The organism is Alcanivorax sp. 97CO-5, assembly GCF_000524665.1.
GTDB classification, from domain to species: domain Bacteria; phylum Pseudomonadota; class Gammaproteobacteria; order Pseudomonadales; family Alcanivoracaceae; genus Alcanivorax; species Alcanivorax borkumensis.
In genome coordinates this window covers 1-57,274 of the sequence record NZ_KI965882.1, presented here as the reverse complement: position 1 = coordinate 57,274, position 57,274 = coordinate 1, and the positions used below count along the sequence as shown (strand labels likewise).

Annotated in this window: 51 protein-coding genes and 2 tRNA genes (1 of these 53 cut by a window edge); 31 read left to right on the top strand and 22 right to left on the bottom strand. The window is 55.7% G+C overall.

Annotated elements, in window-relative coordinates; genetic code table 11:
- From dapB to greA, 4 genes are all read left to right on the top strand, one after another.
- Positions 1-113, top strand: the 3' end of a protein-coding gene (dapB, locus tag Y017_RS05185; protein ID WP_035459412.1) for a 4-hydroxy-tetrahydrodipicolinate reductase. It extends 715 nt beyond the left edge of the window; 113 of the gene's 828 nt are visible here — the last part of the coding sequence; the start codon falls outside the window, past its left edge; the stop codon is at positions 111-113.
- A 196-nt stretch (positions 114-309) separates the two neighbouring features.
- Positions 310-1,434, top strand: a complete 1,125-nt coding sequence (gene carA, locus Y017_RS05180; RefSeq protein ID WP_011587613.1) for a glutamine-hydrolyzing carbamoyl-phosphate synthase small subunit — start codon at positions 310-312, stop codon at positions 1,432-1,434.
- 69 nt (positions 1,435-1,503) lie between these two features.
- Positions 1,504-4,722, top strand: coding sequence for a carbamoyl-phosphate synthase large subunit (carB, locus tag Y017_RS05175; RefSeq protein ID WP_011587614.1), 3,219 nt, complete (start codon positions 1,504-1,506; stop codon positions 4,720-4,722).
- A gap of 91 nt (positions 4,723-4,813) precedes the next feature.
- On the top strand, positions 4,814-5,290 hold the full coding sequence (gene greA, locus Y017_RS05170; protein ID WP_035459409.1) for a transcription elongation factor GreA: 477 nt from the start codon (positions 4,814-4,816) through the stop codon (positions 5,288-5,290).
- 102 nt (positions 5,291-5,392) lie between these two features.
- On the opposite strand, the gene Y017_RS05165 is transcribed toward greA, so the two are convergent.
- On the bottom strand, positions 5,393-5,707 hold the full coding sequence (locus tag Y017_RS05165) for a YhbY family RNA-binding protein (protein WP_035459407.1): 315 nt from the start codon (positions 5,705-5,707) through the stop codon (positions 5,393-5,395).
- A 119-nt stretch (positions 5,708-5,826) separates the two neighbouring features.
- Between Y017_RS05165 and rlmE the strand changes: the two genes are divergently transcribed.
- The 15 genes from rlmE (at position 5,827) to pnp (ending at position 21,330) form a co-directional block, all read left to right on the top strand.
- Entirely contained in the window at positions 5,827-6,453 is a 627-nt protein-coding gene (rlmE, locus tag Y017_RS05160; RefSeq protein WP_035459405.1) for a 23S rRNA (uridine(2552)-2'-O)-methyltransferase RlmE, read from the top strand.
- 123 nt (positions 6,454-6,576) lie between these two features.
- Positions 6,577-8,484, top strand: coding sequence for an ATP-dependent zinc metalloprotease FtsH (gene ftsH / locus Y017_RS05155; protein WP_101235058.1), 1,908 nt, complete (start codon positions 6,577-6,579; stop codon positions 8,482-8,484).
- Positions 8,485-8,490: 6 nt separating this feature from the next.
- Complete coding sequence (gene folP, locus Y017_RS05150; RefSeq protein WP_035459401.1) at positions 8,491-9,354, top strand: dihydropteroate synthase; 864 nt, start codon at positions 8,491-8,493, stop codon at positions 9,352-9,354.
- Complete coding sequence (glmM, locus tag Y017_RS05145; protein ID WP_035459399.1) at positions 9,351-10,685, top strand: phosphoglucosamine mutase; 1,335 nt, start codon at positions 9,351-9,353, stop codon at positions 10,683-10,685. Before folP ends, glmM begins: the two co-directional genes overlap by 4 nt.
- A gap of 80 nt (positions 10,686-10,765) precedes the next feature.
- Positions 10,766-11,509 (top strand): triose-phosphate isomerase, encoded by a 744-nt coding sequence (gene tpiA / locus Y017_RS05140; protein ID WP_035459397.1) that lies wholly within the window; start codon positions 10,766-10,768, stop codon positions 11,507-11,509.
- An 11-nt stretch (positions 11,510-11,520) separates the two neighbouring features.
- Entirely contained in the window at positions 11,521-11,964 is a 444-nt protein-coding gene (gene secG, locus Y017_RS05135; protein WP_011587622.1) for a preprotein translocase subunit SecG, read from the top strand.
- Between the two features lie 14 nt (positions 11,965-11,978).
- Positions 11,979-12,064: transfer RNA gene (locus Y017_RS05130), tRNA-Leu, on the top strand.
- A 211-nt stretch (positions 12,065-12,275) separates the two neighbouring features.
- Positions 12,276-12,352 (top strand) — tRNA-Met (locus Y017_RS05125).
- Positions 12,353-12,539: 187 nt separating this feature from the next.
- Complete coding sequence (gene rimP / locus Y017_RS05120) at positions 12,540-12,995, top strand: ribosome maturation factor RimP (protein WP_035459394.1); 456 nt, start codon at positions 12,540-12,542, stop codon at positions 12,993-12,995.
- A 40-nt stretch (positions 12,996-13,035) separates the two neighbouring features.
- Positions 13,036-14,544 carry a transcription termination factor NusA gene (gene nusA / locus Y017_RS05115; RefSeq protein ID WP_035459392.1) on the top strand — a complete coding sequence of 503 codons (1,509 nt, stop codon included), beginning with the start codon at positions 13,036-13,038 and terminating at the stop codon, positions 14,542-14,544.
- 61 nt (positions 14,545-14,605) lie between these two features.
- Positions 14,606-17,302 carry a translation initiation factor IF-2 gene (gene infB / locus Y017_RS05110; protein WP_035459390.1) on the top strand — a complete coding sequence of 899 codons (2,697 nt, stop codon included), beginning with the start codon at positions 14,606-14,608 and terminating at the stop codon, positions 17,300-17,302.
- Positions 17,303-17,326: 24 nt separating this feature from the next.
- Positions 17,327-17,740, top strand: a complete 414-nt coding sequence (rbfA, locus tag Y017_RS05105) for a 30S ribosome-binding factor RbfA (RefSeq protein WP_011587626.1) — start codon at positions 17,327-17,329, stop codon at positions 17,738-17,740.
- 14 nt (positions 17,741-17,754) lie between these two features.
- On the top strand, positions 17,755-18,681 hold the full coding sequence (gene truB, locus Y017_RS05100) for a tRNA pseudouridine(55) synthase TruB (RefSeq protein WP_011587627.1): 927 nt from the start codon (positions 17,755-17,757) through the stop codon (positions 18,679-18,681).
- A gap of 80 nt (positions 18,682-18,761) precedes the next feature.
- Positions 18,762-19,031: a 30S ribosomal protein S15 gene (gene rpsO, locus Y017_RS05095; RefSeq protein ID WP_007148581.1), complete on the top strand. Its 270-nt coding sequence runs from the start codon at positions 18,762-18,764 to the stop codon at positions 19,029-19,031.
- Positions 19,032-19,236: 205 nt separating this feature from the next.
- Positions 19,237-21,330 (top strand): polyribonucleotide nucleotidyltransferase, encoded by a 2,094-nt coding sequence (pnp, locus tag Y017_RS05090; RefSeq protein ID WP_011587628.1) that lies wholly within the window; start codon positions 19,237-19,239, stop codon positions 21,328-21,330.
- Between the two features lie 513 nt (positions 21,331-21,843).
- On the opposite strand, the gene acs is transcribed toward pnp, so the two are convergent.
- The 12 genes from acs to dksA form a co-directional block, all read right to left on the bottom strand.
- Positions 21,844-23,781: an acetate--CoA ligase gene (acs, locus tag Y017_RS05085; RefSeq protein ID WP_035459388.1), complete on the bottom strand. Its 1,938-nt coding sequence runs from the start codon at positions 23,779-23,781 to the stop codon at positions 21,844-21,846.
- A gap of 325 nt (positions 23,782-24,106) precedes the next feature.
- Positions 24,107-24,487 (bottom strand): aspartate 1-decarboxylase, encoded by a 381-nt coding sequence (gene panD, locus Y017_RS05080; RefSeq protein WP_011587630.1) that lies wholly within the window; start codon positions 24,485-24,487, stop codon positions 24,107-24,109.
- 90 nt (positions 24,488-24,577) lie between these two features.
- The gene (gene panC, locus Y017_RS05075; protein WP_035459387.1) at positions 24,578-25,435 is read right to left on the bottom strand and encodes a pantoate--beta-alanine ligase; all 858 of its coding nucleotides are present in this window, start codon (positions 25,433-25,435) and stop codon (positions 24,578-24,580) included.
- A 148-nt stretch (positions 25,436-25,583) separates the two neighbouring features.
- Complete coding sequence (gene panB, locus Y017_RS05070) at positions 25,584-26,372, bottom strand: 3-methyl-2-oxobutanoate hydroxymethyltransferase (protein WP_011587632.1); 789 nt, start codon at positions 26,370-26,372, stop codon at positions 25,584-25,586.
- A gap of 178 nt (positions 26,373-26,550) precedes the next feature.
- Positions 26,551-27,252, bottom strand: coding sequence for a deoxynucleoside kinase (locus Y017_RS05065; RefSeq protein ID WP_011587633.1), 702 nt, complete (start codon positions 27,250-27,252; stop codon positions 26,551-26,553).
- Entirely contained in the window at positions 27,236-27,739 is a 504-nt protein-coding gene (folK, locus tag Y017_RS05060) for a 2-amino-4-hydroxy-6-hydroxymethyldihydropteridine diphosphokinase (RefSeq protein ID WP_011587634.1), read from the bottom strand. Before folK ends, Y017_RS05065 begins: the two co-directional genes overlap by 17 nt.
- Entirely contained in the window at positions 27,739-29,094 is a 1,356-nt protein-coding gene (gene pcnB, locus Y017_RS05055) for a polynucleotide adenylyltransferase PcnB (RefSeq protein ID WP_101235060.1), read from the bottom strand. The genes folK and pcnB overlap by 1 nt, the downstream gene beginning before the upstream one ends.
- Positions 29,095-29,708: 614 nt before the next feature.
- A complete protein-coding gene (locus tag Y017_RS05050; protein WP_011587636.1) occupies positions 29,709-31,037 on the bottom strand; it encodes a sigma-54 dependent transcriptional regulator in 1,329 nt (442 codons plus the stop codon).
- Between the two features lie 36 nt (positions 31,038-31,073).
- Complete coding sequence (locus Y017_RS05045; protein ID WP_101235057.1) at positions 31,074-34,016, bottom strand: ATP-binding protein; 2,943 nt, start codon at positions 34,014-34,016, stop codon at positions 31,074-31,076.
- Positions 34,006-34,182 carry a hypothetical protein gene (locus Y017_RS15310; RefSeq protein ID WP_011587638.1) on the bottom strand — a complete coding sequence of 59 codons (177 nt, stop codon included), beginning with the start codon at positions 34,180-34,182 and terminating at the stop codon, positions 34,006-34,008. Before Y017_RS15310 ends, Y017_RS05045 begins: the two co-directional genes overlap by 11 nt.
- A 147-nt stretch (positions 34,183-34,329) precedes the next feature.
- Complete coding sequence (gluQRS, locus tag Y017_RS05035) at positions 34,330-35,244, bottom strand: tRNA glutamyl-Q(34) synthetase GluQRS (protein WP_011587639.1); 915 nt, start codon at positions 35,242-35,244, stop codon at positions 34,330-34,332.
- A 133-nt stretch (positions 35,245-35,377) separates the two neighbouring features.
- Positions 35,378-35,740 carry an RNA polymerase-binding protein DksA gene (gene dksA / locus Y017_RS15305; protein ID WP_197540936.1) on the bottom strand — a complete coding sequence of 121 codons (363 nt, stop codon included), beginning with the start codon at positions 35,738-35,740 and terminating at the stop codon, positions 35,378-35,380.
- 928 nt (positions 35,741-36,668) lie between these two features.
- Here dksA and Y017_RS05025 point away from each other — a divergent pair.
- Together Y017_RS05025 and sfsA are read left to right on the top strand one after the other, a co-directional pair.
- Positions 36,669-37,844: an aminotransferase class I/II-fold pyridoxal phosphate-dependent enzyme gene (locus Y017_RS05025; RefSeq protein WP_050731496.1), complete on the top strand. Its 1,176-nt coding sequence runs from the start codon at positions 36,669-36,671 to the stop codon at positions 37,842-37,844.
- Positions 37,841-38,560: a DNA/RNA nuclease SfsA gene (gene sfsA / locus Y017_RS05020; RefSeq protein WP_035459384.1), complete on the top strand. Its 720-nt coding sequence runs from the start codon at positions 37,841-37,843 to the stop codon at positions 38,558-38,560. The genes Y017_RS05025 and sfsA overlap by 4 nt, the downstream gene beginning before the upstream one ends.
- A 102-nt stretch (positions 38,561-38,662) precedes the next feature.
- On the opposite strand, the gene Y017_RS05015 is transcribed toward sfsA, so the two are convergent.
- The 3 genes from Y017_RS05015 to Y017_RS05005 form a co-directional block, all read right to left on the bottom strand.
- Positions 38,663-39,628, bottom strand: coding sequence for a serine/threonine protein kinase (locus tag Y017_RS05015; protein WP_011587643.1), 966 nt, complete (start codon positions 39,626-39,628; stop codon positions 38,663-38,665).
- 80 nt (positions 39,629-39,708) lie between these two features.
- Positions 39,709-40,041 (bottom strand): Rieske (2Fe-2S) protein, encoded by a 333-nt coding sequence (locus Y017_RS05010; protein WP_011587644.1) that lies wholly within the window; start codon positions 40,039-40,041, stop codon positions 39,709-39,711.
- A gap of 102 nt (positions 40,042-40,143) precedes the next feature.
- Positions 40,144-41,148 (bottom strand): adenosine kinase, encoded by a 1,005-nt coding sequence (locus Y017_RS05005; protein ID WP_035459383.1) that lies wholly within the window; start codon positions 41,146-41,148, stop codon positions 40,144-40,146.
- Between the two features lie 154 nt (positions 41,149-41,302).
- Here Y017_RS05005 and mrcB point away from each other — a divergent pair, with 154 nt between their 5' ends.
- The 3 genes from mrcB (at position 41,303) to ybaK (ending at position 44,670) form a co-directional block, all read left to right on the top strand.
- Complete coding sequence (gene mrcB / locus Y017_RS05000) at positions 41,303-43,642, top strand: penicillin-binding protein 1B (protein ID WP_035459382.1); 2,340 nt, start codon at positions 41,303-41,305, stop codon at positions 43,640-43,642.
- A gap of 102 nt (positions 43,643-43,744) precedes the next feature.
- A complete protein-coding gene (locus Y017_RS04995; RefSeq protein WP_035459381.1) occupies positions 43,745-44,206 on the top strand; it encodes a tetratricopeptide repeat protein in 462 nt (153 codons plus the stop codon).
- On the top strand, positions 44,203-44,670 hold the full coding sequence (gene ybaK / locus Y017_RS04990; protein ID WP_035459380.1) for a Cys-tRNA(Pro) deacylase: 468 nt from the start codon (positions 44,203-44,205) through the stop codon (positions 44,668-44,670). Before Y017_RS04995 ends, ybaK begins: the two co-directional genes overlap by 4 nt.
- Positions 44,671-44,855: 185 nt before the next feature.
- On the opposite strand, the gene hemL is transcribed toward ybaK, so the two are convergent.
- The 4 genes from hemL to hemJ all read right to left on the bottom strand — a co-directional run bounded on the left by hemL (position 44,856) and on the right by hemJ (position 48,106).
- On the bottom strand, positions 44,856-46,136 hold the full coding sequence (hemL, locus tag Y017_RS04985) for a glutamate-1-semialdehyde 2,1-aminomutase (RefSeq protein ID WP_035459379.1): 1,281 nt from the start codon (positions 46,134-46,136) through the stop codon (positions 44,856-44,858).
- 24 nt (positions 46,137-46,160) lie between these two features.
- Positions 46,161-46,814 (bottom strand): thiamine phosphate synthase, encoded by a 654-nt coding sequence (gene thiE / locus Y017_RS04980; RefSeq protein WP_035459373.1) that lies wholly within the window; start codon positions 46,812-46,814, stop codon positions 46,161-46,163.
- A gap of 7 nt (positions 46,815-46,821) precedes the next feature.
- Complete coding sequence (locus Y017_RS04975) at positions 46,822-47,583, bottom strand: hydroxymethylpyrimidine/phosphomethylpyrimidine kinase (protein ID WP_035459371.1); 762 nt, start codon at positions 47,581-47,583, stop codon at positions 46,822-46,824.
- Between the two features lie 79 nt (positions 47,584-47,662).
- Positions 47,663-48,106 (bottom strand): protoporphyrinogen oxidase HemJ, encoded by a 444-nt coding sequence (gene hemJ / locus Y017_RS04970; protein WP_035459369.1) that lies wholly within the window; start codon positions 48,104-48,106, stop codon positions 47,663-47,665.
- Positions 48,107-48,221: 115 nt separating this feature from the next.
- Here hemJ and Y017_RS04965 point away from each other — a divergent pair, with 115 nt between their 5' ends.
- From Y017_RS04965 to Y017_RS04940, 6 genes are all read left to right on the top strand, one after another.
- Complete coding sequence (locus Y017_RS04965; RefSeq protein ID WP_011587653.1) at positions 48,222-49,652, top strand: chloride channel protein; 1,431 nt, start codon at positions 48,222-48,224, stop codon at positions 49,650-49,652.
- Between the two features lie 105 nt (positions 49,653-49,757).
- Positions 49,758-50,828, top strand: coding sequence for an N-acetyl-gamma-glutamyl-phosphate reductase (gene argC / locus Y017_RS04960; protein ID WP_035459366.1), 1,071 nt, complete (start codon positions 49,758-49,760; stop codon positions 50,826-50,828).
- Between the two features lie 2 nt (positions 50,829-50,830).
- Positions 50,831-51,559 carry a DUF6776 family protein gene (locus tag Y017_RS04955; RefSeq protein ID WP_035459364.1) on the top strand — a complete coding sequence of 243 codons (729 nt, stop codon included), beginning with the start codon at positions 50,831-50,833 and terminating at the stop codon, positions 51,557-51,559.
- Positions 51,560-51,595: 36 nt separating this feature from the next.
- Positions 51,596-52,060, top strand: a complete 465-nt coding sequence (locus Y017_RS04950; RefSeq protein WP_035459362.1) for a polymer-forming cytoskeletal protein — start codon at positions 51,596-51,598, stop codon at positions 52,058-52,060.
- 76 nt (positions 52,061-52,136) lie between these two features.
- Positions 52,137-52,496: an iron-sulfur cluster insertion protein ErpA gene (gene erpA / locus Y017_RS04945; protein WP_035459360.1), complete on the top strand. Its 360-nt coding sequence runs from the start codon at positions 52,137-52,139 to the stop codon at positions 52,494-52,496.
- 263 nt (positions 52,497-52,759) lie between these two features.
- A complete protein-coding gene (locus tag Y017_RS04940; RefSeq protein ID WP_011587658.1) occupies positions 52,760-53,293 on the top strand; it encodes a phosphatase PAP2 family protein in 534 nt (177 codons plus the stop codon).
- Positions 53,294-53,380: 87 nt separating this feature from the next.
- Here Y017_RS04940 and Y017_RS04935 read toward each other — a convergent pair whose 3' ends face one another.
- Positions 53,381-54,484, bottom strand: coding sequence for an anhydro-N-acetylmuramic acid kinase (locus Y017_RS04935; protein ID WP_035459355.1), 1,104 nt, complete (start codon positions 54,482-54,484; stop codon positions 53,381-53,383).
- Positions 54,474-55,793 carry an OapA family protein gene (locus Y017_RS04930; protein WP_035459353.1) on the bottom strand — a complete coding sequence of 440 codons (1,320 nt, stop codon included), beginning with the start codon at positions 55,791-55,793 and terminating at the stop codon, positions 54,474-54,476. The genes Y017_RS04935 and Y017_RS04930 overlap by 11 nt, the downstream gene beginning before the upstream one ends.
- A 156-nt stretch (positions 55,794-55,949) precedes the next feature.
- Here Y017_RS04930 and tyrS point away from each other — a divergent pair, with 156 nt between their 5' ends.
- On the top strand, positions 55,950-57,149 hold the full coding sequence (gene tyrS / locus Y017_RS04925) for a tyrosine--tRNA ligase (protein WP_011587661.1): 1,200 nt from the start codon (positions 55,950-55,952) through the stop codon (positions 57,147-57,149).
- The last annotated feature ends 125 nt before the right edge of the window (positions 57,150-57,274 follow it).

Sequence of the window (57,274 nt, the reverse complement as noted above, 5' to 3'; positions counted from 1 at the left end):
GTCGCGGTGCTGTGCGTGCGGCTGCTTGGTTGGGCCGTCACGACAAGGGGTTGTTCGACATGCAGGATGTGCTTGGTCTGGCTGGTGAAAGCGCCGGCTGGGGCAAGGCCTGAGTGTGCCACTGGTCTATCAACGGGATTGCTGCGTGACAGCGGGGCCACAAAGCCCTAAAATAGCGCGCAGCCCGTGATGGGCGTGCGGGGCGCCGAATTAAGAATTTAGAAAAAGCGAGGTGGAGGAATCCATCTCGCTTTTTTGCGAGCGCACCCGCCGCAGATCTCCCTATTCCCTATCAGCCTGGAGGTTGCGTTGACGGTTCCCGCCATTCTCGCTCTTGAAGACGGAAGCATCTTTCGGGGTGTTGCAATCGGTGCCACGGGTGAAACCGTGGGTGAGGTGGTGTTTAACACCGCCATGACTGGCTATCAGGAGATCCTGACGGATCCTTCCTATGCCAAGCAGATTGTAACCCTTACCTATCCGCATATTGGTAACACTGGCGTCACTGCCGAGGATGAAGAGTCCTCTCGAATCTGGGCCTCCGGCCTGGTGATTCGTGATCTGGCCATGACAGTGAGCAACTGGCGTAGTGAGCAATCTCTTTCGGACTACCTGCGTGATCGCAACATCGTTGCCATCGCCGATATCGACACGCGCCGCTTGACGCGCATTTTGCGTGACAAAGGCGCCCTAAATGGCTGCATTTTGGCCGGCGAAAGTGTGGATGAAGCGCAGGCGCTTGCTGCGGCCAAGGGGTTTCCTGGCCTGAAAGGCATGGACCTGGCCAAGGTGGTGAGTGTTGCCGAGCCTTATAGCTGGACAGAGTCCACCTGGGATCTGGAGCAGGGCCACACCGAGCAGGGTGAGACCCGCTTCCATGTGGTGGCTTATGACTACGGTGTTAAGCGCAACATTCTGCGTATGTTGGCCGAGCGCGGCTGCAAGCTCACCGTGGTGCCGGCGCAAACGCCTGCATCCGAAGTGCTGGCGATGAAGCCGGATGGTGTCTTCCTGTCTAACGGACCCGGTGATCCGGAGCCCTGCGACTACGCGATTTCCGCGATTCAGGAAATTGTTGGCACCGGTTTGCCGGTGTTCGGCATCTGCTTGGGACATCAGTTGCTGGCGCTGGCCAGCGGTGCCAAATCCATGAAAATGGCTACCGGCCATCATGGTGCTAATCACCCGGTAAAAACTCTGGCCGATGACACGGTGATGATTACCAGTCAGAACCATGGTTTTGCGGTGGATATAGATACCTTGCCAGCCAACCTAAAGGTGACCCATGTGTCGCTGTTCGACGGCACCTTGCAAGGTATTGAGCGCACTGATGTGCCCGCCTTCAGTTTCCAGGGGCACCCGGAAGCGAGCCCGGGGCCGCGCGACTGTGCGCCATTGTTCGATCATTTCATCGAGCTGATGGAAGCGAAATAAGCGTCCGACGTCCGACGCTCGACGTCTGACGCGCTGGCAACTGAAATTAACGTTTGACGGTTAGTGACTATGCCAAAAAGAAGTGATTTAAAAAGCATCCTCATTATTGGTGCTGGCCCGATTGTGATCGGCCAGGCCTGTGAGTTTGACTATTCCGGCGCCCAGGCCTGTAAAGCGCTGCGCGAAGAGGGTTACCGGGTGATTCTGGTTAACTCCAACCCTGCGACCATCATGACCGACCCGGCCATGGCGGATGCGACCTATATTGAGCCGATTACCTGGCAGACCGTGGCCAAGATCATTGAAAAAGAGCGCCCGGATGCGCTGCTGCCCACCATGGGCGGGCAGACTGCGCTGAACTGTGCCCTGGACTTGGATCATAACGGGGTGCTCAAAGAATTTGGCGTGGAAATGATCGGCGCCACAGAGGATGCCATCGACAAAGCGGAAGATCGCTCCCGTTTTGACAAGGCGATGAAGTCCATAGGGCTAGAGTGTCCGCGCTCTGCCATTGCCCACAACATGGAAGAAGCCAGCGCCGCTCTTGAGTCGTTGGGTTTTCCCTGCATCATCCGACCCAGCTTTACTATGGGGGGGTCCGGTGGGGGCGTCGCCTATAACCGTGAAGAGTTCGAAGAAATCTGCCAGCGTGGCTTGGACCTGTCGCCCACTAATGAGTTGTTGATCGACGAGTCTTTACTGGGTTGGAAAGAATATGAGATGGAAGTTGTCCGCGATAAAAAGGATAACTGCATCATCGTTTGTTCTATCGAAAACTTTGACCCCATGGGGGTGCACACCGGTGACTCTATTACTGTGGCGCCGGCCCAGACGCTCACCGATAAAGAACTGCAGATCATGCGTGATGCCTCCTTGGCAGTGCTGCGTGAAATCGGTGTAGAGACGGGTGGCTCCAACGTCCAGTTCGGCATTAATCCGGACAACGGGCGCATGGTGGTGATTGAAATGAACCCGCGGGTCAGTCGCTCTTCGGCGTTGGCCTCCAAAGCCACCGGTTTTCCGATCGCCAAGGTGGCGGCAAAGCTGGCGGTGGGTTACACCCTGGATGAACTGCAGAACGAAATTACCGGCGGCAAAACCCCTGCCTCGTTCGAGCCGTCCATCGATTATGTGGTAACCAAGATTCCGCGCTTCAACTTCGAGAAGTTCGCTGAAGCTGACGCCGTGCTGACCACCCAGATGAAATCCGTTGGTGAAGTGATGGCCATTGGCCGTAATTTCCAAGAATCTGTGCAGAAGGCGTTGCGTGGTCTGGAAACGGAATCCATCGGCTTTGACCCGCATGTGGACCCGGCCGCGCCGGACGCCCGTGAGCAGGTGGCGCAGTTACTCGCTACGCCGGGCCCTGAGCGTATCTGGATCGTTGGCGATGCCTTCCGGGTCGGCATGACCGTGGATGATGTGTTCAATATCACCAAGATTGATCGTTGGTATTTGGTGCAGATTGAGGACTTGATTCGTGCCGAGCAGCAGCTGGTCGACAGCACCTTTAGCAGCCTGACTCGCGACAGCCTCTATGCGCTCAAGCGCAAAGGCTTCTCCGATGCCCGCCTGGCTCAGTTGCTGGGCGTGAAGGAAGCGGATGTGCGCGGCAAGCGTGAAGAGCTGAATGTGCTGCCGATCTATAAGCGGGTGGATACCTGTGCGGCGGAATTCGCCACCGATACCGCCTACATGTATTCGAGCTACGACGAAGAGTGCGAGGCTAACCCTTCCGACCGTGACAAGATCATGGTCATCGGTGGTGGCCCCAACCGGATTGGTCAGGGTATCGAGTTCGATTATTGCTGTGTGCATGCGGCGTTTGCCATGAAGGACGACGGCTACGAGGCCATCATGGTCAACTGTAACCCAGAGACCGTGTCTACCGATTACGATACCTCCGATCGTCTCTACTTCGAGCCTATTACGTTGGAAGACGTGTTGGCTATCGTGGCAAAAGAAAAACCTAAGGGTGTGATTGTTCAATACGGCGGTCAAACACCGCTGAAGCTGGCTCGTGCCCTGCAGGCGGCCGGTGTGCCGATTATTGGAACGCCGCCGGATGCCATTGATGAAGCGGAAGACCGTGAACGTTTCCAGCAGATGGTTAATAAGCTTGGCCTGAAGCAGCCGCCCAACCGCACCGCTCGTTCCATGGAAGACGGTGTGCGCCTAGCAGAAGAAATCGGTTATCCGTTGGTGGTTCGTCCTTCCTATGTGTTGGGGGGGCGTGCCATGGAAATCGTTTACGGTGAAGCAGAACTGCGTAACTACATGATGAACGCGGTATCGGTTTCCAATGACTCCCCTGTATTGCTGGATCGCTTCCTCGACGACGCCATTGAGGTGGACGTGGATGCAGTGTGTGACGGAACGGATGTGGTTATCGGTGGCATCATGCAGCACATTGAGCAGGCGGGTGTTCACTCCGGTGATTCCGCATGCTCTCTGCCTCCGTATTCGCTGGACGACGATGTTCAGGACGTCATGCGTCAGCAGGCTGCAGATATGGCATTGGAGCTGGGCGTGGTGGGTTTGATGAATGTGCAGTTCGCGGTGAAAAACGGCGAGGTGTATGTGCTGGAAGTGAACCCGCGTGCTTCACGGACGGTGCCGTATGTGTCCAAGTGCATCGGCGTGTCTCTGGCGAAGGTGGCTGCTCGGTGCATGGCAGGCACCAGTCTTAAGGAACAAGGTTTCACCGAAGAGGTCAAACCTCAGCACTATTTCGTGAAAGAGGCGGTGTTCCCGTTCGCCAAGTTCCCGAAGGTTGATCCGATCTTAGGCCCGGAAATGAAATCTACCGGGGAAGTGATGGGCGTTGGCGAGACCTTTGCGGAAGCTTTTGGTAAGGCATCCCTGGGGGCCGGAGAAAAACTGCCGGAAACTGGAACGGCCTTTATTTCTGTGCGCGAAGTCGACAAGCCTGCCTCTGTGGAAGTGGCTCGCATGTTGATTGAGCGTGGCTTCAGCCTGGTTGCCACAAAAGGTACCGCCAAGGTGCTGGGTGAAGCGGGCCTTGAGGTGAAGGTTGTGAACAAGGTGCTGGAAGGGCGTCCGCATATTGTGGACATGATCAAGAATGATCAGATTGCTCTGATTGTGAACACCACGGAAGGCAAGCAGGCGACCCGTGATTCTTTTGCGATTCGTCGCTCGGCGCTGCAGCACAAAGTGTTCTATACCACGACCATTGCTGCGGCCCATGCGGTTTGCCAGGCGCTGGGTATTAGTGGTGAGCCTACTGTTCGTCGCTTGCAGGACCTGCACGCAGAAATGAAATAAATCGTCGTCGGGAGCGCTCGGAGCAGAGTGCTCCGGGCGGTTCCGTTAACAGGGCATGTTCAACGGCCTGTTAAAAGACACGAGGATAATTATGCAACGCGTACCGATGACCGCCAAGGGCGCTAAAGCCTTGCGCGAGGAACTGGAAAAACTGAAAAAAGAAGATCGCCCGCGTATTTCTGCTGCGATTGCAGAGGCTCGTGAGCACGGCGACTTGAAAGAGAATGCAGAATATCACGCGGCCCGCGAGCAGCAGGGTTTTTGTGAGGGGCGCATTGCTGATATTGAAGGGAAACTTTCCAATGCGCAGATCATTGATATTCAGGATATTGAGAATACCGGTAAGGTTATTTTTGGTGTTACCGTGACTATCCTTGATGTGGATACTGATGAAACCAAGGTGTATCAGATCGTCGGTGACGACGAAGCTAATATCAAAGAAGGCAAGCTGAGTGTGAACTCACCCATTGCCCGTGGCCTGATTGGCCGCGAGGAAGGGGATGTGGTGCAGATCGATACTCCCGGAGGTACTCGTGAGTATGAAGTTGATCAAGTGGAGCATATCTAGGTTTTCTGTGCGTCACGCTTGCGGACAGCACGTAAAAAAAGGCGACGTTAAAACGTCGCCTTTTTAATGGCTGCCGCGGGTAGCCTACTAGGTGGGTAGTGCTCAAGCGTTCTGGTATCGCAAAATATTCGATAGTTTCGCGTTGGGTTGTTGGGCTGGGCGGTAGAGTAGGGCGATGTTGCCGATGCGCTGGATTAGCTCGGCGCTGCCTTTTTCAGTCAGCGCCTGCACAATCGCTGCTCGGTCGTCGCGGGTTTCCGCGTTGACCTTTACCTTGACCAGTTCGTGATCCTCAAGGCGCAAATTAAGCTCTTCTACGAAATTGTCGCTGAGTCCCTTGTCGCCAAAGATGAGAACGGGTTTCAGGTGGTGACCAATACGGCGTAACCGTTTGATGTCCTGGGTAGATAGCGGCACGGTGTGACTCCAGAAAGGGTTGCTGTGCGCGTATTCTACGGATTAGCCGCGGGAAAAGCAGCCATCCTGTGCATTGGCTAAGAACATGAGGATGTAGAAAATTCAGGAGAGAGTGGTTCATGGCGAAGTCCAGCCGTTCCAAAACCAGCAAAGCTTGGTTAAAAGAGCATTTTAATGATCCGTGGGTAGCTAAGGCCCAGGAGCAGGGTTATCGCTCCCGGGCCAGTTTCAAGCTGCTGGAGATGAATGAAAAGGACCGTTTGTTCAGGCCGGGCATGACGGTGCTGGATTTGGGGGCGGCCCCCGGGGGCTGGAGCCAGGTGGCGGGTCAGCTGATTGGCGGCAGGGGAACGGTGATAGCCAGTGATATTCTTGCCATGGATGCTTTACCGGATGTGACCTTCATCGAAGGGGATTTTCGTGAGGAGGTGATCTATGAGCAAATCCTTATGGCGCTGGGGGATCAGCGGGCAGACCTTGTAATGTCGGACATGGCCCCCAATATGAGTGGTAATAGCGCGGTGGATCAGCCGCGGGCTATGTATCTGGCAGAGTTGGCGTTGGATATGGCTGAGCGGGTGTTGGATCCTGATGGTGTGTTTCTGGTCAAGGTGTTCCAGGGCGAGGGGTTTGAAGATTATCGCAAAGCGCTACAAAGCCGCTTCAAACGCGTTGTCAGTCGTAAACCGGCGGCCAGTCGTGCCCGCTCTACTGAAGTTTATCAGCTGGGTTTTGGGCTGAAATAAGCTGCAAATACGCTATTTTGTTGTCCGAACCGGCATTACGCTGATTCCGGTAAATGGTGTAAGGTGTAAATTCGTTAGTGTGCGCGCGAGCGCCCGAATTAATCGAGGTCTCCCTTGAACGATATGACCAAGAATGTTGTGCTCTGGCTGGTAATTGCCGGCGTCCTGTACGTGGTGGCATCTAGTCTCAGTACTCAACCTGCCACCGCAGATGTGCCCTATTCCACCTTCATTTCGCGGGTAGAAGCCGGCAAGGTGCAGGAGGCCAAGATTGGCGAAAGTACGATTACCGGGACCTACACGGATGGTGGCCAGTTCCGCACGGTTAAGCCGCCGACCCTGGATACTAATCTGATGCCCACGCTGATTCAGAATGATGTGAATGTGGTGGGCTTGGAGCCTCAGCGTCAGAGTTTTCTGACGCAGCTGTTCCTGTCTGTGTTACCGATCCTGTTGATCTTGGCCATCTTTATCTTCTTTATGCGCCAGATGCAGGGTGGTGGCCGTGGCGGCGGTGGCCCCATGACGTTTGGTAAATCCAAAGCCAAGTTGTTGGGCGAAGACCAAATCAAAACCACATTCGCCGATGTGGCAGGCGTAGAAGAAGCCAAGGAAGAAGTGCAGGAGCTAGTGGAGTTTCTGCGTGACCCAGCCAAATTCCAGCGCTTGGGTGGCAAGATCCCCCGCGGTGTGCTGATGGTGGGCTCTCCTGGTACCGGTAAGACCCTGTTGGCCAAGGCTATTGCAGGGGAAGCCAAGGTGCCTTTCTTTAGTATCTCTGGTTCTGATTTTGTGGAGATGTTTGTGGGGGTTGGTGCTAGCCGTGTTCGCGATATGTTCGAGCAAGCCAAAAAGCACTCCCCTTGCATTATCTTTATTGACGAAATTGATGCGGTGGGGCGTTCCCGGGGCGCCGGTGTCGGAGGTGGTCATGATGAGCGCGAGCAGACATTGAACCAGTTGCTGGTAGAAATGGACGGTTTTGATGGCAATGAAGGGATCATCGTTATTGCCGCGACCAACCGCCCTGACGTACTGGACCCGGCGCTGTTGCGCCCCGGTCGTTTCGACCGGCAGGTAACCGTGCCGTTGCCGGATATTCGCGGTCGCGAACAGGTATTGAAAGTGCACATGCGTCAGGTGCCAATTGCCGATGATGTGGAGCCAGCGTTGATTGCCCGTGGTACCCCCGGCTTCTCCGGTGCTGATTTAGCCAACTTGGTGAATGAAGCTGCGCTGTTTGCTGCCCGTGCCAACAAGCGCATGGTTTCCATGGAAGAATTTGAGAAAGCTAAGGACAAGATCCTGATGGGGGCGGAACGTCGCTCCATGGTGATGAACGAGAAAGAAAAACTGAACACTGCGTTTCACGAAGCCGGCCACGCTATCGTTGGGCGGTTGGTGCCAGAGCATGACCCGGTTTATAAGGTGAGCATTATTCCGCGAGGCCGTGCGCTGGGTGTGACAATGTATCTGCCTGAAGAAGACAAGTACTCACAATCCAAGCGTGGTTTGGAGTCGTCCATCTGCTCGTTGTTTGGTGGGCGTATCGCGGAAGAGATGACGTTGGGCTTTGATGGTGTTACCACTGGCGCCTCTAATGATATCGAACGCGCTACCAAACTGGCTCGTGCCATGGTGACCAAATGGGGCCTGAGTGAAAAAATGGGCCCGCTGGCCTATGAGGAAGAAGAAGGTGAAGTCTTCCTTGGCAAGCAGGTGGGGCAGCGCAAGCATATGTCTGAACAAACCGCGGAAGAAATTGACCGTGAAGTGCGGGCCATCATTGATGATTGTTACGGTCGCGCCAAAGAAATCCTAGAGCGTAATCGCGATAAGTTGGAGCTGATGGCGGATGCATTGATGCAGTATGAAACCATTGATGCCGATCAGATCGAAGACATAATGAGTGGTCACAAGCCGAGACCGCCGAAAGATTGGCGGGATCAGGGGCCGGGTAATGGCGCTGCCGCTTCTGGTGATAGTGCCTCCGGTGGTGACCCGATCGGTGGGCCTGCTAACACGCACTGATTGATGATGCATCAAAAGACACTTAGCTGTGGGGCGCGGACACTGAACCTGTCCGCGCCTGTCGTTATGGGGGTCCTTAATGTGACCCCCGACTCCTTTTCCGATGGTGGCCGGTTTACCGAGCGCGATGCCGCGCTGCGTCAGGCAGAGCAGATGTTGCGTGACGGAGCGGCGATTATTGATGTGGGGGGAGAGTCTACCCGGCCTGGTGCTTCGCCGGTGTCTGAGCAATATGAGCTTGACCGGGTTGTCCCTATTGTTGAGGCGCTAAGCTATGAGCTGAATGCGCTAGTGTCTGTGGATACCAGCACCGCGGCAGTGATGCGCGCGAGTGCGGCGGCTGGCGCAGGCATGATTAATGATGTCCGCTCTTTGCGTCGCCCCGGTGCCATTCAGGCAGCAGCGGCCAGTCAGCTCCCGGTCTGTTTGATGCATATGCGGGGTGAGCCCGGCAACATGCAAGATAACCCCCGTTACGATGATGTTACTGCCGAGGTGGTCGCCTTGCTCCGTGAGCGTATCGGCGCGTGTGAGCGGGCAGGTATTTCGCGGGAGCGGCTGTTGGTGGATCCGGGGTTCGGATTTGCCAAGACGGTACAGCACAATTTGCAGCTGATGCATGAGATGGATGCGCTTCAGACTCTGGCGTTGCCTATTCTGATTGGGGTGTCGCGGAAATCTTTATTCGGCAAAGTGTTGGGGCGCGATGTGAGCGAACGATTGCCAGGCAGTCTAGCGGCGGCCGTAATGTGTGTGGAGCGCGGTGCCAGCATTGTGCGCGCTCACGATGTTAAAGAAACCGTGGACGTGGTGCGTTTCGCCCATGCGGTTATGGAATCACAAAGAGAATCGCAAAAGGAGCTGTCATGACGCGCAAATATTTCGGCACCGACGGGGTGCGAGGTACGGTGGGGGAGTTTCCCATTACGCCTGATTTTGTGCTCAAGCTGGGCTGGGCTGCCGGCAAGGTACTGGGGGCTCGTGGTGGCAGCAAGATATTGATTGGTAAAGATACCCGTATTTCCGGCTATATGTTTGAGTCAGCCTTAGAAGCGGGGATCTCTGCAGCTGGAGTGGATGTGCGCTTGTTGGGGCCGTTGCCCACGCCGGGAATTGCCTATTTGACGCGCACACTTTCGGCTCAAGCCGGCATTGTGATTTCTGCGTCTCATAACCCTTATACGGATAACGGCATTAAGTTTTTCGGGGCGGATGGTCGAAAGCTCAATGATGAAATTGAGCTCGAAATTGAGCGCTTGCTGGATGAGCAAATGTCGGTGGTGTCCACGGATCAGATCGGTAAGGTGCGACGTATAGATGATGCCCGCGGTCGTTATATTGAATTTTGCAAAAGCACGGCGCCAGGCCTAGACCTTAATGGAATGAAAATTGTGGTGGATACCGCCAACGGTGCGGCTTACCACATTGCCCCGGATGTGTTCGAAGAGCTAGGCGCCACTGTGGTGCCGCTGGCTAATCAGCCCGACGGCTTCAATATTAATCGCGATTGTGGCTCTACTCATCCCGAGGCGTTGCAGCGCAAGGTTGTGGAAGAAAAAGCCGATCTCGGTGTGGCGCTGGATGGCGATGCGGATCGATTATTGATGGTCGATCATGCTGGTAACCTAGTTGATGGTGACCAGCTGTTGTTTGTGGTGGCCCGCGATCGCAAAGAGAACGGCGCGAAAATGGATGGGGTCGTAGGAACGCTAATGTCCAACTTCGGGTTGGAGCTGGCGCTGCAGGCTGAAGGCATTGAATTTGTACGCGCCAAGGTCGGTGATCGTTATGTCATGGAGCAGTTGGATAAGCGTGGCTGGAACATCGGTGGCGAATCCTCCGGGCACTTGGTGTGCCTGGATTGCACCACCACGGGGGATGGAACCGTCTCTGCATTGCAGGTGTTGGCGGCCTTGTCCCGTCGTAAGCAAGGCTTGGCCGAGTCTGTCGCAGACGTGTCCATGCTCCCCCAGAAGATGATCAATGTACGTGGCCCAAATCGTGATGGATTTATGGAAAATGGGGATGTGCAGGCGGCCATGGCAGATGTAGAAGATAGGCTGGCCGGTAATGGCCGTATCCTGTTGCGACCCTCCGGCACTGAGCCTTTGGTGCGGGTGATGATTGAAGGCAAGGATGCGGATCGGGTGGAAAGCCTGTGCCGTGAGCTGGCCGAAGTGGTGGAAAAGGCAATCAATTAAGCGGCACTCAGCAGGCTTCACGCAATACATCGCGTGAATATCTATTGTGTGTGAGCGAGTTACAGATAAGAGAGACAATAATGAATAGAACCCCTCTGGTTGCGGGCAACTGGAAAATGAACGGGCGCAAGGACTTGCTTACCGAAATGGCAGACGCTCTGGCGGGTTACGCTGGTGCTGCTGAGGTGGTCATCTGTCCACCTTTTCCGTATTTGGCTGCGGCCAGATCTGCGATGCCGGAGGCGGTTGGTATCGGTAGCCAGAACGTGAGTGAGCAAGAGGATGGCGCTTTTACTGGAGAGGTATCTGCGCCGATGCTAGCCGAGGTGGGCTGTGGTTACGTGATTATTGGGCATTCCGAACGCCGTGCGTTATACAGTGAAACGGATGCGCAGATTGCCAGCAAGTTCGCCCACGCTCAGGCTGCGGGTCTGGTGCCGATTCTTTGCGTGGGTGAAACGCTGGAAGAGCGTGACTCTGGCAATACTGACACCATCGTCTGTGGGCAATTACGCGCGGTTGTGGATGCGGTTGGCGTTGCGGCATTTGCTAATGCGATAGTGGCCTATGAGCCGGTCTGGGCGATCGGCACAGGGAAAACGGCTAGCCCCGAGCAGGCCCAAGCTGTTCACGCTTGTTTGCGTCAATTTTTAGCGAAAGACGACCCGGATATCGCTCAATCGCTGCGGTTGCTTTACGGCGGCAGCGTAAAGGCGGATAATGCCGCCCTTCTATTTGCTCAGTCAGACATCGATGGGGGTCTGATCGGTGGGGCATCGTTAACAGCCGACAGCTTTATTGCGATCTGTCAGGCGGCGGAATAATTAGAGACATTATGGATATTGTTGTTCATGTAGTTCACGTGTTGGCAGCCCTTGGGCTGATTGGTCTGGTGCTAATTCAGCACGGTAAAGGCGCTGATGCGGGTGCTTCCTTTGGCGGCGGCGGTTCTCAAACCGTTTTTGGTAGTGCTGGGTCGGCGAACTTTCTTACTCGTGCCACAGCAGTACTGGCGGCGCTATTCTTTGTGACCAGTTTGGTTTTGGCTTGGATGGCGCGTCAGGAAGCGGACAGTAGTCGTAGTTTTCTGCCGGAGCTGGAAACCGTTGAGCACCAGGATGTGCCTGTTGTTGACGAGTCTCCGTCTGAGGTTCCGGCGGGCATGACTGAAGTGCCAGTGGCCCCGGATGCGAATGAAGAGCAAAAAGAAGTTTCGGATGTGCCTCAAGCTGAGGTAGAATCCCCGGCCCCGACTGAAGTGCCTCAGTCGGAGCAGTAAGTTAAGCGTTCTTTGCCGAAGTGGTGGAATTGGTAGACACGCTATCTTGAGGGGGTAGTGAGCTTCGCTCGTGCCGGTTCAAGTCCGGCCTTCGGCACCAATTAGGGAGCGTTTTGCTGGCGAGTGTTGTCAGTGAAGCGTAAGGAAAAAGACCGATGTGCATTATCGGTTTTTCCAGGATCAGCTTGAAAGCTGGTCAGTATCAGGTTCTGTGGCTTTTCCTGATACTAAGGCTTCGAAAAATAAATACTTTTTTCGATAATGCCTTGACAGAGTAGGCGCCTCTGAGTATTATTTGCGCTCGATTTTGATGCGGGGTGGAGCAGTCTGGTAGCTCGTCGGGCTCATAACCCGAAGGTCGTAGGTTCAAATCCTGCCCCCGCTACCACTTAGACGGACTAGAAAAACATCTCTGGTCCAAAGCGGACAAAAAGCCCCTCTTGTAGGGGCTTTTTGTTATCTGCAAACCGACCCGGTTGGTGGAAATGGGCGGTGGATCCGCGGTCGTTGCAGGGAGTGCTGCAATTACTGTTCATCCTCGGGCCCATTTTTTGTTTGTACCGGCGGAAAGATTTATGTCAAAACGCACAGAGCAATTAACCGAGCTGCTGGCTCCGGTAGTGGAAGATCTGGGCTTCGTGCTTTGGGGTGTGGAATACATCCAGGGGCGCGGGGCTGTTCTGCGTGTGTTTATTGACCATGCAGATGGTATTTCGGTAGATGATTGCGCGGCCGTGAGTCATGAAGTGAGCGGCGTGCTGGATGTGGAAGATCCAATCCCCGGTGAGTTTAACCTTGAAGTGTCCTCGCCAGGGATGGATCGGCCCATGTTCGACATTACGCAGTATGTCGATTATATCGGTGAAGATGTGCAACTTAAGCTTCTGGCACCGGTAAGCGGCAAGCGTAAAATGACGGCGGCCATTGTGGCCGTGGATGGCGATACGCTGGTGGTGGAGCTGGATGGCGAAACCTTGCGTGTTCCTTACAGTCAGGTAGATCGTGCTCGGTTGCAGCCCCGCTTCAATTGAGTACGCCCTGAAGAACTTTAGTCTTTGTAAAGGCCTGGCCATGAACAAAGAGATCCTGCTGGTAGCGGAAACCGTATCAAACGAGAAGGGTGTAAGCCGCGACGTAATTTTTGAGGCCATTGAACTGGCTCTCGCGGCAGCTACCAAGAAGCGGTTCAAGCAAGAAGACGTGGAAATTCGTGTGGATATTGACCGTGAGTCCGGTAATGCCCGCAGCTTTCGTGTATGGCACGTAGTGCCTGATGAAGAACTCTTTGAATTCGGCAAGCAACTGACATTGGATGAAGCCCACGAGCAGGATACGTCTCTGCAGATCGGGGACATCTGGGAAGAGGAAGTTGAATCCGAAGCCTTTGGTCGTATTGCTGCGCAAACTGCTAAGCAGGTCATTGTACAGAAAGTACGTGAAGCGGAGCGTCGTCAAATTGTTGAGGAATATCGTGATCGCATTGGCGACTTGGTCAGTGGCACGGTAAAGAAAGCCAGCCGTGATTCTATCGTGCTGGACTTGGGCGGCAACGCCGAAGCACTGATTACTCGTGAACACATGATTCCCCGTGAGGCCGTTCGCCAAAACGACCGTGTCCGTGCCTATCTGCTGGGCGTAAATGAAGAAAACCGTGGTCCGCAGCTGTTTGCCAGCCGTGCTTGCCCGGACATGTTGGTGGAGCTGTTTAAAATTGAAGTGCCAGAGATCGGTGAAGAGCTGATCGAAATTAAAGGCGCTGCTCGTGATCCAGGCTCCCGAGCCAAAATTGCCGTAAAGACCAATGATCAGCGTATTGATCCGGTTGGCGCTTGCGTAGGCATGCGTGGTGCGCGGGTTCAGGCCGTTTCCAATGAGCTGGCTGGTGAGCGTATCGATATTGTCCTGTGGGACGACAACCCCGCACAGCTAGTGATTAATGCAATGCAGCCGGCGGAAGTGGCTTCCATTGTTATGGATGAAGAAAGCCATTCCATGGATATTGCCGTGGAAGATGAGTCTGCATTGGCCCAGGCTATCGGCCGTAGTGGGCAGAACATTCGCCTAGCGTCTGAGTTAACCGGCTGGGAACTCAACGTCATGACCATTGATGACGCTGAGAGCAAACAGGAACAAGAAGCCGAGCAAGCCCTGCAAACATTCATCAACGAGTTAGAAGTAGATGAAGATGTGGCGGGTGTGCTAGTGGATGAAGGTTTCTCTACCCTTGAAGAAGTGGCCTATGTGCCAGAGGAAGAGATGCTGGCTATCGACGGCTTTGATGAGGAGATCGTAGAGCTTTTACGCCAGCGTGCCAAAGATGCGCTGTTGACTAAAGCCCTGGTATCTGAAGAGAAGTTTGATCAAGCCGAGCCCGCGGAAGACCTTCTCAACATGGAAGGTATGGATCGCGAGTTGGCTGTTGAATTGGCTTCCCGTGACATTGTTACGATGGAAGACCTCGCCGAACAGGCAGTGGATGACCTGCTGGAAATTGAAGGCCTGAGCGAAGAGCGTGCAGCCGAGTTGATTATGACTGCGCGCGCGCCTTGGTTTGAAGGTGAAGACGAAGCCGGGGCGTAACGCCCATTTCCAGGCTGAACAAGCAGGCACCATCAGAGATGGACAGGAGAGTGTTGCTGACATGGCAGAAACGACCGTAAAGAAACTGGCCGACATCGTAGGGACGCCCGTCGAGAAGCTGCTTACGCAGATGAAAGACGCAGGGTTGCCCCATGGCGATGCCAGCGAAGTGGTCTCAGATGAACAGAAGCAGCAGCTACTGGCGCATCTGCGCAAGTCTCATGGTGCCGAGGATGAAGGTAGTGGTAAGAAAATTACGCTGAAGCGTAAGTCCACCAGTACCATTAAGACCACCGGTGCTGCCGGTAAGTCTAAGACCGTGAATGTGGAAGTGCGTAAGAAGCGCACCTACATGAAGCGTGATGTGGTAGAAGCTGAAGAGCGTGAAGAAGCGGAACGCCTGGCGGCAGAAGAAGCTGCGCGGATCGAGGAAGAAGAGAAGCGTGCAGCGCAAGAGGCGGCTAAGCGTGCTGCGGATGATGAAGCTGCACGTCTGAAGGAAGATGAAGCTCGCGCTAAGGCTGAGCAAGAACGCAAAGCGGCCGGCGAAAAAGCAGCGGAAGAAAAAAGTAAGCGTGTTTCTGTGCCAAAAGTTTCTGCAACCAAGAAACCTGCGAAGGAAGAAACGCCGGAAGAAAAGGCCAAGCGAGAAGAAGCTGAGCGCAAACAGCGTGAAGCGGATGAGGCCAAGCGTAAGCAGGAAGCAGAAGCTCGCAAGAAAGCGGAAGAAGAAGCCGCTCGCCGTACCGCTGAAGAGGCCGCCCGTATTGCGGCTGAGCTGGAGCAGCGTGGCGAGCAGGAAGAGAAAAAACCTGCGGTGGAAGATGACAAGGGCTCATCCATTGTTAATGCCGCGCAGGAAGCCAGCTATCAGCGTGAGGAGCGCCAGTCTCGCCGTCGTCGCCGCAAGCCCAAGGTGGCAGGCGTTGTGCACGGTAAGATGAAAAGCTCCATGAATAAGCAGCATGGCTTTAAAACACCGACGGAGAAGAAAATCTACGAAGTCGAAGTTCCAGAAACAATTACCGTGGGTGATCTGGCCCAACGCATGAACATCAAGGCCAAGTCTTTAATTAAGTCCTTGATGAAAATGGGCGAAATGGCCACGGTTAACCAGCCGATTGATCAGGAAACCGCGTTCTTGCTGGTAGAAGAGATGGGCCATAAGCCCGTTGCCAGTAAAGGGCAAGAAGAGTTGCTGGAAGATCATCTGGCTGCTGATTTGGTAACCCGTGACAGTGTGGATTCAGAGCACCGAGCTCCCGTTGTGACCATTATGGGTCACGTGGACCACGGTAAGACCTCTCTGCTCGATTATATTCGTAAAGCCAAGGTGGCAAGCGGCGAAGCGGGCGGTATTACCCAGCACATTGGTGCGTATCACGTTGAGCACGAGAAAGGCATGATTACCTTCCTCGACACGCCTGGTCACGCTGCCTTTACTGCCATGCGTGCCCGTGGAGCTAAAGCCACTGATATCGTGGTGATTGTTGTTGCCGCCGATGATGGTGTAATGCCGCAGACCGAAGAAGCGATCAACCACGCGAAAGCGTCGGGTGCGCCGATTATAATTGCGGTCAACAAGATTGATAAAGAACAGGCAGACCCAGACCGGGTGCGTAACGAATTGGCCACCAAGGATGTAATCCCGGAAGAGTGGGGCGGTGAATACCAGTTCATTAACGTTTCTGCTCACTCTGGCGAGGGCGTTGATGACCTGCTGGATGCGATCCTTCTGCAATCAGAATTGCTAGAGCTGCAAGCTCAGGCCTCCGGTTCCGCGACCGGCGTTGTGATTGAATCTCGCATTGAGAAAGGCCGCGGAACGGTAGCGTCTATCTTGGTGCAGGGTGGCGAGCTTCAGATAGGCGATATGCTACTGGCCGGTGCTCATTTTGGCCGTGTGCGTGCGATGGTTGACGAAAACGGTAAAGCCATCAAGAAGGCTGGCCCATCTATTCCTGTAGAAGTGCTTGGCCTAAATGGCGCACCAGAAGCCGGTGAGCAGATCCAGGTTGTGACAGATGAGCGTAAGGCGCGGGAAGTGGCTGAGTTCCGTCAGGAACGTGACCGTGAGCTTAAGCTTAAGCGTCAGCAGGCGTCCAAACTGGAAAACCTGTTTGAAAATATGGGCAGTGCAGAGACCAAAACCGTCAACATCGTGTTGAAGACCGATGTGCGCGGTTCTCTGGAAGCGCTGACCAGCGCCCTGAATGACCTGGGTACAGACGAAGTGAAAGTGAACCTGGTGTCCAGTGGCGTGGGGGCGATCAACGAATCCGACGTTAACTTGGCGATGACCAGTGAAGGTGTCTTGCTGGGCTTTAACGTTCGTGCTGATTCCAAAGCTAAGCGAGTGTGCGAACAGGAAGGCATCGATCTGCGCTATTACAGCGTAATTTACGAACTGATCGATGACGTGAAGCAAGCCATGAGCGGTTTGCTGGCTCCGGAAAAACGCGAAGAAATTCTTGGTGTGGCTCAGGTGCGCGATGTGTTCCGCTCTTCCAAGTTTGGTGCTGTTGCCGGTTGTATGGTGGTGGAAGGTACGTTGTACCGGAACCGTCCGATCCGCGTTCTGCGCGATGATGTGGTGGTCTTCGAGGGCGAGTTGGAGTCTCTGCGTCGCTTTAAGGACGATGTACCGGAAGTGCGTAACGGCATGGAGTGTGGCATCGCAGTGAAAAGCTATAATGACGTGAAAGAAGGCGATAAGATCGAAGTCTTCGAAGTGAAGGAGGTGGCTCGCTTCCTGTAAGGGAAAGCGTGCCCGAACCTTGCTATGAGCCGTCATCGCCGCCCCCAAGGCTTTAACCGCACTGACCGAGTCGCTGACCAGATTCAGCGCGAGTTGTCCCGGTTGTTGCAGTTCGAAATGAAGGACCCTCGAGTCAATCTGGCGACGATTCAGGATGTAACGGTTTCCCGTGATCTGTCCTATGCTGAGGTGTATTTCACCTTGCTGGGACAGGGCGAGGAGGCCGGCGCAGAAGCCGAAGAGGTGCTCACCAAGGCCAGCGGTTTTCTGCGCAGCAGCCTGGCCCAGGGCTTGAATACCCGCACTACCCCCAAATTACGTTTCCATTACGATATGACCCCGGAGCGGGCTGCTCATCTATCGCAATTGATTGATGAGGCCCGGGCAGAAGACCGGGAGCTGCGTCCGGAAGACGACGAAACCGGAAACAACGAGTAACTCGGAGCTGTCAGGTGGCAAAGCGTCGTCCTAGAGGCCGTGATCTCAACGGCATCCTGTTATTGGATAAATCCTCCGGCGTGAGCAGTAATGGCGCGCTGCAAATGGCAAAAAAAATGTTTGCTGCCGCTAAAGCGGGCCATACTGGCAGCTTGGATCCGTTGGCCACGGGCATGCTACCCATCTGTTTCGGCGAGGCGACTAAGTTCAGCCAGTTTCTGTTGGAGTCGGACAAGAGCTACCGAGTAACCGCCAAGCTGGGAGTGACTACAGAAACTGGCGATGCGGACGGCAATGTGGTGAACACTACGGAAGTGTCCGCCTCTGCCGCCCAGATTGAAGCGGCGTTGTTGTCATTTAAGGGCGATATCGAGCAAATTCCAAGCATGTATTCGGCGATTAAGCATGAAGGTGTGCCGCTCTATAAGCTGGCCCGTGAGGGTATCACCGTAGAGCGTAAGCCTCGGCCGGTGACGATTTATGATTTGCGAATTCTACGTATCGACGGCGATGAGCTGGAGTTCGAGGTGGACTGCTCTAAAGGCACCTATGTGCGCTCACTGGTGGAAGATACAGGGGCTCTGTTAGGGTGCGGCGGGCATGTGACCGCTCTACATCGCCTGTCTGCGGGACCTTACCCGGCAGAGCGAATGCTGACCTTAGAGCAGCTGGGTAAAATCAAGGAAACCGGTGGTTTTGAGGCAATCGATGAGCTGCTCTTGCCTTTATCCACCAGCGTGGCAGACTGGCCGCGCGTTGAGTTGGGTGACAATGCTGCTTACTACTTGCAGCAAGGGCAGCCGGTGATGGCCTCAGACCGCCCTCTGGACGGCTGGGTTAGCGTTTATCAGGCGTCCAGTGGTGAATTTCTGGGTGTCGGAGAAATATTGGAAGACGGGCGGATTGCTCCCCGTCGTCTGGTTGCAGGCGGAGCCTCTTGAGGAGATTCGCCCGATAATGACGGCAGCTATAAATATGCATGGCTGGCCGTGACCTTAATTGAGCATATTGGAGAAGCATCATGGCGTTAACCGTTGAACAAAAAGCTGAAATTCTGAAAGAGCATGGCCGCAAAGAGAATGATACCGGGTCCCCGGAAGTTCAAGTCGCTTTGCTGAGCGCCAATATCAATGGTCTTCAGGATCACTTTAAAGGCCACAAGAAGGATCACCACAGCCGTCGTGGCCTGATCCGCATGGTAAACCAGCGTCGTAAGCTGCTGGACTACCTGGCCAAGAAAGACCGCACCCGTTACTTGCAGCTGATCGAAAAGCTGGGTCTGCGCCGCTAAGGCATGGATCAAAGTTACAACAACAGAAGCTCGGCATAGCCGGGCTTTTGTTGTTTTAGGGTGCGGGGAAAAGGCCGCGCAGCCTTAGCCATGATACTGAGTGATGCGTGGTGCGTTTCTCGATATCATGCGTGAACGAAAGAAGAGTGTATGTCAGAGGCATGGGCCTTGAAGATTGTCGTGAAGAAGAGAGAAGAGACGAGATATGTTCAATAAAATTACCAAGCAAATTCAGTTTGGCCGTGACACGGTAACCTTGGAAACCGGGCAAATTGCTCGCCAGGCAACCGCCGCTGTCATGGTCCGTATCGGTGACACCCAAGTGTTGGTCACCGTAGTGGGTAGAAAAGAAGCCAATCCAGGGCAGAACTTCTTTCCCCTGACCGTTAACTATCAGGAAAAGACCTATGCAACCGGCCGTATACCCGGTGGCTTCCTCAAGCGTGAAGGCCGTCCTAGCGAAAAAGAAACGCTGACCTGCCGACTCATCGACCGCCCGATTCGCCCGCTGTTCCCAAAGGGCTTCATGAATGAAGTGCAGGTTGTGGCTACGGTGATGTCTTCCGACAAAAACCGCGATCCGGATATTGCAGCCTTGATCGGTACGTCCGCTGCCTTATCTATTTCCGGAATTCCTTTTAGTGGCCCGATTGGTGCTGCACGGGTGGGCTACAAGGATGGAATGTACATCCTCAACCCTAGCTATTCCGAGTTGGCTGAGTCTGCACTGGACTTAGTTGTTGCAGGTACCGAACCTGCTGTATTGATGGTGGAATCCGAAGCGCAGGAGCTGTCTGAAGACCAAATGCTGGGCGCGGTATTGTTCGGCCATATGGAAATGCAGCCGCTGATCCAGGGCATCAAGGAGTTCGCTGCCGAAGTGGGCACTGAAACGTGGGACTGGAAACCGGCTGAGCAGAACGAGACCCTGAAAGCGGCGATCAAAGATAAGTTCGCGGCGGCGTTGGGCGAGGCTTACACCATTACCGAGAAGATGGCCCGTTACGCCAAAGTGGGCGAGCTGCGTGATGCTTGTGTGGCTGAGTTTGCCACCGGTGAAGACGGTGCGCCGGAAGCCGACGAAGTGAAAGACCTGTTCGGCAAGATCGAAAAGAGCGTGGTGCGTGAAGCCGTGGTATCCGGCAAGCCGCGTATTGATGGTCGTGCTTTGGATGCGGTGCGTGCTATTGATTGCCAAGTGGGCACTTTGGCGAAAACTCATGGCTCTGCGTTATTCACCCGTGGTGAGACCCAGGCGATCGTCACTGCCACATTGGGTGGTATGCGCGATGCGCAGTTCATCGACGCGCTGGAAGGGTCCCACCAGGACCACTTCATGCTGCAGTACAACTTCCCTCCATACTGTGTGGGTGAGACGGGCTTCATCGGTTCTCCCAAGCGTCGTGAAATCGGTCACGGTCGCCTGGCCCGCCGTGGTGTGGAAGCCGTTGTGCCTAGCGTGCAGGACTTCCCTTACACGATTCGTGTGGTCTCTGAGATCACTGAGTCCAACGGTTCTTCTTCCATGGCGTCCGTGTGTGGCACTTCCATGGCGTTGATGGACGCTGGTGTGCCGTTGACCGCGCCGGTGGCCGGTATTGCCATGGGCCTGGTGAAGGAAGAAGACGGCCGTTATGCAGTGCTGTCCGATATTCTGGGTGATGAAGATCACCTTGGCGACATGGACTTCAAGGTGGCTGGTACCGCCCGTGGTGTGACTGCTTTGCAGATGGACATCAAGATCGAAGGCATTACCGAAGAGATCATGGAGAAAGCGCTGAACCAGGCAAATGCCGGTCGTCTGCATATCCTGGGTGAGATGAATAAGGCGATTGCCGAGTCGCGCTCTGAGGTATCTGACAACGCGCCGACTCTGCTGACTTTGAAGATCAACCCGGACAAGATCCGTGATGTGATCGGTAAAGGCGGCGCGACTATTCGTGCCCTCACCGAGGAAACGGGTTGTACCATTGACATTGAAGACGATGGTAGCGTGAAGATCTACGGTGAAACCCGTGAAAAAGCCGATGAAGCGGTCCGTCGCGTAGAAGAGATTACCGCGGAAGCTGAAGTGGGTGCAATCTACGAAGGCAAGGTAACGCGGGTTGTTGATTTCGGTGCGTTCGTGGCGATCATGCCCGGCACTGAAGGCCTGCTGCACATCTCCCAGATCGCTGAAGAGCGTGTTGAGAAAGTGACTGATTACGTGAACGAAGGTGAGATCATTAAGGTGAAAGTCCTTGATGTGGACCAGCGTGGCCGTATCAAACTGTCGATGAAGGAAGCTAAGGAAGATTAATTTCTGCCTTGTGGTTTCAAAAAAGGGTCGGCATTTGCCGGCCTTTTTTTATGCTGGGTGCTTGCTTGGTTTGCCGGTTATCTATGGTTGTGATTTGGCGCTACAGACGGCGGGAGGGGGGCGCAGAGGCCAAAGGGTCTTGGTGAGCAGCACGCCCTCAATCTCCACTTGAGAAATGCCTGCCTTTGGTGGCATCCGAACTGCGCTGATTCGAATGATAGTCGCTGCTACTTGCGATAGTTGACTGAAGCGGCAAAGCCTGCGCTAGGGTTCTAGGTGCCAACGTTGCCAGGCTCGGCAGCGAACCCTGAAGACGTAGAGGCATGGCAGCGTGTGTTTGAAGCTATACGCAGCAACGTGAGTGCCCCAAACAACGAATATCAAATAGTCGCCTAGGGTGCCCGCAATGGAAAATGCAGAGAAGCGGTGTATCGCTGCGGTGGAATCCAGGTCATCAATTAGTCACAGTGGGAATGAAAACGGCGCAGAAATTGCGCCGTTTCCTGTTGCGGCTTACTTGTTTTGGCGGTTATCGATGAGCTGATCAACCACGCTGGGGTCAGCTAAGGTGGAGGTGTCGCCCAGGCTGTCCAGTTCATCGGCGGCGATTTTGCGTAAAATGCGGCGCATGATTTTGCCAGAGCGGGTTTTCGGCAGGCCCGGTGCAAAGTGAATCAGGTCGGGCTTGGCGATGGGCCCAATTTCCTGTGTCACTAGGTCGCGGAGAGCCTTGACCAGTTCTTCGCTGCCTTCCTTGCCGGCCATTAACGATACGTAGGCATAGATCCCTTGCCCTTTTACGTCATGCTGGTAGCCCACCACGGCCGCTTCAGAGATGCTGGGGTGTAGTACTAGAGCGGATTCGATTTCAGCTGTGCCTAGGCGGTGGCCAGACACGTTGAGCACGTCATCCACCCGGCCAGTAATCCAGTAGTAGCCATCTTCATCGCGGCGGGCGCCGTCGCCAGTGAAGTAGCAGCCCTTGTAGGCACTGAAGTAGGTATCGATTAGGCGTTGGTGATCGCCATAGACGGTGCGAATTTGGCTAGGCCAACTGGCCTTGAGCACTAGGTTGCCGGAGGCGGCACCGTCCAGTTCGTTACCGTCAGGGTCCATTAGGCCGGGTTGCACCCCGAACATGGGCAGAGTGGCAGACCCGGCTTTCAGGTCCACTGCGCCGGGTAGCGGCGCAATCATGATGGCGCCGGTTTCAGTTTGCCACCAGGTGTCTACAATCGGGCAGCGGCTGTCACCGACTACCCTGTAATACCACTCCCAGGCTTCCGGGTTGATGGGTTCGCCCACGGTGCCCAGCAGCTTCAGGCTGGCGCGGGAGGTTTGTTCCACAGGGGCATCGCCCAGCCCCATGAGGGCGCGAATAGCGGTAGGCGCGGTGTAGAAAATGTTTACCTTGTGCTTGTCGACTACCTGCCAGCAGCGTGAGGCGTCCGGGTAGGTGGGCACGCCTTCGAACATCAGCGTGGTGGCGCCGTTAGCCAGCGGGCCGTAAACAATGTAGCTGTGTCCAGTGATCCAGCCCACATCGGCGGTGCACCAGTAGATGTCCCCGTCCTGATAGTCGAACACGTATTTATGGGTTAGAGCAGTGTTGAGCAAATAGCCGGCGGTGGTGTGGACAACCCCTTTGGGTTTGCCGGTGGAGCCAGAGGTGTAGAGGGTGAATAATGGGTCTTCAGCCTCGACCCACTCCGGTTCGCAATCGCTGGACGCATCCGCCATGGCCTCGTGGTACCAGACATCTCGCGGTGCTTGCCAATCCACATCTCCGCCGGTGCGCTTTACGGTCAGGCAGGTGTGAACACAGTCGATACCGTCTAGGGCCTTGTCTGCATTTGCTTTCAGCGGGATGGTTTTGCCACCGCGTACCCCTTCGTCGGCGGTAATCAGAGCGCAAGCCTCAGCATTGAGAATGCGGTCTTTCAGAGCTTCCGGCGAGAAACCGCCAAAGACAACAGAGTGGATGGCGCCAATGCGAGCGCAGGCCAGCATGGCGTAGGCCGCTTCCGGAATCATCGGCATATAGATGACAACGCGATCGCCTTTCTTAACACCTCGATTCTTGAGCACATTGCCGAACTTGCTCACTTCCTCGAACAGCTGTTGATAGCTTATGTGTTTGTCCTGATCTGGCTCGTCGCCCTCCCAGATAATGGCGGTCTGGTTGGCCCGTTCTGGCAGGTGGCGGTCGACACAATTGTAACAGGCGTTGAGGGTGGCGCCTTTGAACCAAGCGGCCCGGCCTTCGTTAAAGTCCCATTCGCTTACCGTGTCCCACGGAGTTTTCCAGTCCAGAAGCTGTTCTGCGCGCTCGGCCCAGAAGGTGCCCGGATCATTAATGGATTGGCTGTACCAGCGATCGTAAGTCTCGCGATCCATCAGTGTTTGCTTTTTATAGTCGGCGGGAACAGGGTGAATATGTACTTGGGACATTGGGGCCTCCTTGGGATACTGCCAGCCAGTTTTCATCATTATTATCGTTGCGCTAGCTCGGGTGTATTCCACCATGGTCTTATAAAGGTGCTAGCGGGGGGTAGACATGGTATGCCAAGAGTAAACAAAGCGTTACTTGAAGGCCAATGCTCAAGTGCAGAAGAAGGTCGGCAGTTAAAAAGATAAAAAACGAGCGGGTAAAAGTGGAGTTGGGCATCGACGCCCTTTCTCTTAGGCTTGCACGTCCTTAAGCGAAGGCAGGAAGTGGCAAAAAAAAACGCCGGTTGGGCCGGCGTTTCAATAATTCTTCATGCGAACCCCGGGATCAGGCAACCTGAACCGGAATGGCATTGCTGGTGCCCTTCACTTCATTGCCCTCAGCCATGTAAATCAGGCTGGGTTTGAAGTTGATTAGCTCCGCGCTAGTGTAGTTGGCGTAGGCACAAATAATTACGCGATCGCCAGGCTGGGCCTTATGGGCTGCAGCACCGTTGACAGAGATGATTTTGGACCCGGCTTCGCCGCGGATTGCGTAGGTTTCGAAACGCTCACCGTTATCGATGTTATAGATCTGGATCTGTTCGTATTCCAGGATACCCGCCATGTCCATCAGATCACCATCAATGGCGCAGGAGCCTTCGTATTCAAGTTCCGCGTGGGTGACACGAGCCTGATGGAGTTTTGCTTTCAGCATGGTGCACTGCATGTTGGTTACCTCTCAAGCGACCCGAAACCTGCTGTATACGCCATATTATATGGCATGCAGGCACTTCAAGGGGCCGGAAGTATGCATGAATCACCGGTCACGCACAACGGCCAACGATATATTGTCGATCAATCGTGTTGACCCCAGTTTAGCAGCTACCGCGACGATTAGGTCAGTGTCGTCTGGCCCAGCCGGAGCAAGGGTTCTGGCGTTGGCGATGGTGATATAGTCAACGCTGAATCCAGTGCTATTCAGTGATTGGCTTGTCCGGCTTTCCAGCGCGCGATAATTTCGTTCTCCGCCGATAATCTCCGTTTTTACCTGTTGCAGGAGAGCATAGAGCTGGGGCGCGAGTGTGCGCTCACTTTCGCTCAGAAAGCCGTTGCGGGAGCTGCGTGCCAGTCCGTCGGTTTCGCGACTGGTGGCAGCACCGACAATCTTCACTGGGAACAGCAGTTCTTCACACATGCGGCGCAGAATAGCTAGTTGCTGGAAGTCCTTTTCACCGAAGATGGCCACGTCTGGTTGCACGATGTTGAGGAGCTTGGAAACTACCGTTGTGACACCTCTGAAGTGCCCTTCGCGACTGGCGCCGCACAGATGGTCGCCCAGCTGATCTACGTCCACCCAGGTCTGGTTTTGACCTAGCGGATACATCTCCTCCACTGACGGAGCGAACAGTAGATCTGCACCGGCCTCGACTAGAGCCGCGGCGTCCGCATCCAGGGTGCGCGGGTAGCGGTCGAAATCTTCGTTAGGCCCGAACTGGGTGGGATTGACAAAAATCGATACCACGACCACATCACAGCGGGTTCGGGCTTCTCGAACCAGGCTGATATGGCCATCGTGCAGGTTGCCCATAGTGGGGACAAAGCCTACGGACTGGCCTTTGCGGTGCCAGCCGCGCACATGTTCGCGCACCTGGGCGACGGAATGAGCGGTTTGCATTAGGAACCTCAGGGTATAAGAAGCTACACAACGTGGAAGATACTATGCCAACCGGCCAGGGCCCAGCCCATCCTCAGCTGGGTTTACCCTGATCATCGACGCGCTTTCGTATGTCGTGCCTTGATTCGCGCTATAGCTTGTCGCTATTTTAAAAACAATGTTCGTCGGCCGGGAAACTGCCGTCTTTCACCGCGTCGTCATAGGCCTTGAACGCTGCGCGCATATCGCCAGTCTCGGCCATAAAGTTACGGACGAAACGGGCAGGTTTGCCGGGGCTGATGCCGAGCATGTCATGCATCACCAGCACCTGGCCATCGCATTCCGGGGCGGCCCCGATACCGATGACCGGTGCCGCAACTTCACGGGTGATCTCTGCGCTGAGCGCTCGCGGTACGCATTCCAGAACAAACAGGGCTGTGCCTGCTTGATCGAGAATCTTGGCGGCGTTGAGCAGCTCTGCGGCACCGTCGTCATCCTTACCTTGAACCCGATAGCCGCCCAATGAGTTCACCGCTTGCGGGGTCAGGCCCATATGCGCGCAGACCGGAACGCCGTTACGGTTGAGAACCTCGATGGCTTCAGCCAGCCAGGCGCTGCCTTCTAGTTTTACCATGTTGGCGCCGGCTTGCATCAGCGCGGTGGCAGCGTTCAGCGTGCGCTCCAGGGTGGCAGCCCCCATAAAAGGGATGTCGGCAATGATCAAACTGCCTTGATTGCCCCGGGCCACGCATTGGGTGTGATAGACCATTTGCTCCAGTGTCACCGGTACAGTGCTGGTCTGGCCCTGGATAACATTGCCTAGGGAGTCGCCGACCAGAATCGCTTCTACGCCAGCCTCGGAAATGAGTCGGGAAAAACAGGCGTCGTAAGCGGTGAGTACGGAAAATTTGCCACCGTCCTGTTTGCGCTTTTGCAGGGTTCGAATGGTAATGGACATGGGATACCTCCCAGGGAAATTCAGGGACGAGCTACAGGCTTCAAGCTACAACACGGTCAAGTCTGTCAGGCTTCGGAGCAATATGCCCACGCGCAAACGTCCTTTGGGCTTCCCGGCTATAGTACGCACAGGGCCATGTCGCGTTGTAGCTTGAAGCCTGTAGCTCGAAGCTAGTTTTTCAGCCTACCAGTGGCCGGGGGTTAAAATAGTGGCGACCGGAGCGGATGTCCAGTAACTCGCTGATCAGCTGCTGATAGTCTCGATCATGGTTGACCAGGTCTATCTCCGCTGCGTTGACGATGAGCAGCGGGGCGCGGTCGTAAAAATGGAAGAATTCGGTATAAGCGTTACTGAGTTTATCCAGATAATCGCTGGCAATACCCTGCTCGAAATTGTTGCCCCGGTGGCCGATACGTTGGCGCAGCACCTGAGAGGGGGCTTGCAAGTAAATCACTAGATCCGGGCGGGGAGCGTCCACCGTTAGATGGTCATCTACATTGCTATACAGCTGAAATTCATCTTCATCGAGAGTGACCTGAGCAAACAGCCGGTTTTTGTCGATCAGAAAGTCCGCAATCCGAGGGCCGGCAAATAGATCCTGTTGCTGGACCTGACGCAGCTGGTCCGCCCGCTGAAACAAGAAGAAAAGTTCGGTCTGCAGCGCGTAGCGGGTCGGGTCCTGATAGAAGCGGGTCAGAAAGGGGTTGTCGTCGGCTTGCTCTAGTAACAAATCATAGCCAAAGGTCATGGCCAGCCGCTTGGCCAGGCTGGTTTTCCCTGCCCCAATGGGGCCTTCCACAGCGATAAAGCGAGGCAGGGTGCCTGCTTGCCGGCGCTGTTCAATTCGTTCAGTTAAGGTTAATTCAGTCGATGAGTGCATCGCGATCCAGTTCTGATAGCGGTGAAAGCGTTTGTTCGGTTACCTGATCGAGGAAACTACTCAGAGCGGTGCCATCGGGCAAGATGCAGTGAGGTGCGATTTCCAGTAGCGGGTGAAGCACAAAAGCGCGTTGGGTCATTTGCGGATGGGGGACCTGAAGGTCGACGGTGTCAATGCGTTGATCACCGAGTAATAGAATATCTAGGTCGAGGGTTCGCTCCCCCCAATGACGCAAGCGTTGACGGCCGGCGGCCAGTTCTAAGGCCTGCAGGCTATTGAGCAAGGCATGTGGCGTTAATGAGCTTTGCACTTCGGCGACAGCGTTGACGTAATCGGGTTGGTCCTGCGGGCCAATGGGGGCGCTAGTATACAGGCGGGAATGGTGTTGCAAGGTAAGGCCAGGCAGGTGTGCCATGGCCAGCAAGGCGCTGGTCAGCCGTTGTGCCGGCTGATCCAGGTTGCTTCCAAGCCCAATAAACGCTTGCATCAATTATCTGCAGCAGGCTTTGGCCGGCGCCGGCGGCGACGACGTTTGTTGTTGCCGCCTCCGCGGTTGCCTAGTTCGCTGATCATTTCCCGGCGACCGCTCTCATCTTCTTCCTGGTAGCGGGTCCACCAGTCGCCTAATCCTGGTTCAATTTCACCGCATTGCTCGCGCAATAATAGGAAATCGTAGGCGGCCCGGAAACGAGGGTGCTCCATCATTGCATCAGCACGCCGGCCGGCACGTTTGTCCAGCCGCAGCTGTAGCTCCCACATTTCTCGCATCACGGTGGAGAAACGACGGGGGATAGCGGTGTGCTTGATTTGCAGGTTGAGGGCCCTGGTGGCGGACTTGTGTAGTGCCTGTGCCGGGGGTAGGCCACTAGACAAGTAACCGGTAAGACGCTGCTGGATCACCGGCCACAATAATACTGCATAGATAAAAGCGGGAGTAACGGGCTTATCCATCAGCAGACGGCGGTCGGTGTTGTCCATAGCGGCCAGTAGCATGGCCTCCCACGTCTTGCCTTGGTCACCTTCCAGTGCTTGCTGGGTTTCCGGAAATAGGAAGCGGAACAGGCCCAGTTCTTGTAGCTGTTCATACGATGCTCGGGCGTGGCCGCTGAGGAAGAGCTTGAGTACCTCGTCAAATAGACGTGCGGAAGGTACCTGCAGCAATAATTCAGCCATATCTGGGATGCGACTGGCGGTACTTTTTTCTATTTCGAAGCCCAGTTTGGCGGCGAAACGGGCCGCGCGCAGCATACGTACCGGGTCTTCGCGAAAGCGTTGCTCCGGGTCACCAATCAGGCGGATTGTTTCCTGGTCAATATCTTCCATGCTGCCGACAAAATCATGCAGGGAAAAATCAGCAATATTGTAGTACAGGGCGTTGATGGTGAAATCGCGACGCAGGGCGTCTTCTTCTATGCTGCCCCAGGTGTTATCGCGCAGTACCATGCCGGTTTCCTCATGAGCATGGTGCTTATTTCGGTCCTGGTTGTCGTCACTGGCCTTGGCTCGAAATGTGGAGACTTCAATGACTTCGCGACCAAAGCGAACATGAACGATTTGAAAGCGTCGACCAATAATGCGGCTGCGCTTGAAAAGGCGCTGTACCTGTTCCGGGGTGGCATTGGTGGAAACGTCAAAATCCTTGGGTTCGCGACCGCAGAGGATGTCGCGCAGGCAGCCCCCGACCAGATAGGCCTCAAATCCTCCCTTGTGTAACCCGTAGAGCACATTAAGGGCGGCGCGGGAAACTTGCTGGCGGGAAATGGGATGTTGATCGCGAGGAATGACGCGGGGTTCCAGCGGGCCGGCAGAATCTGCGGAACTTGGAGTAAACCAGCGTGTCATATGTTTGAGAAGCTTGCAGGGCATGCGAAAAATTCGGCCTTTAAATTAAGCAATAAGGCGGAGATAGTAGCACTTTTTTTCGCCAGTTGAGATGTCTTTGGTGTAGTAGGCCAAGCCGGCGGCGAGTGAGCGCAGACCTGAAAGCAAAAAGGAGCCACAACCGAAGTTGTGACTCCCATATTTTGCGCTGATTCTGTTTATTATTATTGTTTGTGTTGTTTTCTGCCTTTTGCTGCAATCATCAGTTGCAGCTGCGCTGCATCGGCTCGTGAAATTATTGTTCTTCTTTCTTGTTGTTATTGTTTAAGCCTTAACGCCCTTGTTGTTGTTGTTGTTTGCTGGCGTGGAATTCATAGTGCCCGTCCCCCCCTGGTAATGCAACTGATCGAAAAAATGATTAAAATCATGGTCTTACATTTTTACTGGGAACCAATCTTAAATGCGGTCAGGGTCAGGTAACGTTTGTGTTACCTGCTTGTGTAGGGCGGTAACACTTGAGGTGCTTTGGGGGCGTGTTTCTGATCCTATTTCTTTTTTCGTGTCTTAAATTAAGGTTTTTCTGGATTAACCATTAATAATTGGCGAGTTGGGCTTTGTGGTCAGCTCGGGTTGGTTTAGCGTCGAATACTGGACTTCTTGCGCGGTATTCCCAGCCGTTGGCGTCGTTCCCATAGGCTTTTCCGGCTTATGCCCAATTTCTGAGCTAGCTCGGTTTCGGTCATGCTGTCCTGATTTTCCATCACGAAACGGGTGAAATAGTCCTCCAGAGACAGGTCTTCGCTGGGGTCTAGACTTGCTCGGCTGACTCGTTGGGGGGGGCGGCTAGGGTTTAGACCCAATTGAGCAGGACCGATACCGTCTTCTTCGGTGAGAATAATGGCTCTCTCGATAACATTTTCCAGTTCACGTACATTGCCGGGCCAGCTGTAGCTGTGCATGGCTCCCAAGGCTTGTGGCGTAAAATGTAGGTTTGGGCGGTTGAGTTTCTCACTGCCCCTTGCCAGCAGTGCGTTAGCTAGAGGCTCTAGGTCTTCGTGTCGGTCTCTGAGCGGAGGAAGGGTCAGTTCCATGACGTTGAGTCGGTAATAAAGGTCTTGACGGAAGCTGCCGTCAGTAATTCGGTTGGGTAAATCCAGTTGGTTACTGGCAAGAATGCGCACGTCGACACGGCGGGGGGACAGAGACCCTTGCCGGTGAATTTCATGATGGGTTAACAAGGTCAACAGGCGGCTTTGCACATCGCTGGCGAGCTCTCCTACTTCATCAAGAAACAAGGTTCCCCCATCCGCCTCTTCGATTCGCCCGGGCTGTTCATCATCGCCGAAGAGTTCGGTGAGTTGCAGGTTCTTGGGCAGTGCTGCGCACTGTATTGATACGAGAGGCCCGTTGATTCGTTTGCTGTGTTCGTGCAAAGCGCGGGCGGTGAGCTCTTTGCCTGTGCCTGCCTCGCCCATAATCAGAACCGGTGTGTTGGTGGGCGCCACACGGCTGATGCGGTGCTTGAGTTCCTGCATAGCGGGGCTGTCTCCGACCATATTGCGGACAGGAAAACTGCGCTCCAAATCGCGCCGTAAGGCACGGTTGCCCCGGTTTAGCCGACCCTCTTTCAGCACCCGGTCCACGGCGAGTAGCATTTCATCGTGGTCAAAGGGCTTGGGAATGTAATCCACTGCGCCCAGTCGCATGGCGTCCACCGCAGAGCGTAGGCTGGCATAGCTAGTCATGATCAGCACTGGCGTATTGCCAGCCGCCTCGATCAGATTGGTGCCGGGTTCACCGGGTAGGCGCAGGTCGCTGATGATCAGGTCGAACTGATTGAGGTTGTTCTCGAGGGCTTGCTCAACGGATTCCGCTTCTTCTACCGAGTGTTCATGGCGTACCAGCAGCTTGCGCAGAGCGCCGCGAATAACGGGCTCATCTTCAACAATCAGAATGTGACTCATGAATGGCTTGATCCTGTCCTGTCTTTCAACGGCGTATTACGCCCCGTCGGTAGGAGTGTGCATGGGTAGTTGAATAATAAACCGTGTGCCGCCCTGTTCAGCAACAGGGCTTTCCACCTGAATCGAGCCCAAGTGCTCTTTGATAATACTGTAAACCAGTGCCAACCCAAGGCCTGTTCCGCGACCAGGGGGCTTACTGGTAACAAAAGGCTCAAATAGAGCGTCGCGCAATTCTTCAGGAATGCCGTGGCCTTGATCTTCCACAATCACATTCACTGCTTGATCGGTGGCGTTGCTGAGAATGACTACCGGTTGTTTATCAATACTGGCGTCGGCGGCGTTACCCAGCAGATTGATGAATACCTGTAGTAGGCGCTGAGGGTCGCCTTGAACCCAGTGTTCGGGCTTACTTCGGTTGTCGAAGGGTTGCTGGCGATGGTCTGGATCCAGCAGTAACAGAGATACGGCTTCATCCACGGTGTCGCGGATATTTACTGGCACATGCTGGCTGTGCCTGATGCCCCCTGAATGGCTAAAGGTGACCAGTGATTCCACGATACGGGTAATGCGGCGGGTTTGTTCAAGGATTTGCTGGCTCGATTCCAGTTGTTCTTCGGCGTCGGTTTCACTGTCTAAATTCTGGGCGAGGCAGGCGATGGCGGTAACCGGGTTGCCAATTTCGTGGGCGATACCGGCGGCTAGTCGGCCGATAGAGGCAAGCCGTTCATTATGAGTCAGATGGGCTTCCATTTGGCGCAGCTCGGTAATGTCCTCAATTACCACCACCTGGCCGCCGGCTTGTTCCGAGGTGCCGGTGCCAAGGACTTCGGATTTATGGAGGCTTAGCCAGCGGGTCTGTCGGTCCACCTCCAAAGATTGCTGCGGTTGGTGCGGGTTGTCATCACGGCTGAACTGGGTCAGGAATTCGCCCCACGGTGAAGCTAGGTCCGCTAATCGGGAGCCGATAGTGCCGGCGGCAGTAATCCCCGTTAATTCTTCCATAGCCCGGTTCCAGCCGATGATCTCCCGGTCCGCGCCCAGCGAGATAACCCCCATGGGCAGCTCGAGTAGTGTTTGGCGATGGAAGCGACGCAGGCTGTCTAACTCTGCCGCTAGCCCGGAGAGTCGATCACGGTATTGCTCCAAGCGTGACTCAATAAACTGGATATCTTCGCTGGAGCGTTGCTGCTCTTCGGGCAGGTAAGGTAAATGGTCGTCCATCAACTGGTGCGATACTGATGGTCCTAGCAGGCCGGAAAGGTTGGTTTCTAGCTGATCGCGCAGCCGCCGTAAGGCGTAGGGGCGTGTTTCTGTGCGCGGCAGGCGCAGGTCGCGCAGCGCCATTTCTACTTCACGTGTGGCGGTGATCGGACCCAGCGGTTGGGTCAGCGCTTCAATGAAGTTGTCTACGCTTTTGGTTTTCAGTTCCCATCGGTAGGGGCGGCGTAAGCTACCCACAGCACAGGCTTGGGCGGCGTTTTGCTCTGCCTGCGACATCGGGGTAACAATGGAGATGATGGCGTACAGCAATGTGTTGGCGGTGACCGAAACAATGGCCACGTGGTGCCATTGGTTGGCGCCGGTTTGGAAGCGCATGCCGAGCAATTCCATGAGCCCTTGAAATTGCCATTGTGGGTAGGTGATGGGCAGCAGCAATAACAGTAGCCATAGCAGGAAGCCAAGAACGAGACCGGCAAATAAACCGTTGCGGTTGCCCGAAGGCCAGAACAGAGCACCGATCAGTCCGGGGACAAACTGCAGGGTGGCAACGAACGACAGCACGCCCAGCTCAACCAAGGTGTGCTCGGTGCCGGTGAAACGATAGAACAGATAGGCTAGGGCGAGAATGGCGGCGATCAGAATGCGCCGGGTCCACAACAAGTTTCGGTATAGGTTTTGACCCCGATGCAACGGGCTGACCGGCAGTACCAAGTGGTTCAGGCACATCCCAGACAAGGCTAGGGTGGCCACAATCAGCATGCCGCTGGCGCCGGCCAAGCCAGCAATATAACCGAGAATGGCTCCATGCCCGCCGGTCACCATGCCAATACCCAGCGCATAGTAATCTGGGGAGGTGGGGGCATTGCTGGCGGCGGCGGCCCATAGAATTACAGGTACACATAGGGCCATGATTAGAAAAATTAACGGCAGCGCCCAGCTTGCGGTGATCAGAGCCCGGGGATTCAAGTTTTCGGTGAACGCCATGTAAAACATGTGTGGCAGCACGACGGCGGAGACGAAAAACGCCATGATCATGGAATGCCAACTACCATCCTGCAGGGGATAATAGAGCCGGGCCAGCATTTCAGGGTGCTCGTCCAGCCAGTTGCCGAGGCTTTCCGGCCCGTCAAACACGCCGTATAACCCCAGTAATGCAACTGCGCCAAAGGCTAACAATTTAATCAGCGATTCCATGGCGATGGCGACGACTAGCCCTTCGTGTTTTTCTCTGGCAGTAGCGTGGCGGGCGCCGAATAGAATGGCAAAGATCACCATCATAAAGCAGAAGCCGGCGGCTAGATCACGGGGATCAGACGTGTCGCTGAGGATCTGAATAGACTCCGCCACAGCTTTGAGTTGTAGAGCCAGCAGAGGTAAAACGCCGATCAACATGATAACGGTAGTTGTGGCACCGGCTAGGCGACTGCGATAGCGGAAGGAAAACAAGTCTGCCAGCGAGCTTAGCTGGTAAGTGGCCGTGAGGCGTAGTATCGGTGCCAGCAATATGGGGGCGAGCAGAAAGATCCCGGAGATGCCGAGAAAGTAGGAGAGAAAGTTATAGCCGTATTGGTAAGCATAGCCCACCGATCCATATACCGCCCAAGCGCTGGCGTATACGCCCAGAGAAAAAACGTACACGGCGGGATGACGGACCAACCTTGCTGGTAACCAGCCGCGCTCGGTGATCCAGGCCACCATAAAAAGGAAAAAAAGGTAGCCACAGGCGATCAGGATGAGGTCGCTAACGCTATAGACCATCGGCATCCTTAATCTTGGCAATCCAGTAACTCAAGGCAATAAGGCCTAGCCAGATTAGGTAGGGGCGATACCAAGCACGCCCACCTTCGCTCCACCATTCAATGATGGCTGGAGATAGCAGGTAGGTGCCGAGAATAAAAATAATAAGCAGGCGATCAGTATACATAGGTGGTTAAGGCCCTCTGGTGCAAGAGCATACGTCAGGGGGTGAGGTGTGTAAAAGCAGGACTGGGTTGAACGTCTTGGATTGAAAGTTGAAACGCGGGGTTAGTCGAATGCGTTGTAAGGCAGCCCCAGCGATTTATGGCAAGGGCTATGTTGGCTGCGGAGGGGGCTCAACGGTATCTTCAACGTTGAGCCCGTCGGGTAACGGCTGTTGGTGGCCGGGAGGCCACTGGTGTTCAGGGTAATGGGTTGTCGCCCACGCGAGTAAGGCTGCGGGGCTTGTGCTTTGCAAATCAGCTGGTGGTTGCAGGCCCATGCAGCTCAAGGCGGCGGAGAGTAGCTGGTTGGCCCGATTAGGATCCAGAGCGTTACTGCCTGCAGATTTGGAAAGTTTTACATTGCGACCGCTGGAGACCACTGGCAAATGCGCATAGTCGGGTATAGGGCGTTTAAGACATTCCAATAGCCAGCGCTGGCGCAGGGTTGAGCCAAGTAGATCGGCACCACGTAATACATGAGTAATCGCCTCATCGGCATCGTCCAGTGCACAGGCGAGCTGGTAGCCAAACAGGCCATCGCGACGGCGGATTACAAAGGCACCACCATCACGGTGGAGGTTATTGCAGACGTGCCCTTGAATGTTATCTGAGTAACAAAGTTGGCGGTCTGGGACATGCAGGCGTACGGCAGTATCGGCATCAGCGGCCACAGCGGCGCTGATGCCGGGGTGGCAATGGTTCAGGCTGGCTAGCTCTTTGCGAGTCAGACGGCAATGAAAGGCATGGCCGCTGTCGACCAATTGTGTCACCGCCGCCTGGTAGGCATCGCTGCGTTGGCTCTGGTAACGAACGGTCTCGTCCCAGTGTAGGCCGAATGCTTCCAACTGCCTCAAAATTCGATCAGCTGCGCCGGGCACTTCCCGCGGTGGATCCAAATCATCAATGCGCACCAGCCATGTCCCGCCACAGGAGCGGGCCTCTAGCCAGCTGGCCAGTGCGGCTACCAGTGAACCGAAGTGCAGTGGGCCAGAGGGGGTTGGGGCGAAACGTCCTCGGTACGACATGGTAGCCTCAAGCTACGAGCTATAAGTAAAACATCAGCGACTGAAAACGAGGAAGCCGCATCCCAAGTTGGGGCGCGGCCCTAGTTGACTCATCTTGAAAGTCATAACGCGTGGTCGCTTGGAGCTTGAGGGTTTATCCCGCCACTTGCCGTTCTTTGATTTCGGCCAGTTCTTTGCAATCGATACACAACTCTGCGGTGGGGCGAGCTTCCAAGCGGCGAATACCGATTTCTACGCCACATGCTTCACAGAAGCCATAGTCGTCCTTGTCAACCAGATCGAGGGTCTTCTCGATTTTCTTAAGCAGTTTTCGTTCGCGGTCACGGGTGCGCAGTTCCAGGGCAAATTCTTCTTCCTGCGTGGCGCGATCGGCCGGGTCGGGCAGGTTGGCTTGCTCGTCCTGCAGGTGATGCATGGTGCGGTCCGCTTCCTCCATTAGTTCCTGGCGCCAGGCCAGCAAGATGTTGCGGAAGTGTTCGCGTTGCTTTTCATTCATATATTCCTCATCAGGGCCGGGTTGGTAAGGCGTGAAGCCGTGAACCTGGGCCTGTGATGCAGAGGAACTAGAGGTTTTCTTTTTCACTTTCGAATTTACCTGAGCAGAAGAGGGGGAGCGGCTCGGCGAAGTCTTTTTGCCGGCAGCTGCTGTTCGTGCAGAACCCGCGTGTGCGGTGGCTTTCGCAGCAGCAGATCGAGCGGCTGCGGTAGCCTTGCCTGATGCGGGTAATTTTGTTCTCGGTGTCGCGAGGGTTGTCTTGTTGGTGGAGGCCTTTTTTGCGGCGGCCTTGGAGGCCGGTTTGGCCTTGGCCTGGCGCTTGACTGCCGGGGCTTTTACGGGTGAGGTAGTCGTGGCTTTCTTAGAAGTTGCGACTGCCTTACTCGCCGTTTTTGTGGTGGAAGGTTTCTTCGCAGCGGCTTTTTTTGCAGCGGGCTTGGTTGCGGCTTTAGCGGTTGCCTTTTTTGCAGTCGCCTTCTTCGCAGCCACTTTTTTGGCTGGGGTCTTCTTATTTGCCGTTTTTACCGATGCAGGGGGGTTCTTGCTGCTGGAAGCAGAGTCGGGGGTTTGTTTTTTAGCCGCCTTTGAGGAAGCTTTTTTCTTGCCGGTGGCCATTTTAATTAACTCCCTTAGCATCTTCGCGACTCTCTATCGGTAACCCGCAATCCTTGGGTGCCAGCCTGATATCGTCAAGGCCGATCATAATGTAATCTTCGACCTTACCCCGTCAGGGTAAGGGTTGCCACCAATCTGCGGGCCACTGAACATTTTCAAGCCGTCGCTGGTGAAAATCTAGCCGATTATAGCTATGCGGGCGCAACAGGAAAGAGGAATCTTGTCACAGAGCCCTCTTTCCTGTGTTTTTGCCCTGTTGTGCCGTATCAGGGTGTTGCTATCGGGCACCGTTAGTCACGTATTTTCAGGGAGTATGACTATGACACCGAGCCTGTCTGAATTTGCTCGGCGCGTTCCGCCTTTTCATGTGATGGCCTTGCTGGAGCGGGCACAAGCACTGTCGGCTCAAGGACATGACGTGATTCACTTGGAAGTGGGGGAGCCGGATTTCACTACCCCTGAGCCGGTGTTGGCAGCCATTCAGGACGCGGTAACGCACGGGTGCACCGGCTATACCCCTGCCGCTGGCCTGCCGGCACTGCGTGAGGCGATTGCGGACGATTACCGGAAGCGCTTTGGGGCTCAAGTCAGCCCGGCGCAGGTGGTCGTGACGCCAGGGGCGTCGGGGGCTCTACAGTTGGCGCTGGCGGCATTGCTCAATCCGGGGGACGGCGTGCTGCTGACCGATCCTGGTTACCCCTGTAACCGACAGTTCGTGCGCCTGGTGGGTGGCGAACCGCAGCCGGTGGTACTGCAGGCCGGCAACCATTTCAATGTGGACTCCGAAGCGTTTATGGCGCAGTGGCAAGCCAATACTCGAGTGGCCATGGTGGCTAGCCCTGATAATCCCACCGGCAATATGGTGCCGGCGGAGGTTTTGCAGCAGCTGGCGCAGGGCGCGCAAGAAAAAGGCGGCATTTTGTTGGTGGACGAAATCTACCAGGGTCTGTGTTACACCCAGCCAGCGTCATCGGTGCTGGCTGGTTCGGCTCCTGTGTTGGTGATCAATAGTTTCAGCAAATATTTCTGCATGACGGGCTGGCGGTTAGGTTGGTTGGTGGCCCCGGAGCCGCTGGTGCCGGCCATTGAGCGGCTGGCTCAGAACCTGTTTCTTGCACCATCTACACCGGCCCAGTATGGGGCGTTGGCTGCACTGCAGGAACCGACCCTGACCATTTTGGAGCAACGACATCAATTATTGGCGCGCCGCCGCCAGTGTCTACTCAATGGTTTGGCACATTTGAAATTGCCGGTGGTGTCGCGGGCGGATGGTGCTTTCTATGTGTACGTGGATGTGAGTGATTACACCGACGACAGTTTTGCTTTCTGTGCGAACCTGCTGGAAAAGGCCAAGGTGGCTATGACCCCTGGGTTGGATTTTGGTCAAGGTCATGATCACCGGCATTTTGTGCGGTTGGCCTACACTTGCAGCGAGGCGCGGCTAACAGAGGCATTGCGTCGGCTGGAACAGTATCTGGAGTCCCTGTGAAGTTTGATCCCCCGCTGGAAACCGTAACGCTATTGCGGCGCTACAAACGGTTTATGGCAGATGTGGTTCGCGCCGATGGCAGCGAAATTACCGTGCACTGCCCGAACACCGGCTCCATGAAAAATTGTGTGTTGGGCGGGCCACAGCAGGCGCTGATTTCGGATAGTGGCAATCCGAAACGCAAATATCGCCACACCCTGGAAGCCTTGCAGGTGGCTCACGGCCACTGGGCCGGGGTCAATACCGCCCGCCCCAATGCGTTGGTGGAAGAAGCGGTGCGGGCCGGAGAGTTCCCCATGCTGGATCCAACCAGTGGCGTGGAGCGGGAGGTGAAATACGGGGACAGTCGCTTTGACCTGGCGCTGGGCGAGCGGGCCGACCCACATACCTTTATTGAAGTGAAAAACGTCACCCTGGGTCCGGGGCCAGATGACAAGGATGACGGCGTCATCGCTTTTCCGGATTCGGTCACCGAGCGGGGCCAGAAGCACTTGCAGACGCTGATGGATGTGGTCGCGTCGGGAAAACGCGCGGTGTTGTTCTTTTGCGTTCAGCACAGTGGCGCCACGGCGGCGCGACCGGCGGATGAGATCGATGCCCGCTATGGACAGTTGTTGCGCGAGGCGATAGAGAATGGCGTGGAGGTGCTGGCCTGGAAGAGCGAGGTGTCGGCGCAGTGCTTCAGGCTAAAAGAGCCGTTGCCCCTTGATTTGTAGGGCTTATTTAATGCCCATTGCGCCGGATGTGGGATGCCGCCTCTGTGGCTCGGTGCTGTGCCCTTGGGGAAATGGGGCCTGCAAGTAAAGGGCTGGCGTTGATTAGGGGAGGTCCTGTAGTTGCTGCTGCAACAGGGTCACTTGATTACCCCAGTAGTTCATCGATTCGAACCACGGGAAGGCGGGGGGAAAGGCCGGGTCGTCCCAGCGTTTGGCCAGCCATGCGTCGTAGTTGATAATGCGGCGAAGACGCAGCGGCTCGATTAGGCGTGTCTGATTCCAGGGGAACGGCAGGAAAGTGTCGTAGCCGCGAGCAAGGACCCGTAGTTGGTGCTGCTGCTCATCGTTATCGCCGGAGAGCAGCATCCAGATGTCTTGCATGGCAGGGGCTCGTAGGCTGTCGTCCAGATCCACAAAGTGGGGGCCGCCCTGATTGTCGGCGTTGGGCCGCCAGAGGATGTTGCCGGTGTGGCAGTCGCCATGCACGTTCAGTAGCGGGAACGCACTTTCGTTTAATTGTTGCGCCACCTTTTCCAGTATCTGGCCGGTTACGTCCCGATATTGGCCGCGGTAGTTCAGGTCCACTACGTCGTCGCAAAGGAAGGTGCTGGCGGTACGGATGTCGTCGACGATCTGCAGGGTGGGACGCATCGTGTAGGGGCGGTCACTGCCGCAGGCATGCCAGCGGGCCAAGGTGCGACCCAGTTGCTCCAAGTGATCGTCGTTGGCCAGTTCCGGTGCGTGGCCGCCAGCGCGGCGAAAGACCGCAAAAGAAAAATCATCGCAGTGGAACAGGCTGGTGCCACCCTTCTCTATGGGGGCTACCACTGGCAAATCCCGTTCCGCCAAGAACAAACTAAAGGCATGTTCTTCGAGAATTTGTTCATCGCTCCAGCGCTGTGGACGGTAAAACTTTACAATCACCGGAGGGCCCTCTTCCTGTCCCACCTGATACACCCGGTTTTCAAAACTGTTCAGTTGCAGCAGGCGGCCGTCGCTGAGGAAGCCGGCGGCATCTACGGCATCCAGCATGTAATCGGGGGTTAGGTTATCGAAGGGATGAGACATGGACGGCCTATGTGATCAACAAGTAAGGAAGACGCTGTTGCGGTATTGGCCTCTGGCGTCAGGTTTGAGCATTCGGCTTACTACGCCGGCTGCGGCACTTCTCCGAGCCAGATTTCCTCGCCCCGCACTTCCAGTGGCACCGGGATCAGTTTGTCGCCACTACAGGGGCCAGACAAGCAGTTGCCGGTTTCCACTTCGAACAGGGCGCCGTGGTTGGCGCACATGATGAACTGGCTGTCGCTGTCCATAAATTCATCGGGCATGAAGTTCAGCTCAATGCCCAGATGCGGGCACCAGTTGAGGTAGGCATGGACTTGCCCGTCGAACTTTGCCACTAAAACGGGTTGGCCATCTTTCTGATATTCCCGTGCGCTTTCGTGCTCAATGTCGTTGATGTTGCAAATGTGTTCCATGGTTCGGCGCTTTCCGTAATGCTGTTCGGTGGAAATGTTTACAGGCTATCTCTGTCGTAGAAAAAAGACGGAGATTGGCGAGCGCCAATTTCCGTCTTAGGGCTATTCGCCTAGCGTGGCTTTGCGAAGCTGCAGGTGAACCTCAGCCGGCAAGCGCGGGCCAAATTCGCTGACGAGACGCGCAGAGGCGGCTGAGGCCAATTTCCCTGCGGCGACAAAGTCATGGCCGTGGGTAATGGCATACAGGAAAGCGCCGGCAAACATGTCGCCGGCCCCGTTGGTATCGATGGCTTTTACCGGAACCGGATCAATCCGGTGTGTGTGTTCACCATCCCAAGCCAAGGCGCCCTCAGCGCCGAGGGTTATCACGGCGGAGCCGCAGCGTGATTTAAGCGCCGCCAAAGCTGTGTCTACATTATCGGTGCCAGTAAAGCTGGTGGCTTCGGCTTCGTTGCAAAACAACAAGTCTACGCGTTCGCCGAGCATTTCATTCAGGCCGTCTTTGAAAAACTGGACCATGGCTGGATCGGAGAAGGTCAGTGAAGTTTTAACCCCGTGCTTCTCGGCCAGCTGGCGGAGTTTGATGGCAGCAGCCCGGGAGCTGTCGCCGCTGACCAAATAGCCTTCTAGGTACACATAGTGGCTGGCAGCGATGGCCGCCTCGTCCAGTTCTGCGTTGGACACTTGGCTTGAAATGCCTAGGTGGGTGTTCATGGTGCGCTCGGCATCCGGGGTCAACATCACCAGGCATTTGCCGGAAACGCCGCTGTCTCGCGGCCCATTCATGTTGGTGTCCACACCGGCAGTGGTTAGGTCATCGACAAAGATGCTGCCGGTAGCATCGTCGGCCACTTTGCAGGCGTAGTAACTATTACCGCCGAAATAGCGGGTGGCGACCACGGTGTTGCAAGCGGAGCCGCCGCTGGTTTGCTTGCGGGGTTCGGCTTCATCGGTGAGAGCTTCAAGCAGTTCTGCCTGGCGGGCTTCATCCACTAACGTCATTAGGCCTTTGTCTACTTCCATACGCTGTAAGAAGGCGTCGCTGACCTCGATTTCCGTGTCTACTAGGGCATTACCGAGGGCGTAAACGTCATATTTCTTTGTCATGGAAGCTCCGAAGCGGATTGCAGGGGCGGCTATTATGGGCTGCCGGGCGCAGCATGCAAAATTTGTACGCTAGACGTGAGGCGTTTACCCCCCGGGAACATATTTGTTCCTCCACACTCATAAAGTACCCACAATTTTCTCTATACTCCGGCCCATGGCGAAAAAAACGAAAAAGTCCCCCGCAAAATCGCGGCGGCAACCCAGTCGAAAAAAGAAACCCTCCTCCTCGCGCCGGCGTTGGTTCAGTTGGCCATTTATTGCGAAAGTGAGCCTGGTGTGTCTGGTTCTGGGGGCGGCCGGTTTGGCGTACTTGGATGCATTGGTGCGCGAACGGTTCGATTCACATGCTTGGCAATTGCCCGCACGGGTTTATGCTCGCCCGGTGGAATTGTATGAAGGCCGGGTGTTGTCCAAAGATGACATGCTCAAGTTGCTGGATTTGATGCGTTATCGGCGTGATGCCCGAGCCAGCACGCCCGGTAGCTTTACCGTACAAGGCCATTCTCTGCTGATTCATACCCGTGGCTTTAACGACAGTGATGGCGGCGAGCAGCCAGAGCGTATCCGTTTGTCCTTGTCCGGTGGCCAAATTCGCAGTCTGGAAGCCGGAGGTGACCGCTTGGCCCGGCTGGAACCGCTGCAAATTGGCAGTATCCACCCCCAGCACGCGGAAGATCGGGTGTTGGTGCCGCTGGATAAAGCGCCGCCGTTGCTGGTGGATATGCTGATTGCCACTGAGGACCGCAGTTTTTACGACCACCACGGGATTTCTTTGCGCGGATTGAGTCGCGCAATGCTGGCTAACATCAAGGCCGGTAGCTTAGTGCAGGGTGGCAGCACTTTAACGCAACAACTGGTGAAAAATTTCTGGCTCAGCTCCGACCGGACCCTGTCACGCAAGTTGATGGAAATGCCAATGGCCTTGCTGTTGGAGCTGCATTATAGCAAAGAGCAGATTCTCGAGGCTTATCTGAACGAGGTGTATCTCGGGCAGGATGGTGCCCGCGCTATTCATGGCATGGGGCTGGGTGCTCAGTTTCTGTTCGGGCGGCCGCTAACAGAGCTGGAGCCTCATCAGCTGGCAACCTTGGTGGCGTTGCTCAAGGGCCCAAGCTGGTACGACCCGCGTCGTCGCCCGGAACGAGCCATGGAGCGCCGCAATACGGTATTAAAAGTGGCCCGCGACGAAGGCGCCTTGTCTAATGCGGATTACGACAAGTTCAGCGCCAGGCCTCTGGAAGTGGTACCGCGGGGGGCGTCTGCACTGTATGCCTTTCCGGCGTTTATTGATCTGGTTCGCCGCCAGCTGGCGAGGGACTACCCGCCGGAAGTGCTCAGCGACGAAGGGTTGCATATTCACTCCACCCTGGATGTGTTGGCTCAGCTGGCAGCAGAAGGCTCGCTGACGGAACATCTGGATCACCGCGACCCTAAGCAAGCGAAAAAGCTCAACGGTGCAGTGGTGATAGTGGCCCCTGCTCAGGGTGACGTGCTGGCGTTGGTGAGCAACCGGGATTCACGACAGGCCGGCTTTAACCGGGCGCTGGATGCGCAACGGCCGATGGGCTCACTGGTCAAGCCGGCGGTGGTGTTATCCGCCGTCCAGAAACCGAAAACCTACTCTTTGGCTACGCTAGTGGAAGACGGCCCCATTCAGGTGAAATTGCCTAATGGGAGCGTGTGGTCGCCGCAAAACTTTGACAAGAAGGCCAAGGGCGCCATGCCCATGGTGGATGTGTTGGCGCTGTCCCGTAACCAGGCCACAGCCAGGCTGGGCCTGGATGTGGGGTTAGATAAGGTGGCCGATACCATGAAGACCTTGGGGGTGACACGAAACATTCCTCTGTACCCGAGTATTTTGCTGGGCAGCCTGGAGCTAACGCCGTTCGAGGTGGCGATGATGTATCAACCGCTGGCCACAGGCGGCTTTAGCACTCGATTACGCTCGATTACCGATGTGTTGGATAAGGATGGGCAGCCGTTAGCGCGCTATCCCGTTAGCACTGATGAAGTGGTGGACGCCGGGCCGGCGTTTCTGACCCAGTGGGCCATGCAACAGGTAGTCGAACAAGGCACTGCCCGGGCAGCCAGAGCGTCGTTGCCAGCGGACCTGAGAGTGGCCGGTAAAACCGGAACCAGTGACGATTTCCGTGATGCCTGGTTTGCCGGTTTCTCGGCCAATCATTTGGCGGTGGTTTGGGTCGGTCGCGATGACAATAAGAACGCGGGCATCACCGGTTCCAGTGGGGCTCTGCCCGTGTGGGCCAAATTGATGGGCAAGCTGCCCCAGCGCAGCCTGTCGCAAACGCCCCCTGCCAGTGTGGAATGGGTATGGATGAACGAGGACGGCCGCCGTGTTAGCGCAGAAGGCTGTGGCAATGCACGCCGTTACCCTATGCTGGTGGCATCCATTCCCGAAGATAGCGATGGTTGTGGCACAGTGAAGCAAACTGGTAAGGGCATCAAAGGGTGGTTCAAGGGGCTGTTTGATTAAGGGCCATGATTACTGTGGTTTGGGCGGGTTGCTAGCGGCCAGCACGATGCCGTTTAGACAGCCCTCTCAATTCAACCCGCGTTTAATACAATAGGGGGCAGAATGTTGTTTTTTCACAGGCTTGTTCGATTGTGTCTGCTGAGTGTGGTGATGGCAGGGTGTGCGGTGAAGCCCGTTATGCACGAGCCGCAGCAACCAATGAGCGCTAGCCAAGAACTGGAGGGCTCCCCGGCACTGAGCCTGTTAGCCAGTGCGGAACAGGCGAGGCAGCAAGGAAACCGCTCTCGGGCAGAACGGTATCTGGAGCGAGCGCTGAATATCGCCCCTGACTCATCTTGGCTATACAAGGAGTTGGCGGACTTGCGGCTCACTGAGGGTGATGCTCGCGGGGCAGAAGGTTTTGCTCTTAAAGCACTGCGGTTAGCGCCGGAGCATCCGGAGTATCAAGCCGGGTTGTGGGAGTTGGTGGCGACCGCGCGGGATCGACAGGGCAATGCGGGCGGAGCGAAAGCGGCTCGGGAGCGTGCGGCGGTATTGCGCGAACCGAAACCGCTTGAGGCATGACGCCGGCGGTAAACGCCGCTAAACGCGCCAAGGTGGCGTTTGGGCTGCATAGTTACGAGCACGATCCAAAAGCGCCAAGTTACGGGTTGGAAGCGGCGCAAGCATTGAGCTTGCCGGTGGAGCGGGTATTCAAAACGCTGCTAGCGTTAGTGGATGATGCCCCGGTGGTGGCCATGGTGCCGGTGGCTCATCAGTTGGATCTGAAGTGTTTGGCCCGCGCCCATGGGGGAAAGAAAGCCCAGATGTGTCCGGCGGACAAAGCCCAACGGCTAACCGGCTATGTGCTGGGTGGCATTAGCCCCCTGGGGCAGAAAAAGCGTTTGCCGTTATATCTGGATAGCAGTGCTGCTGAGCAGGCGGAGATTTACATGAGCGCCGGTCGCCGTGGCTTAGAGATCGCCATGGCGCCGCGGGATTTGCTGGCGCTGACCGGCGGAAAAAGGGCGGCGCTGGTGCGCGACTAAGGATACCGCTATTAAAGGCGCCTGTAGGCGCGGCTCTGGAGGCGTGAACCTGCGCCTTGGCGAGGAAAGCCGTACCCGCTTCTCTGAGTAACGGGACAGGTTCCATTGCCTTCAGGCAACTTCCCGCTGCCGCGGATTTCATACCCTAAGCGTTGTTCCTACAGGTGATCCTGACTGCCCTGCGTTTAAATTTTCCCGAAGGCCTTGCGAGCGGCGGCGATGGTTGCGTCGATATCGTCATCACTGTGCGCAGCAGAGACAAAACCGGCTTCGAATGCGCTAGGGGCCAAGTAAATGCCTTGGTCCAGCATGGCGTGGAAGAAACGGTTGAAACGCTCGCTGTCGCAGGCCATGACTTCTGTAAAGCTGCTGATGCGATTTTGATCGGTGAAAAACAGCCCGAACATGGCACCGGCTTGTGCCGTGGTGAATGCCACTCCCACGGCATGGGCGGCCGCTGTCAGTCCTTCCAGCAATCGGCTAGTTTTTTCGGCCAAAGCTTGATGGAAACCGGGTTCGCTGATCAGGTTCAGGGTCGCGAGGCCCGCGGCCATGGCCACTGGATTGCCGGACAGGGTGCCCGCCTGATAGACCGGACCCAATGGCGCTAGATGCTCCATGATGGCTTGCTTGCCGCCGAAGGCGCCCACAGGCATGCCGCCGCCGACAATCTTGCCTAGGGTGGTCATATCCGGGGTGATGCCGTAATGGCCCTGGGCGCCGCCCAAGGCAACCCGAAAACCACTCATTACTTCGTCGAAAATCAGCACCGCGCCGTTGTCGTCACATTGCTGGCGAAGGGTCTGCAGGAAATTTTCAGTGGCTGGAACACAATTCATGTTACCGGCCACCGGCTCCACAATTACGGCGGCGATGTCATCGCCGTGTTCCTTGAAGGCTTGGGTGACGCTGGCGGCATCGTTGTAGTCCAGTACCAGGGTGTCGGCGGTCACCGCTTCCGGCACGCCGGGAGAGCCAGGAATAGCGATAGCGCCGGAGCCGGCTTTTACTAGCAGGCTGTCTACATGGCCGTGGTAGCACCCTTCAAACTTGATGATTTTGTTGCGCCCGGTATAACCGCGGGCCAGTCTAATGGCGCTCATGGTCGCTTCGGTGCCGGAATTGACCATGCGCACCATATCCATTGAGGGTACGAGCTCGCAGACCTTGTCGGCCATGGCCACTTCGGTGGCGGTGGGGGCGCCGAAACTCAAGCCCTGCTCAACGGCTGCTTGCACAGCGGCGACTACATGGGGGTGATTATGGCCGAGGATCATGGGGCCCCAGGAGCCCACGTAATCGATGTATTTGTTGTCGTCTTCATCGAACAGGTGCGCGCCACGGGCGGAATGGAAAAACACCGGTGTGCCGCCTACGCTTTTGAATGCCCGCACCGGGGAATTAACGCCGCCGGGGATATGTTTCTGGGCCTGGCGGAAAAGCTGTTCAGAGTGCTTGCGGGGCATGGTGTGTCCTCTTGAATCAATTCGCTATGGGGCAGACCGGCTGGTCTGAAAGCAGGCACTGAGTTGGCGTGCTGCGGCTTCGATGGCATCCGTGTCGGTTTGTCCGAAGAGGGCGTGGATGACCGCCACGGACACGGCGCCAGCGTTGATCAGTTGCGGCGCATTATCCGGATTCACCCCGCCAATGGCTACCACGGGTTGATGAAACTGCTGGCACGCTTGGCGCAGTAAGGCCAGCGAGGCCGGTGGCGCTAAGGGTTTGGTGTGTGAGGTAAAGAAGCGGCCCATGGCCAAGTAATCGGCGCCGGCTTCAGCGGCGCGGGCGGCCAATGCCAAATCGCCGTGGCAGGTGACGCCGATAATACGTGAGCCGCCCAGTTGATCGCGGGCGGCTTTGATGCCGCCATCACTCTGGCCGATGTGGACTCCGTCAGCGTTTACTCGGGCCGCTAGGGCAGGGTCGTCGTTGACGATAAACAGAGCGTGGTACTGGTGGCACAGCTGGCGCAGCTGGGCGGCTCGGTATTCTCGCTGGGTGGGGCTGGCGGTTTTATCCCGGTACTGCAGCAGTTTGGCGCCGCCACGCAGCGCCGCTTCGGCGGCGGGCAGCAGGTGCTCGTCCGGAGTCAGAGCCGGGTCGGTGATGGCGTAGAGGCCGTGGAGGCGATGGAGGGGCATGGCAGGCTCAGGGTTGACGGTTGGGTACGTATTGTCCCTGCCCGGGTTGAAAGGCATTGCGCAAGAATTTGTCCACGTGAGCCTGGCCATTGGCCACGGCACTGTGCAGCGACTGACCGTGGCCACGCAGACAGGCAATGGACGACGCCAGGGTGCAGCCAGAGCCGTGATAGCGGTGAGGCAATCGGTCCCAGTGCCATTGCTCTTCACCGGAGGGTGTGAACAGATGGTTGACTACCTGATCGGTATCGTCATGGGTGCCGGTGATTAGCGTAGCGCAGCCGCTACGCTGCACCAAGACTTGGCCGCAGCCACTAACGCTCTGTTGGCCGCTTAATGCCTGCGCTTCCGGTAAATTGGGGGTCATCACGTCGCACAGTGGTGCCAGGGTGTCGAGCATTACCTCGGCAAGGGATTCCTGCGCTAGGCTGCCGCCCGCTTCTGCGGCCAGTACCGGATCGAGAATCACCGGAACATTGGGCAGCCGTTTGAGTAGCTGGGTGATGAAGTCGACGATGGCGATGGAGCCGGTCATGCCGATTTTTATCGCTTGATAGTCCATGTCGTCGAGTACTGCGTCAGCTTGCTGTTGCAGTAAGTCTATTTCGGTGAGCCGGAAGCCTCGCACATTCTGGCTATTCTGAACGGTGAGCCCGGTGATCAGGGTAGACGCGAAGCCGCCTAGTGCCTGAATGGCTTCAATGTCGGCATGGATGCCTGCCCCCCCGGAGGGATCGTGGCCGGCGATAACAAGAATGTTGGGTTTCATTGGAAGGCCTGATGCTAGTGCTTAATGCTGGGCGGCGGCTTAGCGCAGGTACCGCAGGGCGCCCAGTACGAGGTACGTCTTAGAATGGTTTCACTATCACTAATAGCACAATGGCGATGAGCAGAAAAACCGGAATTTCGTTGAAGATGCGGTAGAACTTGTCGCTCTTGGTGTTGGCATCAGCGGCGAACTTCTTCATGTAGGACAAGCAAACGTGGTGATAGCCAATCAGCAGGAACACCAGGGCTAGCTTGGCATGCATCCAACCGCTGCCTTTATACGCATCAATGTTGGCCATGAACATCCATAGCCCAAGAACCACAGTGACAATCATGCTGGGGTTCATGATGCCCCGATAGAGTTTGCGTTCCATGATTTTAAAACGTTCGCGGCTCGGCTGGTCGTCCGCCATGGCGTGGTACACGAAAAGGCGCGGCAGGTAGAAAATACCGGCGAACCAGCAAATCACAGCAATCAAGTGGAAGGCCTTGATCCAGAGAAAGTAGTCGAGCGCAAACTGCATGGGATTTCCCTTATGGGTGGAGGCATTGGAGAGATGTTTCCAGTGGGCGTACACTATACAGACTTAACTCTATTCTTTCCGGTCCACTTGCTGCCGTCTTACGTAAAGGAGCGCTGTGAATAAGCGGCCACGTCATAGTCGTCTGATGCGTTACTACCTATTTCGCACTCGGCGTCTGAGTCGCCGCCAGCTGGGTTCTTGGCAGGACTGGAAATTGCGTGCGGTGTTCTGGTCCGGCGCTGTCATGGTCGGTTTGCTGGTGGTGGCGTTTGCTTGGGTGGCAGAGCTAGCGTCCCACACTTTCACCCAAATCCATGCCCGTTCTCCATATTTGCCGGTGTTAATAACCCCGGTGGGCATGGTGGTTATTGTCTGGTTAATGAGGCAGCTGGGCACCGAGTCGCAGGGTAGTGGTATTCCTCAAGTGTTGGTGGTGCTCAAGCAGCGTTACCATTGGTTGCGCCCCGCCTTTCTGTCGTTACGCGTGATCCTCAGCAAATTCGTGCTCACCTGCCTAGGGCTGCTGTGCGGCGCCAGTATTGGCCGCGAGGGGCCTAGTGTGCACATGGGCGCGGCGATGATGTATTCGGTGGGTCGGGTGGGCCAGCTTAATCAGAAATACGTGGATAATTCCTTAATCGTGGCGGGTGGCGCGGCAGGGGTATCGGCGGCGTTTAACGCGCCTCTGGCGGGGATTGTGTTCGCCATCGAGGAACTGTCTGGTTCTTTTGAGCAGCGCACCAGCGGCACGCTAATTATGGCGATTATTCTTTCCGGTGTGGTGGTGCTCATGATAATGGGCCACTACAGTTTTTTCGGGCATCCAGACGGGGCGTTGGATATCACTCGGGACTGGGCCGCTATTGGCGTGACGGCGCTGGTGTGTGGTCTTCTGGGCGGTTTCTTCAGCCGGTTGTTGATAAAGGGAAGCCAGTTTCTCTCTCCCTATGCCAAGGAGCACCCTTATCGTGTGGTGGTGCTGTGTGCGCTAGTGGTGGTCTTTCTCGGCTTGATCACCGGGGGGGCAACCTACGGTAGTGGCTATGAGCAGGCCTCTACCTTGCTTAGCGGGGAACAGCCGGGTAACTGGACTTTTGCATTGGCGAAAATGTCCGCCACGTTGGTGTCTTATTTTACCGGGATTCCGGGTGGTCTGTTTTCCCCTAGTCTGGCTGCTGGCGCCGGTGTTGGTAACGTGGTGGGCGGTTTCTTTCCTGGCTCGTCGCTGGTGGGGGTAACGCTGGTGGCGATGGCGGCGTTTCTGGCCGGGGTGATACAGCGGCCGATTACCTCCTTTGTGATCGTGATGGAGCTGACGGGCAACCGCCACGATATTCTGCTGCCGCTTATGGCGGGGGCGCTACTGTCGGCAGCGGTGGCTAAAATTGTCTGGCCTCGGCCGCTGTATGACTCTCTGGCTGATCGGCTTTCTGATGGTCAGGGTATGGCGCTGGAAAAGCCCCAGGACAAACCGGCGGAACGAGGCAACGAAAAAGCCGGGTCGATGGGCGCAGGGAAAGAGCCCGAGCGGCAACTGCCCGGGTGACCGTAACCTGGAAGGAGAGACGGTTATGGGGGCTTTCTTGCCGCTGATCGATGGCGCCCCTATCATGCAGGGCTTCCTTTTATTGATGCAGTTCAGGAGTGGGATATGTCTTCTCAGCCAGCACAAGCCAGTACACCACTGAAAGTGGGTGTGGTTGGCGGTACCGGGTATACCGGGGTTGAATTATTGCGCCTGTTGGTTAACCACCCTCATGCAGAATTGGATGTGATTACCTCTCGTGGCGAAGCTGGTGTGGCGGTGGCTGACCTGTTTCCCTCCCTGCGAGGACGAACTGATCTGGTCTTCAGTGAGCCGGACGCAAAGCGGCTGGCGGGCTGTGACGTGGTGTTCTTTGCTACACCCCATAATGTAGCTATGCGGATGATGCCCGAACTAATGGACGCCGGTGTGCGGGTGGTGGATCTGTCAGCAGATTTCCGGCTGCGGGATCATGAGCTGTGGAGTGAATGGTACGGGGAGCCCCATGCCTGCCCAGAGTTGCTGGCGGATGCGGTTTATGGCTTGCCGGAAGTGAACCGCGAAGCGATTCGTAACGCTCGGCTGGTAGCCTGCGCCGGTTGTTATCCCACCTCGATTCAGCTGGGCTATTTGCCGTTGTTAGAAAACGGCTGGATCAAACCCGATCAGCTGATCGCTAATGCGGCCAGTGGCGCCAGTGGTGGCGGCAAAAGTGCCAAGGTGCCGATGTTGCTGGCGGAGGCTGGAGAGAGCTACAAGGCTTATGGCGCCAGCGGCCACCGACATTTGCCAGAGATCGAGCAAGGGCTGGCGGATATCGCTGGTGGCCCGGTAAGCGCTACATTTGTTCCGCATCTTATTCCCATGATTCGTGGTATTCATTCCACCCTTTACGGTCAGCTCACCGCGTCGGCGCCCCCGTTGGAAGAAATTCAGGCAGCGTTTGAAGCCCGTTATGCCGATGAGCCCTTTGTAGACGTGATGCCGCTGGGTAGCCACCCGGAGACGCGCTTCGTTAAAGGCGCCAATATGTGCCGGCTGGCATTGCATCAGCCTCGGGGTGAGAGCGTGATTGTTGTTTTGTCCGTGATTGATAACTTGGTGAAAGGGGCGTCAGGCCAGGCGGTGCAGGCCATGAATATTATGTTTGGCTTGGATGAGGGGGCGGGACTGGCAGTGGTTCCGCTGGCGCCATAATCATGGCAAGGAAGCCAAAAAGCCGCGCGGGCGTTGATGATGTGGTGTTGATGCCGGTGAGCCCTTCTCAGCAGAAGAAGCGGCGTCGGTTTTTGGTGTTAGTGGCACTGTTTGCTGGGGTGCTGCTGTTTTTAATTGGCGGTTGGTTGGGCGCAGGAGGTGTCATGGACGCCTCCGACTCCAACCGCCGTCTGCGTGGGGAAGCCAAGATCCTGCAGGCTGAATTGGACACCGCGCGTAGCCAGCTGGCAGTTTTTCGCGCGGATTCAGAGCTGACTTTGGAGGCTCGTGAAGAGGTGCGTCAGGAGATAAAGGCATTGCAGGATCAAGTCGCGGAACTCGAAGAGGCGGTGCTATTTTATAAAAATGTTATGGCACCGGGCGGTAGCGAGGGGGGCTTGCAGATTGAAAAGATGACGCTGCAGCACAATAGCGACACTGGCGAATATTTGTACCGTGTCGTCCTGGTACAGTCTGGGGATAACCGGGGTTATCTGTCCGGTGATATTAGCTTGCAGTTGCGCGGTGAAAAGAATGGTAAAGCGTTTATTGTTGCTGGCAGCGATTGGCTTGAAGAGGGCAGCGAGACCCAATTCAGATTTCGCTACTTCCAAGAGCTGAACGGCCGATTTAAGGTGCCTGAAGGGGTGGCGGTGCAGGCGCTGGATGTGGATGCTGAGAGCGGCGGCATGAGCCGTTACGAGACACAAAAAACGATAAAGTGGCAGTAGGAGAATCGTGTGCTAAGCCGATACAAAAAAAGCTCGATGACTACAGGATCGTCGTCCCAGGATTACCGTAACCACACATTGATTGCGCCTAGCGCAACCGTCCGTGGTGATATTGAATTTTCCGGAGGTTTGCATATCCAAGGTACCGTGGAAGGCAGTGTCAGTGTGGGCGAGGAGGGTGGCCGCTTGGTAATCGGTGAAAGCGGTGTGGTTAAAGGTGAAATTCGGGTTGCTCAGGTGGTAATTAATGGGCGTGTAGAAGGCGATGTGCACGCCACGGAGAATCTTGAGCTGGCAGAAAAGGCCTCAGTGGAGGGCAATGTATACTATCGCATGGTTGAGATGGTCATGGGGGCGCAGGTGAATGGCAAGTTGGTGCGTCTGGATGACGAACGTCGAAATCTGCCTGCGCCGGATGCCAAAAAGGTTACCAAGCCAGAACCGGCTGAGACGCCAGCCGAAGAGAATGTGGTAGGGAAGGGGAGTGCGGATAATTCTTGACTGTTTTAGTCGGGTACTAGAACATGATCAGTCCGTTCAGGAGGGTTCGTACCTGAGTGGTTTTTCTTCTGCCCAAATGTCAGCCGATAGCGAGAGTATGATCGAGTCAGCACCGATTTCATTTACCGATGTCGCCGCCGCCAAAGTTAAAGAGCTGCGTGACGACGAAGGAAATCCGAACCTCAAGCTGCGTGTTTATATTACCGGTGGTGGGTGCGCAGGGTTCTCTTATGGTTTTACTTTCGATGAGACGATGAACGAGGACGATACTTCGGTAGAGAAAGAGGGCGTCATTTTGCTGGTGGACGCCATGAGTATCCAGTATCTGGATGGCTCCGTGGTCGACTACGAAAAAGGCCTGATGGGCTCACGTTTTGTGGTGAGCAACCCTAATGCGGCTACTACTTGTGGTTGCGGGTCTTCTTTCTCGGTCTAGTCGGCTGTTGAAAACCTTCTTGCCTGCTCAGCTTTTTAGGCCGGTTCGCAATCTAGGTGCAACTTTTAGATTGCGCATCTTTAGCCATCTAAAAAAGCGCAACGGATGTGCTCTAAGTACATTTTGACCACTTTTCAGTGGCCCGCGACCGACTTTTCTGTGTTCCCTTCAGATTTTGCGCTTTGCATGATACGCCTGCTGCTGTCATAAAAAATTCACCGTTCAATCAACAATTCGTCGCTTTTCGGGTAGATACTGAACCCATGATGACGACAAAACCGACATTTCAACGAATGACCGCCGCAGACACCCGGGCCATGTGCTGGTTGCTACAGCAGCCACAGGCAGCCCGTCGTGCCCGTTTGGCGCGGATGGTCTCTCGCTTCGGCGATGGCCCGTTTTATGTGGCTTTGACGCTATGTATATGGGGGATGGATCGCCAGGGTGGCAGTGAGTTTGCTCTCACTGCGATGGTGGCCTACGCCCTTGAGATGCCGTTGTTTGTATTGCTCAAGCATCTAATCAAGCGGCCTCGACCGGCGGATGCGCTGGAAAGCCTGTCGGCATTTATCCAGCCGGCGGATCGATTCAGCTTTCCGTCTGGTCACACTGCAGCAGCCTTTGTGATGGCGTCTTTACTTTGCGTGTTTTACCCGCCGGTGATAGCTCTTGCGTTGGGCTTGGCGCTGATGGTAGGGCTGTCGCGAGTGTTGCTTGGGGTTCATTATCCTTCGGATATTTTTGCTGGAGCCGCCCTTGGCTTTGGCTGTGCCATGATTGGTCTCTGGCTGGTTTAAGGCGCCAGCTTCAAGCTGAAAGACACCAAGCGCTGGCAGTGCCAACTGATAGTTGCCGAGCTGTGCTTTGGCACCTTGCCTTCTTGATCACGGTAAAGTGACCTGCCCCAATATGGTCTCCCTTGACGCGCCGGTAACCACTGGCGCATTGCCTGCTTTTTCTTCCATGCGAGCCCAGGCCAGCCAAGCAAAGGCGGCAGCTTCCACCCAGTCTGGGGCCAACCCCTGTTTGGCGGTACTGGTGACTGGGGTGCTGAGTAGCGCTTGGATGCGCTCTAGCAAGTGTTGGTTATGGGCGCCGCCGCCGCAGATCAACACTTGGTCCGGTTGGAAGTCACTGAGTGCATCGCTGATTGAGTGGGCGGTGAGTTCTGCTAGTGAGGCCTGGACTACGCTGGCAGTGAGTGAATGATTCGCAAGTTGTTCGTTTAGCCAGTCAAGGCTGAAACGTTCCCGCCCAGTGCTTTTTGGGGGGGGCAGCCGGAAATAGGGGTCGCTCAGCAAGGTGTTGAGTAGGGCTAAGTCGGGCTGGGCGCTGGCAGCCCAGTCGCCGTTGCGGTCATAGGCCCGCTGGTGATGTTGCTGAATCCAGCTATCCATCAATACGTTGCCCGGCCCGGTATCAAAGCCGCCGCTGAGCTGGCCATTCTCTAGTAGCGTCACATTGGCCATGCCGCCAATATTTACTACTGCGATGCGTTGATCGGGGCGAGCGAAAAGCTGTTGGTGGAAGGGCGGTACTAGCGGGGCGCCTTGTCCACCCAGAGCGATGTCTTTATTGCGGAAGTTGCTAACCACGGCGATGCCCGTTTTCACAGAGAGGGTGTCTGGGCAGCCCAGCTGCACGCTGAAGCCGGCAGCGTGTGGGCGGTGACGAACGGTCTGTCCGTGACAACCGATGGCGCGAACTTGCTCTGGTGCGATGGCCGCCTGGTCGAGCAGAGTCTGGCAGGTGTTCGCGTAGTGTTCAGCCAATTGAAGGCTGACGGCGCCGGCCCGGTCAATTTCGTTATTGCCCGGCTGGCAGAGGCCGAGAATCTCGCCGCGAAGGCTCTCAGGGATGGGTTGGCTCAGGGTGCTGACCAGTGTGAAATGGTTGTCACTAATGTCGGCGATGACAGCGTCGATACCGTCCAAACTGGTGCCAGTCATCAGCCCGATGAATAGGGCGGGTGGGGCCTTAGAAGACATCGCTGCTGGCCAGTGTTGAGGCTTCGGAGAACAGAGTCATTTGCGCCTTTAGCTGGTTGGCGGCGATCAGAAACTCCGCTCTCTCATTGTCGTTGATGCCGCGAGCCTTAGGAAGGGGTACGGTCAGTGGATTGCGGTGAACGCCGTTGATGCGGAATTCATAGTGCAGGTGCGGGCCCGTGGCTAGGCCGGACATGCCCACGTAGCCAATGGTTTGGCCCTGCTTCACTCGGCGGCCTACGCGCATGTCTTTGGCAAAATTCCGCATGTGAGCGTAGAGGGTGGTGTAGCTCTGACCATGCTTGATGATTAATACATTGCCGTAGCCACCTTTTATGCCGGCGAAGATGACCTTGCCGTCCCCGGCCGCCTTGATCGGGGTGCCGGAGGGGGCGGCGTAGTCGATCCCTTTGTGAGCGCGAATGCGGTTAAGAATGGGGTGTTTACGGCCTAGGCTGAAGCGTGAACTGATGCGAGAGAAGGCTACCGGGGTGCGGATGAATTCCTTACGCAGGGAGCCCCCCTTGATATCTAGGTATTCCACATCCCCGGATAGGGTTTCATAGCGAAAGGCTGTCAGGTGGCGGTCCCGATTCCAGAACTCGGCCATCAATATGTCGCCGACCCCCACTTTTTCGCCGTCCAAGTAGAGTTCTTCGTAAAGGATGCGGAAGCGATCACCCTTGCGAATATCCAGAACAAAATCCACATCCCAGGCGAATAGATTGGCTAGTTGTAACGTCAGCTTGTCACTGATTCCAGCGGCTGCACCGGCGAGGAATAATGAGTCGGTAATTTGAGCCTGGGCAAAACGGGTTTGTTTCTGATATTCGCGCTGGCTGATACGAGTCTGCCAGCGGCCATTTTTGAGGCGAGCGGTGAGGGTTTCCACCCGGGAGGGGTGATACTGTACTGCGGTCAGCGTTTGTTCGTCACTAATGGCAACCTGCAGGGTGTCGCCAGGGCGCAAAGAGGCTAATCGCTCCAGCCGTGTATCACTGCCGATCAGCTTGTAAACTTGTTGAGCTCCAATACCTAGAGGCTGGAGTAGGGAAGATAGGCTGTCGCCAGCTTTTACCGTCACCGTTTGCCATTCTGTGACAATAGTGGCGGGCTTGTTGGTGGGTTGTGGTGTCGGTGTTACGCGTTCCGGCAGACTTATGTTTTGGATGCGTTCCGGGGCGGGTTCGGTACTGTCGGGGCGAAAAGCGATCAGGATGACGCCGCCCAGCAATACCATGCTCAGCAGTAAATGGGTGCGTGGGAACTGGCGCACCAGCCTGCCGGCAGCAGAGATAAGTTGTTTCATTGAGAGTCTGTGAAGCCTGAGTTGAGTAAATAGAGACTGGCGCGCTCCGTGGAGCGCAGCGGAAAACTGGCTTGCAAAGATACCCGCCTTCTCTGGCCGCGTTCAAGTGCTACAATGATGCGCTTTCGTTAATGGGTCTGGAAATTAGAGGTAGGTATGGCCACGGTGGATCAGCAACTGGCACTTATTACCCGCGGGGCGGATGAGATCATCCAGCAAGAGGAGTTGCGGAAAAAACTGGCATTAGGCCGACCGTTACGAGTGAAAGCGGGCTTTGACCCCACCGCCCCGGACTTGCATCTGGGACATACAGTATTGATCAACAAGCTGCGCCAGTTCCAGGAGTTGGGGCACGAGGTGATTTTTCTGATTGGTGATTTTACCGGAATGATTGGCGATCCTACAGGTAAAAGCGCCACTCGTCCGCCTCTCAGTCGCGAGGATGTGCTGCGTAACGCTGACACCTACAAAGAGCAGGTGTTCAAGATTCTTGATGAAAGTAAGACTCGGGTTGAATTCAATTCCAGCTGGATGAATACGATCGGAGCGGCCGGCATGATTAAGCTGGCGGGCCAATATACTGTAGCGCGAATGCTGGAGCGTGATGATTTTGACAAGCGCTATAAAGGTAATCAGCCCATTGCTATCCATGAATTTCTCTATCCGTTGGTCCAAGGATATGACTCTGTGGCGCTGGAGGCGGATGTGGAGCTGGGCGGTACGGATCAGAAGTTCAACTTGCTAATGGGTCGGACCCTGCAAAAGACTTACGGCCAGTCGCCGCAAATCTGTCTGACCATGCCGATTTTGGAAGGGTTGGACGGCGTTCAGAAGATGTCAAAGTCCTTGGGTAACTATGTAGGGGTTAATGATGCTCCGGGTGAAATGTACCGTAAGTTGCTCTCACTTCCAGACAGTTTGACTTGGCGCTACTATGAGTTGCTCAGTGCCTGCTCAAATGAGCGCATTGAGGCGTTGAAAGCTGAGGCCGTCGCTTTGGGGTCACCTCAGGAGGCGAAGAAAGCCTTTGCGCTAGAAATGGTAGAACGTTTCCATGGTGTGGAGGCCGCTCAGGCGGCGCCCAAATCTGCTGGCAATCAGATTGCGCTGGGTCATATTCCGGACAATGTGCCTGAGGTAGAGGTGGATATCGGTGAGCAGGAGAGTATTCATATTCTCCCGTTACTTCGAGAGGCAGGGCTTGTTCAGAACGGAAAAGCCGCTAAAGATGTGTTTGGGCGGGGTGCGGTGTATCTGGATGGCGCTCAACTGAATGAAGAGGCATCTTTTTCCCGCGGTGATAGTCATGTGATTCAGGCAGGAAAGAAGAAGATTGCCCGTGTGACGATCAAATAGTAATCTGTGTAGGCCCTTTTTTGACCGGCCTGAGCGGAATTTGAGCGGTTGGCGGGTTTTTTAAAAAAAGTGAGAAAAAGGATTTGACTCCCGGAGTGAAATCTCTAGAATGCGCACTCCTCGAC

Excerpts from the sequence above, each read along its gene's own strand:
- carB (WP_011587614.1), top strand. The coding sequence starts at position 1,504 with ATGCCAAAAAGAAGTGATTTAAAAAGCATCCTCATTATTGGTGCTGGC.
- greA (WP_035459409.1), top strand. The coding sequence starts at position 4,814 with ATGCAACGCGTACCGATGACCGCCAAGGGCGCTAAAGCCTTGCGCGAG.
- rlmE (WP_035459405.1), top strand. The coding sequence starts at position 5,827 with ATGGCGAAGTCCAGCCGTTCCAAAACCAGCAAAGCTTGGTTAAAAGAG.
- ftsH (WP_101235058.1), top strand. The coding sequence starts at position 6,577 with ATGACCAAGAATGTTGTGCTCTGGCTGGTAATTGCCGGCGTCCTGTAC.
- folP (WP_035459401.1), top strand. The coding sequence starts at position 8,491 with ATGCATCAAAAGACACTTAGCTGTGGGGCGCGGACACTGAACCTGTCC.
- glmM (WP_035459399.1), top strand. The coding sequence starts at position 9,351 with ATGACGCGCAAATATTTCGGCACCGACGGGGTGCGAGGTACGGTGGGG.
- tpiA (WP_035459397.1), top strand. The coding sequence starts at position 10,766 with ATGAATAGAACCCCTCTGGTTGCGGGCAACTGGAAAATGAACGGGCGC.
- secG (WP_011587622.1), top strand. The coding sequence starts at position 11,521 with ATGGATATTGTTGTTCATGTAGTTCACGTGTTGGCAGCCCTTGGGCTG.
- rimP (WP_035459394.1), top strand. The coding sequence starts at position 12,540 with ATGTCAAAACGCACAGAGCAATTAACCGAGCTGCTGGCTCCGGTAGTG.
- nusA (WP_035459392.1), top strand. The coding sequence starts at position 13,036 with ATGAACAAAGAGATCCTGCTGGTAGCGGAAACCGTATCAAACGAGAAG.
- infB (WP_035459390.1), top strand. The coding sequence starts at position 14,606 with ATGGCAGAAACGACCGTAAAGAAACTGGCCGACATCGTAGGGACGCCC.
- rbfA (WP_011587626.1), top strand. The coding sequence starts at position 17,327 with ATGAGCCGTCATCGCCGCCCCCAAGGCTTTAACCGCACTGACCGAGTC.
- rpsO (WP_007148581.1), top strand. The coding sequence starts at position 18,762 with ATGGCGTTAACCGTTGAACAAAAAGCTGAAATTCTGAAAGAGCATGGC.
- pnp (WP_011587628.1), top strand. The coding sequence starts at position 19,237 with ATGTTCAATAAAATTACCAAGCAAATTCAGTTTGGCCGTGACACGGTA.
- acs (WP_035459388.1), bottom strand. The coding sequence starts at position 23,781 with ATGTCCCAAGTACATATTCACCCTGTTCCCGCCGACTATAAAAAGCAA.
- panD (WP_011587630.1), bottom strand. The coding sequence starts at position 24,487 with ATGCAGTGCACCATGCTGAAAGCAAAACTCCATCAGGCTCGTGTCACC.
- panC (WP_035459387.1), bottom strand. The coding sequence starts at position 25,435 with ATGCAAACCGCTCATTCCGTCGCCCAGGTGCGCGAACATGTGCGCGGC.
- panB (WP_011587632.1), bottom strand. The coding sequence starts at position 26,372 with ATGTCCATTACCATTCGAACCCTGCAAAAGCGCAAACAGGACGGTGGC.
- Y017_RS05065 (WP_011587633.1), bottom strand. The coding sequence starts at position 27,252 with ATGCACTCATCGACTGAATTAACCTTAACTGAACGAATTGAACAGCGC.
- folK (WP_011587634.1), bottom strand. The coding sequence starts at position 27,739 with ATGCAAGCGTTTATTGGGCTTGGAAGCAACCTGGATCAGCCGGCACAA.
- pcnB (WP_101235060.1), bottom strand. The coding sequence starts at position 29,094 with ATGACACGCTGGTTTACTCCAAGTTCCGCAGATTCTGCCGGCCCGCTG.
- Y017_RS05050 (WP_011587636.1), bottom strand. The coding sequence starts at position 31,037 with ATGAGTCACATTCTGATTGTTGAAGATGAGCCCGTTATTCGCGGCGCT.
- Y017_RS05045 (WP_101235057.1), bottom strand. The coding sequence starts at position 34,016 with ATGGTCTATAGCGTTAGCGACCTCATCCTGATCGCCTGTGGCTACCTT.
- Y017_RS15310 (WP_011587638.1), bottom strand. The coding sequence starts at position 34,182 with ATGTATACTGATCGCCTGCTTATTATTTTTATTCTCGGCACCTACCTG.
- gluQRS (WP_011587639.1), bottom strand. The coding sequence starts at position 35,244 with ATGTCGTACCGAGGACGTTTCGCCCCAACCCCCTCTGGCCCACTGCAC.
- dksA (WP_197540936.1), bottom strand. The coding sequence starts at position 35,740 with ATGAATGAAAAGCAACGCGAACACTTCCGCAACATCTTGCTGGCCTGG.
- Y017_RS05025 (WP_050731496.1), top strand. The coding sequence starts at position 36,669 with ATGACTATGACACCGAGCCTGTCTGAATTTGCTCGGCGCGTTCCGCCT.
- Y017_RS05015 (WP_011587643.1), bottom strand. The coding sequence starts at position 39,628 with ATGTCTCATCCCTTCGATAACCTAACCCCCGATTACATGCTGGATGCC.
- Y017_RS05010 (WP_011587644.1), bottom strand. The coding sequence starts at position 40,041 with ATGGAACACATTTGCAACATCAACGACATTGAGCACGAAAGCGCACGG.
- Y017_RS05005 (WP_035459383.1), bottom strand. The coding sequence starts at position 41,148 with ATGACAAAGAAATATGACGTTTACGCCCTCGGTAATGCCCTAGTAGAC.
- mrcB (WP_035459382.1), top strand. The coding sequence starts at position 41,303 with ATGGCGAAAAAAACGAAAAAGTCCCCCGCAAAATCGCGGCGGCAACCC.
- Y017_RS04995 (WP_035459381.1), top strand. The coding sequence starts at position 43,745 with ATGTTGTTTTTTCACAGGCTTGTTCGATTGTGTCTGCTGAGTGTGGTG.
- ybaK (WP_035459380.1), top strand. The coding sequence starts at position 44,203 with ATGACGCCGGCGGTAAACGCCGCTAAACGCGCCAAGGTGGCGTTTGGG.
- hemL (WP_035459379.1), bottom strand. The coding sequence starts at position 46,136 with ATGCCCCGCAAGCACTCTGAACAGCTTTTCCGCCAGGCCCAGAAACAT.
- thiE (WP_035459373.1), bottom strand. The coding sequence starts at position 46,814 with ATGCCCCTCCATCGCCTCCACGGCCTCTACGCCATCACCGACCCGGCT.
- Y017_RS04975 (WP_035459371.1), bottom strand. The coding sequence starts at position 47,583 with ATGAAACCCAACATTCTTGTTATCGCCGGCCACGATCCCTCCGGGGGG.
- hemJ (WP_035459369.1), bottom strand. The coding sequence starts at position 48,106 with ATGCAGTTTGCGCTCGACTACTTTCTCTGGATCAAGGCCTTCCACTTG.
- argC (WP_035459366.1), top strand. The coding sequence starts at position 49,758 with ATGTCTTCTCAGCCAGCACAAGCCAGTACACCACTGAAAGTGGGTGTG.
- Y017_RS04955 (WP_035459364.1), top strand. The coding sequence starts at position 50,831 with ATGGCAAGGAAGCCAAAAAGCCGCGCGGGCGTTGATGATGTGGTGTTG.
- Y017_RS04950 (WP_035459362.1), top strand. The coding sequence starts at position 51,596 with ATGACTACAGGATCGTCGTCCCAGGATTACCGTAACCACACATTGATT.
- erpA (WP_035459360.1), top strand. The coding sequence starts at position 52,137 with ATGTCAGCCGATAGCGAGAGTATGATCGAGTCAGCACCGATTTCATTT.
- Y017_RS04940 (WP_011587658.1), top strand. The coding sequence starts at position 52,760 with ATGATGACGACAAAACCGACATTTCAACGAATGACCGCCGCAGACACC.
- Y017_RS04935 (WP_035459355.1), bottom strand. The coding sequence starts at position 54,484 with ATGTCTTCTAAGGCCCCACCCGCCCTATTCATCGGGCTGATGACTGGC.
- Y017_RS04930 (WP_035459353.1), bottom strand. The coding sequence starts at position 55,793 with ATGAAACAACTTATCTCTGCTGCCGGCAGGCTGGTGCGCCAGTTCCCA.
- tyrS (WP_011587661.1), top strand. The coding sequence starts at position 55,950 with ATGGCCACGGTGGATCAGCAACTGGCACTTATTACCCGCGGGGCGGAT.